Annotated in this window: 50 protein-coding genes, 2 tRNA genes and 3 pseudogenes (1 of these 55 only partly in view); 20 read left to right on the top strand and 35 right to left on the bottom strand. The window is 45.1% G+C overall.

Annotated features, from left to right (window positions below; translation table 11 throughout):
- Positions 1-180, top strand: the 3' portion of a protein-coding gene (locus KNQ02_RS04780; protein ID WP_088837234.1) for a phosphoglycerate dehydrogenase. Its footprint begins 978 nt before the window's first position; 180 of the gene's 1,158 nt are visible here — the last part of the coding sequence; its start codon lies beyond the left edge, outside the window; its stop codon occupies positions 178-180.
- 12 nt (positions 181-192) lie between these two features.
- Positions 193-1,401 (top strand): DUF1015 domain-containing protein, encoded by a 1,209-nt coding sequence (locus tag KNQ02_RS04775; protein WP_214765061.1) that lies wholly within the window; start codon positions 193-195, stop codon positions 1,399-1,401.
- Positions 1,402-1,444: 43 nt separating this feature from the next.
- Here the strand turns inward: KNQ02_RS04775 and KNQ02_RS04770 are convergent, their stop codons facing one another.
- Positions 1,445-3,226, bottom strand: coding sequence for a glycoside hydrolase family 13 protein (locus tag KNQ02_RS04770; protein WP_214807413.1), 1,782 nt, complete (start codon positions 3,224-3,226; stop codon positions 1,445-1,447).
- A gap of 205 nt (positions 3,227-3,431) precedes the next feature.
- On the opposite strand from KNQ02_RS04770, the gene KNQ02_RS04765 reads away from it, so the two are divergent.
- Together KNQ02_RS04765 and KNQ02_RS04760 are read left to right on the top strand one after the other, a co-directional pair.
- Positions 3,432-4,145, top strand: a complete 714-nt coding sequence (locus KNQ02_RS04765; protein WP_029330405.1) for a YebC/PmpR family DNA-binding transcriptional regulator — start codon at positions 3,432-3,434, stop codon at positions 4,143-4,145.
- A gap of 241 nt (positions 4,146-4,386) precedes the next feature.
- Positions 4,387-4,680 (top strand): hypothetical protein, encoded by a 294-nt coding sequence (locus KNQ02_RS04760; RefSeq protein ID WP_088837237.1) that lies wholly within the window; start codon positions 4,387-4,389, stop codon positions 4,678-4,680.
- 54 nt (positions 4,681-4,734) lie between these two features.
- Here KNQ02_RS04760 and KNQ02_RS04755 read toward each other — a convergent pair whose 3' ends face one another.
- The gene (locus KNQ02_RS04755) at positions 4,735-5,007 is read right to left on the bottom strand and encodes a hypothetical protein (RefSeq protein ID WP_088837238.1); all 273 of its coding nucleotides are present in this window, start codon (positions 5,005-5,007) and stop codon (positions 4,735-4,737) included.
- A 340-nt stretch (positions 5,008-5,347) separates the two neighbouring features.
- Between KNQ02_RS04755 and KNQ02_RS04750 the strand changes: the two genes are divergently transcribed.
- From KNQ02_RS04750 to mnhG, 7 genes are read left to right on the top strand one after another with little or no spacing between them, the layout of a single operon-like run.
- A complete protein-coding gene (locus tag KNQ02_RS04750) occupies positions 5,348-7,753 on the top strand; it encodes a Na+/H+ antiporter subunit A (RefSeq protein WP_088837239.1) in 2,406 nt (801 codons plus the stop codon).
- A complete protein-coding gene (locus KNQ02_RS04745) occupies positions 7,750-8,190 on the top strand; it encodes a Na(+)/H(+) antiporter subunit B (RefSeq protein WP_200872396.1) in 441 nt (146 codons plus the stop codon). Before KNQ02_RS04750 ends, KNQ02_RS04745 begins: the two co-directional genes overlap by 4 nt.
- Positions 8,191-8,193: 3 nt before the next feature.
- On the top strand, positions 8,194-8,535 hold the full coding sequence (locus KNQ02_RS04740) for a Na(+)/H(+) antiporter subunit C (protein ID WP_088837240.1): 342 nt from the start codon (positions 8,194-8,196) through the stop codon (positions 8,533-8,535).
- Positions 8,528-10,012: a Na+/H+ antiporter subunit D gene (locus KNQ02_RS04735; RefSeq protein WP_088837241.1), complete on the top strand. Its 1,485-nt coding sequence runs from the start codon at positions 8,528-8,530 to the stop codon at positions 10,010-10,012. The genes KNQ02_RS04740 and KNQ02_RS04735 overlap by 8 nt, the downstream gene beginning before the upstream one ends.
- Before the next feature lie 3 nt (positions 10,013-10,015).
- Positions 10,016-10,492, top strand: coding sequence for a Na+/H+ antiporter subunit E (locus tag KNQ02_RS04730; protein ID WP_088837242.1), 477 nt, complete (start codon positions 10,016-10,018; stop codon positions 10,490-10,492).
- Between the two features lie 8 nt (positions 10,493-10,500).
- Positions 10,501-10,776, top strand: a complete 276-nt coding sequence (locus KNQ02_RS04725) for a Na(+)/H(+) antiporter subunit F1 (protein WP_369834785.1) — start codon at positions 10,501-10,503, stop codon at positions 10,774-10,776.
- Positions 10,760-11,137 (top strand): monovalent cation/H(+) antiporter subunit G, encoded by a 378-nt coding sequence (gene mnhG / locus KNQ02_RS04720; protein ID WP_088837244.1) that lies wholly within the window; start codon positions 10,760-10,762, stop codon positions 11,135-11,137. Before KNQ02_RS04725 ends, mnhG begins: the two co-directional genes overlap by 17 nt.
- An 85-nt stretch (positions 11,138-11,222) precedes the next feature.
- Here mnhG and KNQ02_RS04715 read toward each other — a convergent pair whose 3' ends face one another.
- The 15 genes from KNQ02_RS04715 to KNQ02_RS04645 form a co-directional block, all read right to left on the bottom strand.
- Positions 11,223-11,669 carry an Rrf2 family transcriptional regulator gene (locus KNQ02_RS04715; RefSeq protein WP_214807382.1) on the bottom strand — a complete coding sequence of 149 codons (447 nt, stop codon included), beginning with the start codon at positions 11,667-11,669 and terminating at the stop codon, positions 11,223-11,225.
- Between the two features lie 257 nt (positions 11,670-11,926).
- Complete coding sequence (locus KNQ02_RS04710) at positions 11,927-12,829, bottom strand: glycerophosphodiester phosphodiesterase (RefSeq protein WP_371816400.1); 903 nt, start codon at positions 12,827-12,829, stop codon at positions 11,927-11,929.
- Between the two features lie 190 nt (positions 12,830-13,019).
- Entirely contained in the window at positions 13,020-14,279 is a 1,260-nt protein-coding gene (gene odhB, locus KNQ02_RS04705; protein ID WP_088837247.1) for a 2-oxoglutarate dehydrogenase complex dihydrolipoyllysine-residue succinyltransferase, read from the bottom strand.
- A gap of 50 nt (positions 14,280-14,329) precedes the next feature.
- Positions 14,330-17,191, bottom strand: coding sequence for a 2-oxoglutarate dehydrogenase E1 component (locus KNQ02_RS04700; RefSeq protein ID WP_214771156.1), 2,862 nt, complete (start codon positions 17,189-17,191; stop codon positions 14,330-14,332).
- A 348-nt stretch (positions 17,192-17,539) separates the two neighbouring features.
- Positions 17,540-18,268 (bottom strand): amino acid ABC transporter ATP-binding protein, encoded by a 729-nt coding sequence (locus tag KNQ02_RS04695; RefSeq protein ID WP_029330448.1) that lies wholly within the window; start codon positions 18,266-18,268, stop codon positions 17,540-17,542.
- A complete protein-coding gene (locus KNQ02_RS04690; RefSeq protein ID WP_088837249.1) occupies positions 18,265-18,909 on the bottom strand; it encodes an amino acid ABC transporter permease in 645 nt (214 codons plus the stop codon). The genes KNQ02_RS04695 and KNQ02_RS04690 overlap by 4 nt, the downstream gene beginning before the upstream one ends.
- Before the next feature lie 39 nt (positions 18,910-18,948).
- Positions 18,949-19,716, bottom strand: coding sequence for a transporter substrate-binding domain-containing protein (locus tag KNQ02_RS04685; protein WP_029330452.1), 768 nt, complete (start codon positions 19,714-19,716; stop codon positions 18,949-18,951).
- A gap of 325 nt (positions 19,717-20,041) precedes the next feature.
- A tRNA-Leu gene (locus KNQ02_RS04680) sits at positions 20,042-20,125 on the bottom strand.
- Between the two features lie 78 nt (positions 20,126-20,203).
- Positions 20,204-21,133, bottom strand: coding sequence for an alpha/beta hydrolase (locus tag KNQ02_RS04675; protein ID WP_214807380.1), 930 nt, complete (start codon positions 21,131-21,133; stop codon positions 20,204-20,206).
- 20 nt (positions 21,134-21,153) lie between these two features.
- Complete coding sequence (locus KNQ02_RS04670) at positions 21,154-21,495, bottom strand: hypothetical protein (RefSeq protein ID WP_088837252.1); 342 nt, start codon at positions 21,493-21,495, stop codon at positions 21,154-21,156.
- Between the two features lie 11 nt (positions 21,496-21,506).
- Positions 21,507-22,523, bottom strand: a complete 1,017-nt coding sequence (locus KNQ02_RS04665) for a S66 family peptidase (protein ID WP_214807378.1) — start codon at positions 22,521-22,523, stop codon at positions 21,507-21,509.
- A 23-nt stretch (positions 22,524-22,546) separates the two neighbouring features.
- On the bottom strand, positions 22,547-22,903 hold the full coding sequence (locus KNQ02_RS04660; protein WP_088837254.1) for a thioredoxin family protein: 357 nt from the start codon (positions 22,901-22,903) through the stop codon (positions 22,547-22,549).
- Between the two features lie 164 nt (positions 22,904-23,067).
- On the bottom strand, positions 23,068-23,433 hold the full coding sequence (locus tag KNQ02_RS04655) for a DUF779 domain-containing protein (RefSeq protein WP_214807376.1): 366 nt from the start codon (positions 23,431-23,433) through the stop codon (positions 23,068-23,070).
- Positions 23,434-23,454: 21 nt separating this feature from the next.
- Complete coding sequence (gene adh, locus KNQ02_RS04650) at positions 23,455-24,975, bottom strand: aldehyde dehydrogenase (RefSeq protein WP_214807374.1); 1,521 nt, start codon at positions 24,973-24,975, stop codon at positions 23,455-23,457.
- Between the two features lie 202 nt (positions 24,976-25,177).
- Positions 25,178-25,702 carry a TraR/DksA C4-type zinc finger protein gene (locus KNQ02_RS04645; protein ID WP_029330472.1) on the bottom strand — a complete coding sequence of 175 codons (525 nt, stop codon included), beginning with the start codon at positions 25,700-25,702 and terminating at the stop codon, positions 25,178-25,180.
- 420 nt (positions 25,703-26,122) lie between these two features.
- Between KNQ02_RS04645 and KNQ02_RS04640 the strand changes: the two are divergent.
- A pseudogene (locus KNQ02_RS04640) lies at positions 26,123-27,483 on the top strand (transposase).
- A 229-nt stretch (positions 27,484-27,712) separates the two neighbouring features.
- On the opposite strand, the gene KNQ02_RS04635 reads toward KNQ02_RS04640, so the two are convergent.
- From KNQ02_RS04635 to gltB, 8 genes are all read right to left on the bottom strand, one after another.
- Positions 27,713-28,510, bottom strand: coding sequence for a hypothetical protein (locus KNQ02_RS04635; RefSeq protein WP_088837258.1), 798 nt, complete (start codon positions 28,508-28,510; stop codon positions 27,713-27,715).
- A gap of 211 nt (positions 28,511-28,721) precedes the next feature.
- Positions 28,722-29,867 carry a mannitol-1-phosphate 5-dehydrogenase gene (locus KNQ02_RS04630; RefSeq protein ID WP_214804475.1) on the bottom strand — a complete coding sequence of 382 codons (1,146 nt, stop codon included), beginning with the start codon at positions 29,865-29,867 and terminating at the stop codon, positions 28,722-28,724.
- Positions 29,868-29,869: 2 nt separating this feature from the next.
- Positions 29,870-30,307: a PTS mannitol transporter subunit IIA gene (locus tag KNQ02_RS04625; RefSeq protein WP_088837260.1), complete on the bottom strand. Its 438-nt coding sequence runs from the start codon at positions 30,305-30,307 to the stop codon at positions 29,870-29,872.
- A gap of 20 nt (positions 30,308-30,327) precedes the next feature.
- Positions 30,328-31,761 carry a PTS mannitol transporter subunit IIBC gene (locus KNQ02_RS04620; RefSeq protein WP_088837261.1) on the bottom strand — a complete coding sequence of 478 codons (1,434 nt, stop codon included), beginning with the start codon at positions 31,759-31,761 and terminating at the stop codon, positions 30,328-30,330.
- 211 nt (positions 31,762-31,972) lie between these two features.
- Positions 31,973-33,991, bottom strand: coding sequence for a BglG family transcription antiterminator (locus KNQ02_RS04615; protein WP_088837262.1), 2,019 nt, complete (start codon positions 33,989-33,991; stop codon positions 31,973-31,975).
- Positions 33,984-34,277, bottom strand: a complete 294-nt coding sequence (locus KNQ02_RS04610; protein ID WP_214765075.1) for a PTS sugar transporter subunit IIB — start codon at positions 34,275-34,277, stop codon at positions 33,984-33,986. The genes KNQ02_RS04615 and KNQ02_RS04610 overlap by 8 nt, the downstream gene beginning before the upstream one ends.
- Before the next feature lie 146 nt (positions 34,278-34,423).
- Entirely contained in the window at positions 34,424-35,890 is a 1,467-nt protein-coding gene (locus tag KNQ02_RS04605; RefSeq protein WP_214807372.1) for a glutamate synthase subunit beta, read from the bottom strand.
- Positions 35,890-40,365 (bottom strand): glutamate synthase large subunit, encoded by a 4,476-nt coding sequence (gltB, locus tag KNQ02_RS04600; protein WP_214807370.1) that lies wholly within the window; start codon positions 40,363-40,365, stop codon positions 35,890-35,892. Before gltB ends, KNQ02_RS04605 begins: the two co-directional genes overlap by 1 nt.
- A 291-nt stretch (positions 40,366-40,656) precedes the next feature.
- Between gltB and KNQ02_RS04595 the strand changes: the two genes are divergently transcribed.
- The gene (locus tag KNQ02_RS04595) at positions 40,657-41,499 is read left to right on the top strand and encodes a transporter substrate-binding domain-containing protein (RefSeq protein ID WP_088837266.1); all 843 of its coding nucleotides are present in this window, start codon (positions 40,657-40,659) and stop codon (positions 41,497-41,499) included.
- Positions 41,496-42,173, top strand: a complete 678-nt coding sequence (locus KNQ02_RS04590) for an amino acid ABC transporter permease (RefSeq protein ID WP_214807368.1) — start codon at positions 41,496-41,498, stop codon at positions 42,171-42,173. The genes KNQ02_RS04595 and KNQ02_RS04590 overlap by 4 nt, the downstream gene beginning before the upstream one ends.
- Positions 42,174-42,233: 60 nt before the next feature.
- On the opposite strand, the gene KNQ02_RS04585 is transcribed toward KNQ02_RS04590, so the two are convergent.
- Positions 42,234-44,078: a putative bifunctional diguanylate cyclase/phosphodiesterase gene (locus KNQ02_RS04585; protein ID WP_214807366.1), complete on the bottom strand. Its 1,845-nt coding sequence runs from the start codon at positions 44,076-44,078 to the stop codon at positions 42,234-42,236.
- A 167-nt stretch (positions 44,079-44,245) separates the two neighbouring features.
- Between KNQ02_RS04585 and KNQ02_RS04580 the strand changes: the two genes are divergently transcribed.
- Positions 44,246-44,875: an FMN-dependent NADH-azoreductase gene (locus tag KNQ02_RS04580; protein WP_088837269.1), complete on the top strand. Its 630-nt coding sequence runs from the start codon at positions 44,246-44,248 to the stop codon at positions 44,873-44,875.
- Here KNQ02_RS04580 and KNQ02_RS04575 read toward each other — a convergent pair.
- The 5 genes and pseudogenes from KNQ02_RS04575 to KNQ02_RS04550 all read right to left on the bottom strand — a co-directional run bounded on the left by KNQ02_RS04575 (position 44,872) and on the right by KNQ02_RS04550 (position 47,985).
- On the bottom strand, positions 44,872-45,750 hold the full coding sequence (locus tag KNQ02_RS04575; RefSeq protein ID WP_214807364.1) for a helix-turn-helix domain-containing protein: 879 nt from the start codon (positions 45,748-45,750) through the stop codon (positions 44,872-44,874). The genes KNQ02_RS04580 and KNQ02_RS04575 overlap by 4 nt on opposite strands.
- Positions 45,751-45,790: 40 nt before the next feature.
- Positions 45,791-46,665, bottom strand: a pseudogene (locus KNQ02_RS04565) (helix-turn-helix domain-containing protein).
- 18 nt (positions 46,666-46,683) lie between these two features.
- Entirely contained in the window at positions 46,684-47,619 is a 936-nt protein-coding gene (locus KNQ02_RS04560) for a helix-turn-helix domain-containing protein (RefSeq protein WP_214807361.1), read from the bottom strand.
- A 14-nt stretch (positions 47,620-47,633) separates the two neighbouring features.
- Positions 47,634-47,739 (bottom strand): annotated as a pseudogene (locus KNQ02_RS04555) (helix-turn-helix domain-containing protein); the annotation flags it as partial.
- Positions 47,740-47,914: 175 nt separating this feature from the next.
- Positions 47,915-47,985, bottom strand: a tRNA-Thr gene (locus KNQ02_RS04550).
- Positions 47,986-48,429: 444 nt separating this feature from the next.
- Between KNQ02_RS04550 and KNQ02_RS04545 the strand changes: the two genes are divergently transcribed.
- Together KNQ02_RS04545 and putP are read left to right on the top strand one after the other, a co-directional pair.
- Positions 48,430-49,599, top strand: coding sequence for a MalY/PatB family protein (locus KNQ02_RS04545; protein ID WP_088837272.1), 1,170 nt, complete (start codon positions 48,430-48,432; stop codon positions 49,597-49,599).
- Between the two features lie 332 nt (positions 49,600-49,931).
- Positions 49,932-51,404, top strand: a complete 1,473-nt coding sequence (gene putP / locus KNQ02_RS04540; protein ID WP_088837273.1) for a sodium/proline symporter PutP — start codon at positions 49,932-49,934, stop codon at positions 51,402-51,404.
- Between the two features lie 69 nt (positions 51,405-51,473).
- On the opposite strand, the gene KNQ02_RS04535 is transcribed toward putP, so the two are convergent.
- The 3 genes from KNQ02_RS04535 to KNQ02_RS04525 form a co-directional block, all read right to left on the bottom strand.
- Positions 51,474-52,271 carry a class I SAM-dependent methyltransferase gene (locus KNQ02_RS04535; protein ID WP_214807360.1) on the bottom strand — a complete coding sequence of 266 codons (798 nt, stop codon included), beginning with the start codon at positions 52,269-52,271 and terminating at the stop codon, positions 51,474-51,476.
- A gap of 88 nt (positions 52,272-52,359) precedes the next feature.
- A complete protein-coding gene (gene tnpB / locus KNQ02_RS04530) occupies positions 52,360-53,532 on the bottom strand; it encodes an IS200/IS605 family element RNA-guided endonuclease TnpB (RefSeq protein ID WP_214807359.1) in 1,173 nt (390 codons plus the stop codon).
- A gap of 143 nt (positions 53,533-53,675) precedes the next feature.
- Complete coding sequence (locus KNQ02_RS04525) at positions 53,676-53,990, bottom strand: hypothetical protein (protein ID WP_029330516.1); 315 nt, start codon at positions 53,988-53,990, stop codon at positions 53,676-53,678.
- Positions 53,991-54,202: 212 nt separating this feature from the next.
- On the opposite strand from KNQ02_RS04525, the gene KNQ02_RS04520 reads away from it, so the two are divergent.
- From KNQ02_RS04520 to KNQ02_RS04510, 3 genes are all read left to right on the top strand, one after another.
- Complete coding sequence (locus tag KNQ02_RS04520; RefSeq protein ID WP_088837276.1) at positions 54,203-54,685, top strand: GNAT family N-acetyltransferase; 483 nt, start codon at positions 54,203-54,205, stop codon at positions 54,683-54,685.
- Positions 54,686-54,777: 92 nt separating this feature from the next.
- Positions 54,778-55,476 (top strand): queuosine precursor transporter, encoded by a 699-nt coding sequence (locus tag KNQ02_RS04515; RefSeq protein WP_088837277.1) that lies wholly within the window; start codon positions 54,778-54,780, stop codon positions 55,474-55,476.
- Positions 55,477-55,565: 89 nt separating this feature from the next.
- The gene (locus tag KNQ02_RS04510; RefSeq protein ID WP_088837278.1) at positions 55,566-55,922 is read left to right on the top strand and encodes a PilZ domain-containing protein; all 357 of its coding nucleotides are present in this window, start codon (positions 55,566-55,568) and stop codon (positions 55,920-55,922) included.
- Positions 55,923-55,967: 45 nt separating this feature from the next.
- Here the strand turns inward: KNQ02_RS04510 and KNQ02_RS04505 are convergent, their stop codons facing one another.
- A complete protein-coding gene (locus KNQ02_RS04505) occupies positions 55,968-57,635 on the bottom strand; it encodes a glycoside hydrolase family 13 protein (RefSeq protein WP_214807357.1) in 1,668 nt (555 codons plus the stop codon).
- Positions 57,636-57,671 lie beyond the last annotated feature (36 nt).

Raw genomic sequence — 57,671 nt, 5'->3', positions numbered from 1 at the left:
ATGGTCGGTCAGATTGCTTCTGTCCTCGCGACGGAGCGTATTAACATCGCGAACATGATTAACGGTAGCAAAGGGCCGATTGCCTATACGATCATCGACATCGATAACCATCTTGACGAAACGATTTCCTTGACACAGCTCGATGCGATTCCCGGCATCTTAAAAACGCGACTACTTTAAAGGAGTGATCTCATGCCAACATTCGAACCTTTCCAGGCACTACGACCACAAAGCAAATATGCAGAAACGTTCTCTTCGCTACCTTATGATGTCTTCAACCGGGCTGAAGGACGGGTCGAGGTACGCCGTCGCCCTTTATCCTTCCTTCGGATCGACAAAGCTGAAGTGACGCTACCTGATCTAATCGATGAGCACGACATGCGTGTTTATCAACAAGCTGCCCTCCACTTCAAGGATGCACGCGATAGTCAAATCCTAAAGCTTGACGAAGACGAATGCTATTACCTCTATCGTCTCCGTGATGGCGAACATGTCCAAACAGGTTTTGTCGGTTGCGTGTCCGTAACTGATTACGACGACGGCTTCATCCGTAAACACGAATTTACGCGTCCTGATAAGGAGCGAGATCGCGTCCGTCAAATCGATGCGTTAGAGGCACATACCGGCCCCATCCTACTCGCCCATCAACCGGATGATGAACTCAATCGAATCGTTGCAGAACAGAGTACGAATGTCCCGCTCTATCAGTTCACCACCGAGGACGGGATTGAACATACAATCTTTAAAATTACAAATCGCTCTGACATGCTGACGATTGGGAGTCAGTTTGCTCGTCATGACGCACTGTACATCGCGGACGGACATCACCGGGCAGAAGCGGCATCAAAAGTTGCAAAATTACATCCGGACAACGAAGAGGCACAACTGTTCCTTGCTGTCTCCTTCTCAAGTGATCAATTAAAGATCATGGGGTATCATCGCGCTGTCGAAGATCTTTACGGACAATCGGTCGACGAATTACTCGAACGGATCAGTCAACGCTTCACCGTGACGGTTGGTCGTGCTGAGACGACGCAAAAACACCGGTTTGAGATGTATCTTAAGCAACAATGGTATACGCTCGATTACACGGCGCAACAGACGACTGTCAAAGACAATCTTGACGTCTCTATCCTTCAGCATGAACTTTTGACACCCTTTTTAGGGATTGAAGATCCTCGGACCGATGCACGGATTCAATTCGTCGGTGGCATCCGTGGGTATGCTGGACTAGAACAACTCGTTGATCACGGGACGATGGCAGTTGCCTTTCACTTACATCCGACCGACTTGACGGATTTGATGCAAGTCGCGGATGCAAATCAAGTCATGCCGCCAAAATCGACGTGGTTCGAACCAAAACTGCGTAGCGGTTTACTGATTCATCGCTTTTTCAGCTGACAATATAAAAGGATTGGCGCAAAAATTGCGCCAATCCTTTTTCTTATCCATTCTTTATTTGTAAGATCGTCCCATGGATTGGCCCTACGTTGATTTCACCAGCCCACTCTGTTCCGTCCAGTAAGTTGACTGCACGTCCTGAAAATTCGAACCGCGCTTCTTTCTCCCCATTGTTGATGAGGATGAGATAGTCCCCATGTGGTGAGGAGCGCCGGATAACGAACTGATTTTTTTCGTCATCGATTTGCTCAAAGACATACGATGCTTCATTCGCGAGCGCCGGATGGGCTTTTCGTAACGCAATCAATTCCGTTACGTAGCTAAGCAGTTCTGTGTCTTGTTTTTCTTGATCCCACTCCATACATTTCCGGTTTGCCGGATCCTGCCCACCGGTCATACCGATTTCATCACCATAATAGATGACAGGACTTCCCGTGAAGGTTAAGAGCGATAATAACAGCAGTCGCATCCGTTCCTTATCGCCACCCGCTCGTGTCAATGCACGTGGTGTGTCGTGAGAGCCAACTAAGTTAAACATCACCTCGTTGACGTTCATCGCGTTTCCGTTCAAGTTCCGGACGACGGCATCACTAAATTCAGAGGCTGTCGTTTCTCGCGTCGCAAAGAAGGTCAAGAACGCTTCCGTCAGTCCGTAGTTCATGACGGCATCAAATTGATCTCCAAACAACCACTCTTGCGAATCCGTCCAGCATTCTCCAACGATATAGGCTTCCGGATTTGCCATACGTACTTCTTTTCTGAAGTCACGCCAAAAGGCATGATCGACTTCACTCGCGACATCGAGCCGCCAGCCGTCAATTCCAAACTCTTCGACCCAGTATCGTCCGACTTTCAACAGATAGGATTTGACATCTGCATTCGCCGTGTTCAACTTCGGCATGTTGGCTTCAAAAGCAAATACTTCATAGTTCGGCGGGTCCATCTCGATCGGAAACGAATCAATCATGAACCAATCGGCATATTCTGAATCAGCCCCCCGCTTGATGACATCTTGGAACGTCGGGTGGTCGACACTGACATGATTAAAGACGGCGTCGAGTAATACGCGAATCCCGTTCGCATGTAACAATTCGACCATCTCACGAAACTTCTCTTCCGTCCCGAATGCAGGATCGAGTTTCAAGTAGTCAAGCGTGTCGTACTTATGATTGGAGGGTGCAGCGAAAACCGGACAGAAATAAATCCCGTTGATCCCCAAGTTTTTCAAATAACCGATGTTGTCAATCACACCTTGAAAATCGCCACCAAAGTGATTCTCGTAAGCCGGTGCTTCCGACGCCCACGGGACCGTTCCTTGTCGGTCGTTCGTAACGTCTCCATTCGCAAACCGATCAGGGAAAATTTGATACCAGACCGTCTCTTTGACCCATGCCGGTGCATCGAATACGTCGACTGCATTGATGTACGGAACGGCAAAATAATAACCGGGGTGGTCAAGCGGAATCTCGTCGTACCATCCCCGTTCCGTGTAGATTGCCGTTTCCTCAGCAGTCGACAACTCGAATCCATAACGGACACGTCTTCGACTCGGTTTTATGGCGACGAACCAATAGTCGTGCGTCGCGTCAGCACCTGTCCGAATCATCGGTGTTTGTTGCGTTTTCCAAAACTTTTCTTTATCCGGATCAAAGTTCCAGTCCCGATCTTCTTCTCGTTCTGCATCCCATTCGTATGGATCGCCATGAATCAGTCGGATACGGTCGACATCCCCTTTTGCTGTCGTCAACCTGATATGGACTGTTTCTTGATCGTACTTGTAGACATATGGCGACATCGCCCGGTGAAAAACTGCCTGCTTATTAATGATCCGTCACCCCTTCAGAATAGCTATAGATTTAATTCCTGTTCCCGACTTCGTACCTCTTATAAACGTTTTCCGCAAAAAGTCAGCTATTCCCTCACCATTTTGATTCAGTATTTCCCTGTTTTTGATGTATACTGATAACGCAGAGGAAGCCGTCTGGTTTCCAACTAAAATCGAAGTCATGTGAAAGAGAGAGTGGATTCTGATGGGTCGTAAATGGAATAACATTAAAGAAAAAAAGGCATCGAAAGACAAAAACACCAGCCGGATTTATGCGAAATTCGGTCGTGAAATTTATGTCGCTGCGAAACAAGGTGAACCGGATCCTGAATCAAACCAAGCACTTAAAGTTGTTCTCGAGCGTGCGAAGACGTATAACGTGCCACGGGCAATCGTCGATCGGGCGATTGAAAAAGCAAAAGGCGGCGCGGAAGAGAACTTCGATGTTCTCCGTTATGAAGGATTCGGACCAAGCGGCTCGATGGTCATCGTCGAGACATTAACGAACAACGTCAACCGGACGGCCTCAGACGTGCGGGCTGCCTTTGGGAAAAATGGAGGCAACATGGGTGTCAGTGGTTCCGTTGCCTATATGTTTGACGCGACTGCCATTTTTGCTTTTGAAGGAAAATCGGCGGATGATGTTCTTGAATTGATGATGGAAGCGGATATCGACGTCCGTGACATCCTAGAAGAAGAGGAAGCCGTTATCATCTACGCGGAACCCGATCAGTTCCACACGGTCCAGGAAACATTAAAAAATGCCGGTGTGACGGAATTTTCAGTTGCCGAGCTCGTTATGCTCGCTCAAAACGAAGTCGCTTTATCTGAAGAAGATGTGCAGCAATTCGAAAAAATGGTCGATGCACTCGAAGATTTAGAAGATGTGCAACAGGTCTATCATAACGTTGAACTTTAAACGATAAAAAAGCAGCCTTTTGGCTGCTTTTTCCTTTTTTAGCTGACGCTTGGTTTAACTATCCTTCCAATTACGCGCTACCTTATTTACAAAATACATATATGAAACGCGTTTCATGACAAGCAAAAAAAAGATTCTTTTTTTATGTTTAGTTCTTCAATTTAATGGGAAAATTATTAATCGGAACGGTTAATCTTTGGAATAGCCCGTTTGTTTTGTAAGAGAAGAAGGAGGAATAATCATGTCATATGCAGTCATTGAAACTTTTAAACACATCGTCAACGAGGCTACTCGCTTTAATCGGGTCGACTTTGGTGGTTACGATATTTATATGCAGACGAACGATGGTCGCCTAATTACTGCTCACATCCGTTTCGACGGTGGTGGTGAAGATCAAAACGAGGCGTATTTACTCCTCGAATCAAGCACCGGTCAACGCCGGATGACGACACTGACGTTACATCAGTTCGAACATCTTTCATCCTATACTGCCCATAGCGAACGAATTCAAGCCCTCGAAAGTACGAGTGCTTAAGTGGTTTTCTAATACATGTCAACAGCGCCTCCCATTACAGGACGCGCTGTTTTTTTACACTTCTTCGTTTTCTAGACGCTCACGTTCCGCATGTGTTTGCGGGAAACCATTCGCTTGCCACTCTGCTTTTTGGATAGAATCGAGTTGTGTTAAGCCAACTTCCGATTCATCTTGACCTTGATCGACACTCGGACGACGATCGAGCTCAGCTGAATCACTGATGCTTTGATTTTGTTTCGCGCATGAACGTTTATATTGCTTGATTCCGAAAACAGACACTGCGGCTAAGCTACCTACAAACAGACTGCGCTTTAATGTAGTATTCATGATTTGGTTCCCCCTGCTTTCCATAGTAAATGATCTTACTTGAATAATGTTCCCTCAATGATTGCAGATTAATCACTTTCTAACCAAGGCTAAAAATTTTTTTCAATCCTTTTCACCCGTGTTTCTACATATTTAATATTTCAATCTAAAAACACTGGTCTCCTTTGCTTCATGAGGGTTCTAGTCATGCAGAGACGGCAAATGTACGCTATACTTTTAACAGGTGCTCAATCATAAAATCGAATGAATATGGCTGAGAGGACAAGTCCCAAGCAGAACAAACGCTTGCGTACGAAGTCCTTCTTTCATTTACTCGGTTCATTTCAAAGGAGGGAATCTTGTGTCATTGCTTCATTTGGCCATCTTGTTGCCATTACTTGCTAGTATCTTCATCCCATTCTTGTACAAACAGTTTCGCTCCGTGCATACGGGATGGTTCGTCTTGCTCGTCCCTCTTTCGCTCGTTCTTTACTTTAGTCAATACATCAGTCAGACGATGGCTGGGGAGACTGTCACGCAATCGATGCAGTGGATCCCGTCACTCGGAATCAACTTCGTCGCTTACATCGATGGTCTCGGACTATTGTTCGCCCTGTTGATCACAGGAATCGGGACGCTCGTCGTTCTCTATTCCGTCTATTATCTTGATGCAAAAAAAGAGGCGCTGCATAATTTTTATGTCTACTTGCTTCTTTTCATGACGGCGATGCTCGGAATCGTCCTCTCTGACAACATGATCGTCATGTACATGTTTTGGGAGATGACTTCGATTTCTTCATTCCTGTTGATCGGGTATTGGTATGAACGGGAACGTTCCCGCTATGGTGCTCAAAAATCAATGTTGATCACCGTCTTTGGTGGACTTTCAATGCTCGGTGGAATCTCGATTCTTTCGTTACTATCCGGCTCCTTTAGTATCCGCGAGTCATTCAGTACACTCGGTACGTACAGTAATGATCCGATGTTTCTTGTGGCACTCGTCCTCTTTTTATTGGCAGCCTTTACGAAATCGGCTCAATTCCCGTTTCATATTTGGTTACCGGATGCGATGGAAGCGCCGACACCGGTCAGTGCTTACCTCCACTCGGCAACGATGGTCAAAGCCGGTCTTTATCTCGTCGCTCGGATGAGTCCGATCTTTGCCGAGACGCCACTTTGGTTCTATCTTGTCTCTGGCGTCGGAATGTTCACGCTATTCTGGGGATCTCTCAACGCTGTCAAACAAGTCGATTTAAAAGCAATATTAGCGTACTCGACGATTTCTCAACTCGGTCTCATCATGTCGCTCCTCGGTTTAGGAGCCGCCGCCTTGCAGGTCGAGGCATTGCCTGACAGTTTATATACGATCGCGACCGTCGCGGCCGTCTTCCACTTGATTAATCACGCAACCTTTAAAGGAAGCTTGTTCATGATGGCAGGAATCGTTGACCACGAAACCGGAACACGCGATTTACGTAAGCTCGGTGGTCTATCACAATTGATGCCGGTCACGTTTACAATTGCGATGATTGGAACATTGTCGATGGCAGGTGTCCCACCATTCAACGGTTTCCTAAGTAAAGAGATGTTCTTGACTGGAGTCAACGAAGTATCTGAATCCGGCTTATTCCACTTGGAAACGTTCGGCTTCTTATTCCCACTTTTCGCCGTCGTCGGAAGTATCTTTACGTTTGTTTATAGTTTACTGATCGTCTACCGGACGTTCCTTGGACCAAAACAGCACGATCAGTTACCAAAAAAACCACACGAAGCACCAATCGGGATGTTGATCTCACCTATCATTTTGGCTTCACTCGTCATCTTGATCGGTCTTTTCCCGAATATGTTGTCGGAAACGATCATCCGTCCGGCGGCCGAAGCGATCTTACCGCAGGTCCTAGCTGCTGGTGGTGAAATTGATGTCCACATTAAGCTTTGGCACGGATTGAATCTTGAACTTCTCTTCACCGTCATCATCATTACGGTCGGGTTCATCTTGTTCAAGACCTTCCCGAAATGGCAGTCACTCTATAACCGGATGCCGAAAAGTTTCTCGCTGAACCATCAATATGATGGCTTGTTACGCCGCGGTGAAAAAGTTTCGACGGCGATTCACGATGCGGTCATGACCGGATACATGCGGTCTTATCTCGTTTATATTTTCGGATTCATTGTCCTCCTTGTGTTATCGAGCCTGTTTTTCTTCGATGCCTTCGCCTTCGACGTCGATCCCTTAAGCTCGATTTCCGCTTACGAAATCATCTTAGTGCTCGTCCTCGTCAGCAGTGCGCTTTCGATCACGTTCGCTCGGTCGCGTTTGACATCAATCATTTTGCTCGGAGTCGCCGGTTATTCGGTCGCTTTGTTCTTCGTCTTGTTCCGGGCACCGGATCTCGCTTTGACGCAACTCGTCATCGAGACAGTTTCTGTCGCACTGTTCCTGCTAGTGTTCTATCACATGCCGGAAATCAGTCGTAAAGAAGAACGAATTAAATTTAAACTTGGAAATGCTGCGATTTCAGTATTGGTCGGTCTCAGCGTGACACTCGTTGCCTTGTCATCACTCAGCCAACGCTCGTTTGCCTCAATTGCTAAGTACTATATTGATAACGTGTATGAATTGGCGGCTGGCGGAAACATGGTCAACGTCATCCTCGTTGATTTCCGTGGTTTTGATACACTGTTCGAAATCAGCGTGCTTGCCATTGCTGGTCTTGGCATCTACGCGATGATTCACTTCAGAAAAACAGGAGGCATCGACAAATGAAAAAACCAATGAAAAAGAATACGAATGACGTCATTCTAGAGTCGGCGACGACGTTCATCACCTTCATTATTTTCTTGTTTGCCGTCTACTTGTTCTTCGCTGGACATTATACGCCAGGTGGCGGATTCATCGGTGGACTAGTCACTGCGTCTGCTCTCGTGTTGATTTTGCTTGCCTTCGACATCAAGACGCTTCGGCAAATCCTGCCGTTCGACTACAAGATGGTGACAGCCGTCGGGATGTTGATCGCTGTTTTGACGGCGTCCGGTGCCTTACTGTTTAATGTACCGTTCTTCACCCACGCCCATGGGTACTTTGATTTACCATTGTTCGGAAAAACGTCTTTGCATACGGCCATGTTATTTGACCTAGGTGTCTACTTCGTCGTCGTCGGCGTCACGATGACGATCATTCAAACGATTGGGGAGAGTGATTAACAGATGGAGATTATCATGGCGATAGCTGCAGGCATCTTGACGATGTGTGCCGTCTATCTCATTCTTTCAAAAAGTATTTTACGCATCATCATCGGAACCGGCTTGCTCAGTCACGCTGCCCACTTAATCGTCATGACGATGGGTGGACTGAAGACTGGTGCTGCGCCCGTCCTTGAAGACGGAGTGACGAAATATACCGACCCACTCCCGCAAGCGCTTGTCTTGACCGCAATCGTCATTAGTTTCGGGGTAACAGCATTTTTCCTCGTTCTTGCCTACCGAGCGTATCAAGAGCTTGGGACCGATAATATCGAGGAAATGAAAGGAACCGATACGAATGATTAATTTACCGCTATTACCGATTTTAATTCCACTGCTGACTGGTGTCTTGTTGATGTTTTTCACGAAACGTCTGTGGATGCAACGTATCGTGTCCTTCTTGTCGACGCTGTTGACGATTGGTGTCTCGCTTTACCTCGTCTCTCAAGTCAAGGCAAACGGGATTTTGACGGTCACACTCGGCAGTTGGCCGGCACCGTTCGGCATCACACTCGTTTCAGATATGTTATCCGCATTACTCGTTTTGACGACGAGCGTGCTCGTTTTCTTCGTCATTTGGTATTCGATGACGTATCTGTCGGAGCAACATCAACGTTTTTATTACTACATCGCCGTTCAGTTTTTGCTCGTCGGTGTCAATGGCGCCTTTACGACCGGTGATATTTTTAACATGTTCGTCTTCTTTGAAGTCTTCTTGATTTCATCGTATGTCTTGATTGTGCTCGGTGGTAAACCGGCGCAGTTACGCGAGTCGTTGAAGTATCTTTTGGTCAATGTCATTTCATCTGCTTTGTTCGTCATGACGGTCGCTTTTTTATACGGCATCATCGGCACGCTCAATATGGCAGATATCTCGCAAAAGATTTCTGAAATCAATCAGCCCGGAATCTTGAGTGTCATCGCGATTTTATTTTTAGTCGTCTTCGGCTTAAAAGGAGCGATTTTCCCGCTTTATTTTTGGTTACCTGGCTCGTATCAAGTGCCACCGACACCCGTCCTCGCCTTGTTCGGTGCTCTCTTGACGAAAGTCGGTGTCTATGGCATCTTGCGGACGTATAGTTTGTTCTTTTCGAACGAAATCGGGATCATCCACTCGCTTCTTGGGGGATTGGCACTGGCGACAATCATCATCGGTGTCATCGGCGCCCTCGCGACAAAAGATGCGAAACAAATCTTAATCTACAACATCATCGTTGCCGTCGGCGTCATTCTTTACGGCGTTTCCGTCATGACTCGTCAGTCGCTCGAAGGAGCCGTCTTCTACCTGTTACATGATATGTTAATCAAAGCAGCTCTCTTCTTGCTCGTCGGTATCATGGTCGGAATTGCGGGCTCGAGCCGTCTTAAAAGCATGGGTGGGATGATTAAGGCTTATCCGTTGCTTGGCTGGACGTATTTCATCGCTGCCTTGTCCTTGGCTGGTATCCCGCCGTTCAGCGGGTTCATCGGTAAACTACTGATCGTCCGTGGCGGGATTGAAGCCGGTGACCTCGTCGGACCGTTCATCGTCCTTGCGTCAAGTTTGCTTGTCCTCTATTCCGTCATGCAAATCTTCATTCGCGGATTTTGGGGTACACCGAAGACGTATACGGGTTCACGACGTCATCTCGTCAAACAATTGCTCGCTCCATCAATTCTTTTAGTAATGATTACCGTCGCGTATGGGGTCGGGGCAGAAGCCGTTCGTCCATTCATCACCCAAGCCGTTGATCCGCTCGTCGATCCATCACTTTATATTCAAGCTGTACTGAAGGAGGGCTAATCGATGCCATTTCAATTAATGCTCAATGCTTTTTTAGCCATCTTATGGATGTTTCTATCGAACTCCTTCACGACTTCGTCATTCATCGTCGGTTATCTACTCGGGTTGATTGCGATGTTCGCGATGCGTCGTGGTTTCAGTAGCCGGTTTTATCTCGGTCCGGTCATCGCTCTAGTTCGCCTCTCGATTCGGTTTCTTTATGAATTGGTCGTTGCGAATATCGAAGTTCTGGCCGTCATCTTAAAACCGCGACTCGATATTCAGCCCGGTATCTTTGCGTACGAGACGACGTTAAAGAAAAACTGGGAGATTACGTTACTTTCTATGTTGATTACGTTGACACCCGGAACACTCGTCGTCGATATCTCAGATGATAATAAAACACTGTATATCCACGCGCTTCATATGCCAGAAGCGGATGAAGCTGTCGCTGCCATCCGGAATAGTTTTGAAAAAGCGATTCTGGAGGTGAGTCGATAATGTTTGAAATGCTGATCTATATCGCACTCGGAGGCGTTTTCATTTCCATGCTCGGTTTGTTTTACCGCGTCATCAAAGGACCCTCGATTGCTGATCGCGTCATCGCACTTGATTCAATCGGCATCAGTTTAATCTCCATCGTCGGTTTAGTATCCGTTCTCTTACGGACAAGTGACTATTTAGAAGTCATCTTGTTAATCGGTATTTTAGCTTTCATCGGGACTGTCGCCTTCTCGAAATTCATTGAGAAAGGAGAGATCATCGAACGTGATCGCAATAAATGAAATCTTCGTAGTCGCCTTTGCTTTAATTGGAGCCTTTTTCAGCATCGTCGCGGCTCTCGGGCTGATTCGTCTACCCGATATCTATACACGCGCACACGCAGCCTCTAAGAGCGCCACACTCGGCGTCATGAGTATTTTGATCAGCGTCATCATTTTCTTCGTGACAGAAGAAGGACTCTTTTCATCACGAACATTTTTAGGTATCCTGTTCGTTCTGACGACAGCACCAATCGGAAGTCATTTAATCGCCCGTGCTGCCTACTACAGTGATGTTCCCTTATGGAAAGGATCCGTTCAAGACGACCTCTCGAAAAACAAAGAACATGTCATGCCGAAAAAACGCATCAACCGAGATAACTAATTCTTGTTAATTCAACGCAAAAAGGACATCATCCTCCGATTTTTTACGGGAGATGATGTCCTTTTTCGTGAACGTCGTCACGTGTTTACGATTGAACGGATGTCGTTTCTGATGCAAATAAAAAGGTTAACTCCTCTTTATTTTCAACGAGTTCTGCTAGTGAGTGTTGTTCGAGTTCTTTAAGAAACGCACGTAAAGCGCGTCCAAGAATCCCTTTTAAATGACAATTCGGCTCAATGATGCATCGGCCTTCTTTAGAAAAACATTCAACGATTTCCATCGGTTCCATCTCACGTACGACTTGTCCGATATTGATATTTGCCGGATCCCTTATCAATCGTAATCCACCTGTCCGTCCACGCGTCGATTCAACGTACCCGAGTTTCGTCAACTGTTGCGTGACTTTCATCAAATGATTCGCTGAAATTCCATAATGGCTCGCGATCATCGGCATCGGCGTAACTTTATCTCGATGAACACCGAGATAAATCAGGACCCGTAATCCATAATCCGTATATTGTGTGATGCGCATCCAACCCGTCCTTTCGCTCAAGCGTCTTAAAAAGTTTTAATTCATCCGAGTTCTCTATGCCTAGCGTACCATTTTTTAGATAGAATCTGAAAATCAAATGTCCGATTTAAATTTTTTTCATCCTCACGCGTTTCGGCGAATTAACAGTTTTTCATACAAGCATACGTAAGCACATCGCTCTTGGATCGTTTTTTTATGAACAATAAAAAAATCAGCTATCTCCTTCCATAACGGGAGACAACTGATTTTTCTGGTATTCATTTATTTCTTTTATTCAGGGCGTGCAACACTTCATTAAATCGATCGGCATAGTTTGTGAAGACTCCGGTTACACCGAAGTCAAGCATCCGCTCCATGTCGACTTTTTCGTTGACTGTATAGGGGTGGAGCAATAACCCACACTCGCGGATCATCGCTGTATTTTCCCGCGTCAATCCTTTAAAGGACGGTCCGAGTCCGACTGCGTACGTCTGTAGCTCGTCGAGTGCCTCAGGCGTTATCGCTTTGACCGTCGCCGCGTCCATCAATTGAACGAGCGGAAGACGTGCATCCAGCTGCTTGACTTTCAACAAACTTTCTTGACTGAATGATTGAATCATAACTTGCCCCGGTTTGACGTGATCACTTGATAGACCATGACGTTGTAACGTTTTCAATAATTTTTCTTCCATTCCCGGGTAGACTTCAGGAGATTTTATTTCAATATAATAGTTCGCATGTTTGCCATACGTATCAAAAATCTCATCGAGAGTCGGAACTTGAAGTCCCTTATATTCGTCCTTCGCATATTCAGGGTTCGCTGTATTGAACCAGCTTCCTGCATCAAGTCGCTTGATTTCTGCTAACGTCTTATCTTTGACGGCACCTGTTCCGTTTGTCGTCCGGTCGACCGTCTCATCGTGCATCGCAATCAGCTTACCATCCTTCGTCATCTGTAAATCGATTTCGATGTAGTCGGCTTTCAACTTTTTATGACTCAGTTGGTACGCCGTCATCGTATGTTCAGGTGCGTATCCAGAAGCACCGCGGTGGGCGATGTTGACGACTCGATTCTGATCGAGTAACCCGTGTTTCTGTTGATGTGCCGAAGCATCGATGCTCCCGAAATTTGTTGCAACGATTGCTCCTGTAAGTACGGTAACGCCAATCTGTTTCATCATGTTGGATTTCCCCCTTAAAAGTAACTTACAGACTGAATCTTACGCTATGACTGTGAAGGAAACATGTAGTTCGGATGAAGAAGCTTTTAGAAACGATGACAAATACGCAACTACTGATGTCATCCTTTTCCCAAGCAAACAAAAAGGCGTCCTCCCTATTTAAAGGAGAACGCCGCACATGTAACGTTGATTACGCTTCAAAAATCAATGATTCTGGATCTTCAAGTAAATCTTTGATGTGTTTCAAGAACGTCACGGCTTCTTTTCCGTCCACGATCCGGTGATCGTATGAAAGTGCGACATACATCATCGGGCGGTTGGCCATCCGTTCTGCATCGATTGCGACAGGGCGCAAGTTAATCGCATGCATTCCGAGAATCGCAACTTGAGGACCATTCAAAATTGGTGTCGACATCAATGAACCGAATGTCCCACCATTCGTGATCGTAAACGTCCCACCCGTTAAGTCAGACAGCCCTAATTTGTTATCGCGTGCCTTAACAGCCAGACTGATGATATCTTTTTCAATCTCACCAAAATTCTTTTTATCCGCGTCACGAACGACCGGCACGACGAGTCCGTCTGGAGCAGACACGGCAATGCCGATATCATAGAATTTCTTAAGGACGATTTCGTCGCCTTGGATTTCAGCATTCAAGTACGGCATTTTTTTCAGTGCTGCGACGGCTGCTTTCGTAAAGAAGGACATGAAACCAAGTTTGACATCGTTGTCTTTAACGAATTTTTCTTGGCGTCGTTTCCGTAATGCCATCACGGCCGACATATCGATTTCGTTGAATGTCGTCAACATCGCTGCCGTCTGTTGCACTTCGACGAGACGGTTGGCAATCGTCTTACGACGACGTGACATTTTAATCCGTTCTTCCGGTTTACCTGGAGCTGCTTGTGCTGGTGCTTTCGGTGCCGGTGTTGCTTGTTTTTCCTTCACAGATGCTTGCTCACGTGGTGAAACTTCGAACGTCGCGACATCTTGAACACGAATCCGACCGAGTGGGTCTTGCGTCGCCACTTGTGCGAGATCAATTCCTTTTTCCCGTGCCAATTTCCGAGCCGCCGGAGAAGCGATCGGACGATCAGCCGCTGACGTTTTTTCAGTTGCTGCGACTGCGACCGGTTGTTCTTTTTCAGGTTGCTTGGCTTCTTCTTGTTTCGGTTCTGCTTTTGGCGCTTCTGCTTGTTTCGGCGCTTCCGCTTCTCCACCAACCGTGATGACGGCGATTGTTTCCCCGACACGCACTGTATCCCCTTCTGCTGCCATCACTTCTGATAATGTTCCCGCTTCGTCTGACGGTACTTCGATGTTTACTTTGTCCGTTTCCAGCTCAACGATTGCTTCCCCTTTTTCTACGTGATCGCCCGGTTGTTTCAACCATGAAGCGACCGTCCCCTCTGTAATTGATTCGGCAAGTTCTGGTACTTTGATTTCCATCGTTTTTGTCCCCCTATGACTATGGTTCAATCTCTGCTAAATCGCTTTCGTTACGCGTTCGTATTCGATGTTTGTTGTTCGTTCTCCGTCCGTGCTGCTGTCCGAGTCAACGCATCATGAATGATACGCGCTTGTTCGACTTTGTGACCGGTCGGATCTCCTTCAGCTGTACTCGACCGGCGTCTGCGACCGATGTAACGCACTTGGGTGATCCCGTTTGGTGCGACGGACTCAAGACGTGGTTCGATATAAGACCACGCGCCCATGTTTTTCGGTTCTTCTTGGACCCATACGACTTCTGTCACATTCGGATAACGCGCGACTAACTCTTTCAACTGTTTCGCCGGGAACGGATAGATTTCCTCGACGCGGACGATATGCAGCCAGTCATATGACTCGTCCGACTTCGCGAGTGCATCCGCTAAATCAATCGCAACTTTACCCGTTGCGAACACAAGACGTTCGACGCGTTCCGGTGATTGACCTAACCCCTCTTGTTCGACGATTCGCTTGAACGAACCCGACGTCAATTCCGACAAGTCAGATGTCGCAAGCGGATGACGAAGTAAACTTTTCGGCGTCATCACGACGAGCGGACGGACTTCGTCTTTGCCGAGAATGGCGGCTTGGCGACGCAACAAGTGGAAGTACTGCGCTGCGCTCGTGACGTTTGCGACGGTCCAGTTCTTTTCACCGGACAATGTCAGGAAACGTTCCAAGCGACCACTTGAGTGTTCTGGACCTTGCCCTTCGTACCCGTGTGGCAAGAGCATGACAAGACCTGATGTTTGACCCCACTTCGCGCGACTTGCGGCGATGAATTGGTCAAAGATGACTTGCCCTGAGTTTGCAAAGTCACCGTATTGTGCTTCCCACAAGACAAGTGTCTCTGGCGCAAAGACGTTATATCCATATTCAAACCCGAGTACGCCAGCTTCCGATAACGGACTGTTATAGACGGCAAATGATGCTTGCGCTGATTCTAACTCATGCATCGGTGAGAACGATTTCCCTGTTTTCACGTCATTCAAGTTAATGTTACGTTGTGCAAACGTTCCCCGCTCCGAATCTTGACCGCTGAGACGGATTGGTGTGCCATCTGACAGGATTGAAGCAAAGGCAAGCGTTTCGGCATGTCCCCAGTCAATTCCCTTGTGCGTCGTTAAAGCATCCGTTCGCCGTTTTAAGACTTTTTCAAGCTTATGGAAGACCGTGAACCCACTCGGCCATGCGAGTAGCTGGTCATTGTAATGAATCAATTTATCCTTCTCGACCCCCGTCTCAATCGACGGAACCCCTTTGAATACGACATCCGGCATGATGCCCCCGTATTCTTTTTCGACGTTTGGTACTTTTTCGCGCGCCGCTTTCATCACATCACTAATCTCAGCTTCGATCGTTTTGACTTCCTCTTGCGATACTTCCCCGCGTTCGACAAGATCTTTTGCATAGAGGACACGCGCTGTGTCATGGTTATGGATCAACTCATACAGGACCGGGTTCGTATTCATCGGCTCATCCATCTCATTGTGACCAAACCGGCGATATCCGATCAAATCAATCAAGACATCCTTGTTGAACTTCGCACGGTATTCGCTTGCTAAGAGCGCGACTGCTAAACAGCTTTCCGGCTGATCCGCATTGACGTGGAAGATCGGAATCTCATAACCTTTCGCTAAGTCACTCGAATAACGTGTCGACCGTGAATCGGTTGGCTCTGTCGTGAAGCCAATCGTATTGTTGGCGATGATATGAATCGTACCGCCCGTGTTGTACCCCTTCAAGTTCGTCATGTTCAAGGTCTCTGCGACAATTCCTTGACCAGGAAAGGCAGCATCACCATGAATTAAAATCGCGGCTGCTTTATTTTGACTTTGCGTCGGCATCCCCTTGCTGGAGCGATCGTCTTGCGCCGCCCGCGTGAACCCTTCGACGACAGGATCGACGAACTCGAGGTGTGACGGGTTGTTCGCAAGTGTCACGCGGACGTTCGTCGATTGTTGTTCCATTTTGCGATTGAGCCCGAGGTGATACTTAACATCGCCTGTCCAACCATACGTAATTCCGATTGATCCTTCTGACGGGACAAGGTCATGATTTGGCGCGTGCTGGAACTCTGCGAAAATCATTTCGTACGGTTTCCCGAGCACGTGAGCGAGCACGTTCAAGCGTCCACGGTGAGCCATCCCGATATTGATCGTTTCTGAACCGTTCGCAATCAAGTGACCGATAATCGTATCAAGCAATGGAACCATCGCGTCGAGTCCTTCGATTGAAAAACGTTTTTGTCCGACATATGTTTTATGAAGAAACTTCTCGAACAACTCCGTTTCAGCTAGTCGTTTGAAAAGTTGTTTCTTTTGGTCATTCGTCAGTTTCGCCGTCAATGCGCCTTGTTCGACTTTTTGACGTAACCATTTCTTTTCGTCTAAATCATCAACGTGTTGGAGTTCGACTGCCGCCGCTCCCGTGTATTGCGCTTTTAAGTGCTCGATTGCTTCGAATGCGTCCGAAAGACCTGCAGGTGGATCTGGACAAACGAGTGAGACCGGCATCGTCCGTAAATCTGCCTCCGTTAATCCGAACTGCTCTAATTCAAGCAATTCGTTCTCACGCGGATGATCTTTCAACGGATAAATATCTGCCGCAAGGTGACCCTTCGCCCGAATACGTTCTGCGAGACGATGCGCGGCTAAATATTTTTCGAAATCCCCTGTTTCTACGTGCACTGGTGTGACAGTTTCTGTGACCGGAGCACCGTGTGTTTCAAAATAAGCACGCGTCTCTTCGTCAATCGAAGAAGCATCTTCTAAAAATCGTTCGTACATCTCGATGATGTACCCAAGGTTCGGTCCATAAAATGCTTGTTTCTCCTGTTCCCGGCTTGCCATGTACGGTTCCCCCCGTTTCATTCATTTCACCCTTTGAGCTGCTCAACACAGCCCGTTCCCAACTCTCTACCTGTTAGCGCTTTCAAATATAGTGGCATAAAAAATCGACAGTGGCACTTCCTCTATGAATTAAGATGGATGACCACGACTGAAGGCGTTTATACCAAAGTGTTTGCCTTAGTTATTATCTTACTACTTCTTAAGCCCCAGTGCGTTTCGAATTCCCAATTTCTCTGTGCTAAATGTATAAGTTTTTCTTATGATGTCAGCATCAGTGATTTATGATACAAACATTTCTTTCACGGTAGTGTCATTTCTGCACACGAAAAGAAACGCCCATGCCTATCTTTCAGGCACCGGCGTCCTCGTTTACAACACTTTACTTAAAAACGATTGGGTCCGTTCATGTTGCGGAGAATCAAACAGTTCACTCGGAACATTTTCTTCGACGATATAGCCGCCGTCCATAAAGAGTACGCGATCTCCGACCTCACGGGCGAAGCCCATTTCATGTGTCACGACAATCATTGTCATCCCTTCGATCGCCAATTGTTTCATGACTTCAAGGACATCCCCGACCATCTCCGGATCAAGTGCCGATGTCGGTTCGTCGAACAACATGATTTTCGGATTCATCGCGAGTGCACGGGCAATCGCGACCCGTTGTTTTTGTCCGCCTGAAAGTTCTCCAGGATAGTTGTCCGCTTTTTCGCGGAGCCCTACCTTATCAAGTAGTGCAAGCGCACGTTCCTTTGCTTGTCCCTTTTCCGTTTTACGGACTTTAATCGGTGCGAGCATAACATTATCTAAAACCGTCTTATGCGGAAAGAGATTAAAGTGTTGAAAGACCATCCCGACTTCCTCTCGAACTTTATTGATGTCGACTTTCGGGTCCGTAATATTGTGCTTATCGATGATGACTGTCCCACCTGTAATGTCTTCCAGACGATTCAGACAACGAAGAAATGTACTTTTCCCAGAACCAGATGGACCAATGACGCAAACTACTTCTTTCTCTTCTACTTCAACGGAGATATCCTTTAGGACTTCATTTTTTCCGAATGACTTTTTTAAGTTATCTACTTGAATGATACTCATCGTAGCGTAAACCTCCGTTCCAAGAATTTCGCTAACATCGACAGCAGATAGATGATGACGAAATACATTAAGCCGACGACGGACCAGACGATGAACGGTTCAAACGTCGTCGCTTGTTGGACTTGTCCTTGTTGCGTCAAATCGGCGATGCCGATAATCGAGAGCAACGAAGTATCCTTTAAACTAATGATCGATTGGTTCGTAATGGTCGGCAACATTCTCCGAAAAGCTTGCGGTAAAATGATTTGGACCATCGTTTGACGGCCCGTCATCCCGAGCGATCGTGCGGCTTCGGTTTGACCTTTGTCAATCGACTGGATGCCGGCCCGGATGATTTCTGCAAAATAGGCCCCTGCATTGATCGCGACCGTCAAAATCCCCGCGTACATCCGGTCCATCGATAACCATTCGAGTGAGTTCAAACCAAAATAAATGAAGAACAGTTGAACGATGAACGGTGTCCCACGGATCACATCGATATAAACGATCGCGATCCCATTTAAAAGTTTTAATGGAGACAAGCGCATCAAGGCAACGATGAGACCAATCAAGAATCCTGCGATGACGGCGATGATAAAGATATATAAGGTAACTTGTAACCCATCTAAGAAAAACGGAAATGCAGCTTTTGCTACTTCCATCAGCAGCTCAACTCCCTCATCATTCACTCAATCGGGTGATTATTTTAAATAACGATCAACGATTTTGTCGTACTCGCCACTGTCTTTTAAATTCGCTAAACCTGTATTGATTTTTTTCATCAAGTCTTCGTTTTCCCCTTTAAGGACGGCAATCCCGTAATTATCACCATTTAAACGATCTCCCACGAGTTTCAGACCAAGATTTTGTTGTTTGTTGGCATACGAGATGACTGGATAGTCTTCAATCAAGGCTGCTGCATTCCCATTTTTGACTTCCTGGAACATCGCTGGACTATCATTGAATTGTGTAACTTTAATGCCTAGCTTATCCGCGTTATCCGTTGCATACTTTGCCCCCGTCGTCCCTTTTTTAACTGCCACGCGTTCCCCTTTTAAATCATCAACCGACTTGATGTCATCATTGTTGTCTTTGACGACAAGAATCAGTCCGGCTTCAAAGTACGGGTCAGAGAAGGTAACGACTTTTTCACGTTCCGGTGTGATACTCATCCCGGCAATCGCGATGTCGAGTTGATCCGCCTGCAGAGCAGGAATGATTCCGCTAAAGTCCATCGCTTCAAATTCAATCTTGAAGTTTTGGTCGTCTGCAATCGCTTGAATCAAATCGATATCGATTCCTTTGTACGTATCCCCGTCCTTGTACTCGAATGGTGGATAGGTGACGTCGATCCCGACTTTGTACGTTTTGTCCTCTGACGATGAATCATCATTTGAACCGATGCTACACGCACTTAATACGAACAGACATCCCATCAATAAAAATAAGATAGAAAAACGTTTATTCATCCTTTTTACCCCCTTCTTTTGAAGGCACGGCCCTCTATTAGGATATTTTCCTTAATAATGGTCCCTTTGAAACATGTTTTGGTAAAAAAACTGAATTATCTGAAAGAAAACTAAAAAAGTCGCGATTTTCGATCTAATCGCTTTCTAGTGGAAAGCAAACAGGAGCGACCCTGCAGCTTCGCTGTAGCGGCGCGATGTTTGCCACAGGAAGACGCTTAGGAAGGAAAGAGAGAACAAAAAAAAGATGGAAAATCACATGCAAGTGACCTTCCATCTAGTTTGTCTACAGTCTGTGACCTACTAACAGGTCTTCAACTTATGGAAATGCCGCCGAGAGGACTTGAACCTCCACAGTGTTGCCACCACTAGATTCTGAGTCTAGCGCGTCTACCGATTCCGCCACGACGACATGACTTATATGATTGTAGAATACGAAATGGACTGATTTTTGTCAATCCATTCCTTCCACTTCATACACTTTCATTTGTCATGCTGACAATACGCGCCGAACAAACGCCTCGACGACTTCATCGTATCGATCGGGTGCTTCAAAATAAGCCATTGCATGTGCCGCATTCGGAATGACGACGAGTTCCTTCTTCGTTTGGCAAGCATCATACAGTTCATAGACCATCGATGTCGGAACGAACGTATCTGCATCCCCATGAATGAATAAGATCGGTACCGCCGCCTTTTTGACTTGTTTTAATGCGGAAGCTTCACTGAAGAAGTAACCAGCCTTTAATTTCGTCAATAAACTCGTCATCGCAAGGAACGGAAAGTGCGGCAAACGATACATCCGTTTCATCTGATAGGCGAGGACTGCGTTGACTGATGTATAAGCACAGTCGGAGATAATGCCTTTGACTTGAGCAGGTAATGTTTCTCCACTCGTCATCAAAACCGTCGCGCCCCCCATCGATACACCATGTAAAAAGATGGAAGAATCCGTACCAACACATCCGATTAAATAGTCGATCCAGCGCAGACAGTCTTGCCGGTCATGCCACCCGAAACCGATGTAATTTCCGTCACTTTTTCCGTGACCACGATTGTCCGGCATCAACACATGAAAACCCGCTTGATGATACAGATAGGCGAATCCTGCTAAGTCTGTTCCGACACCACCGTAACCATGTACGAGAATGACGACTCGATCGGACGGAACGAGTGGCGGTAAGTAATGTGCGCGAAGCGTCAATCCATCATGTGCTTGCGTCGCGACGAGTTCTAACGGTTGTTCCTTAATCCATGTCTGACCCGGTTGCATCAATCGGACCATCTCGTCACTTAAATCACGGTTGTTCGTCAAGAAAGGTTTCGGATTCGTTGCGATTGCCATTTCGTAAAAGTAATAGCTTGCTGCAAGCATCCCTGAACCAATCACGCCTAAACCAATTTTTGTACCTGTTCGCATCCGGTCCCCACTCCTCGTTGTTATAGTTCGATTTCTAGTTGAGCTGACGACTCTGGATGATCATCTTGTAATATGTGCTGGCGCAACCGTTGTTCATGCTGGGCCTTCCGGTAAGCGAATTCGCGAATGAGCTCTTGCCCCGCAAATCCTTCTTCAACGATTTGCGATAATAATTCGGTCTCCATCTCGACCATCTCGTCTGGATTGCGCATGACGAGGACTTGTCCGACTTGCGCAATCATTACTTCATCCGTCAGTCCGAGTGCATCATAAAAAGGTTCTGGTAACGTCATCCGGCGTGTTTCCGGATTGATGTAGATTCGCTTATATGCACCAAGCGATTGAAAATGTCGTGTCGCCATATGAAATCTCCTTAGTTGAATGTCATATCAAGCCGTGAATCTTTTCCTTGAAGCGTCACTGTTGCCGTCGCACCATTGACGAGTGTCAATTGGGGCGGCTGATGACCGATGTCGAAATCATAAAAAATCGGCAGTCCTGTCTCTGTTGCAATCATTTGGTAGACATCCAGTAATGCATAGTCTTCGATTGCCTGCCCTGCGCTTGTTCGACCAAACAAAATACCAGTTGCGTTATCAAACCAGCCGGTAAGATGCATCTGCATCAAGGAACGGTGAAGATCAGTCGCGCTGGCTTCACAGGCTTCGAAGTACCAAAGAATCGGTTCACCCTCGAGTTGTTGTTCTTGAAATGCACGGACATCGCCATAAGGCGTACCGATTAAATGACGGACGGTTTCGAGGCATCCTCCGAGAAGTCGACCCGTCACCTGAGTGATGGATGGATTCAGGGTTTTCCATTCCGTCGGTTGATCGAAATGGAACATAAAGCGCTCAGGGCGGACGTCGTGATTCCAGGCTGTTTGAAACCTTGTCGACATCCATTGGGTCACGGAACCATCACGCGGTGTTGCAAGCACGCGACGCCAAGCAGCTGTCGTCTCGTCCCATTCTTCACTTCTCAACTCAAGCACGTTCGGACCATGTGCTGTCGCAATCCCCGTTTTTACGGTAATTGCGAACAAGACCGTACTCGTATCTGAATATCCGAGTAACCATTTCACCGGCAGTTCATAAAAGTCTAGATACGGTAATACATCCAAGGCGCGTTCGCCACCAAACGGCGGCAGGATCGCATCGATATCTGGGTTTTGGAACATCTGCATCAATTCAGATGCCCGAACCGCTGCTGTTGTACTCTGTGCTTTCTTTTGTGTCCAAACCGTATCACCAATCATCGTCTCCATCTGCCGGTCCTCTAAACGTAACTTGGATTCTTCGAGTAAAGGATGGAGCGCATCAGGTAAGCCGGAAGATAATGCTGTTATACCAATTGTTTGCCCTGTCCAGCCGAAAAATGGATACCTCATCTTCTTCCTCCTTCAGTTAACGATTAATTTTCTAAATCGATGATTTCTGATTTTACAAATTCACCAATCTGCTCCACACGTCGACGGAATCGTTCGATTGGGACGATTCGTGCCTCGCGGTGCATCTCTTTTCCGTCTAAAAACAAAAGTAAGACAGGGGCGGTGAAAATGGATAACGCTCCTGCAATTTCGGGAACGTCCGATACATCGACACGCGCCGATCGAATTTCCGGGTGTTCCAACATGATGGGTTCGATTTGTGGGAACAAGGATTCACAGACGGAACAATTCGGGCTTGAGACGTATAAAAAACTAGCACCCTGAACCGAATACCAGGACTGCACGGCATCAATGGACGTCAATCGTGTAAACTCAACCATCAACAAGACCTCCTTTTAAAAAATGTTGCTTTTATTATACCGCTCTTCGCATAGAGAAACCAAATTTCGTGCTAGCGTTCCCCTCACACAGCAAATGAAAAAACACCTAAAACTGCCTCGGTGACATCTCTCACTCGAAGCAGTTTCAGATGTTTTAAAGGGGGTCATCTAGTGTCAGTCTGAAGTGTAGCGTACTCTTCATCCGTAAAGGCACGGGATCGGGTCAGAAAACGTTTCCCTTCGACCCCTTCAAGCGAAAATATGCCACCGCGCCCATCGACAACATCGATGAGGAGTTGCGTGTGTTTCCAATACGTATACTGATCTTCATGAATATAAAATGGACAGCCGCCAATTATCCCAATCAATAAATCGTGATCTGCGAGAAATAAATCCCCTTCCGCAAAGCACATCGGTGAACTGCCATCACAACACCCCCCGGATTGATGAAAGATGAGGGGTCCATGCTTTGCTCGTAACTTGTCAATCAACTCGAGCGTCGCCGCTGTAGCAAGGACACGTTCGACCATACGGACACTTCCTTTCTTCGCTTAGAAGAAACCGAGTTTGTTCGGGCTATAGCTGACGAGAAGGTTTTTCGTCCGCTGGTAATGATTGAGCATCATTTTATGATTTTCTCGACCAATCCCGGACATCTTGTAACCGCCGAATGCCGCATGGGCAGGGTACTGATGGTAACAATTCGTCCAGACACGTCCTGCTTCAATCGCCCGTCCGAAGCGATAGGCACGGTTCATGTCGCGCGTCCATACACCGGCACCGAGACCATATAACGTATCGTTCGCAATCTCAAGCGCTTCGTCATCCGTTTTGAACGTCGTGACGGACAGAACCGGTCCAAAAATTTCTTCTTGGAAAATCCGCATCTTGTTGTGCCCTTTAAAGATCGTCGGCTGGATGTAGAAACCGTCCGCAAGATCGCCGTCCATCTGATTGCGTTCTCCACCAATCAGGCATTCTGCGCCTTCTGATTTACCGATTTCTAGATAAGATAGAATTTTTTCCATTTGTTCATTCGATGCTTGTGCACCCATCATGACGTCGCCGTCAAGTGGATTTCCGAGTTTGATTGCTTTGACGCGTTCAAGTACCCGCTCCATGAACGGTTCATAAATCGACTCCTGAATCAACGCCCGCGATGGACAGGTACAGACTTCCCCTTGATTCAAGGCAAACATTAGTAACCCTTCGATTGCTTTATCGAAAAAGGCGTCATCGGCGTCCATAATATCTTCAAAGAAGATGTTCGGAGATTTTCCACCTAATTCAAGTGTAACGGGAATAATGTTTTGTGACGCATACTGCATGATTAAGCGACCTGTCGTCGTTTCACCCGTGAAGGCGATTTTCGCAATCCGTTTGCTCGACGCAAGTGGTTTCCCTGCCTCTAAACCAAACCCGTTGACGATATTTAAGACGCCTGCCGGGAGCAAGTCTTCAATCATTTCAGTCAAGAGTAAAATACTTGCCGGTGTCTGTTCTGCCGGTTTTAAGACGACACAGTTTCCGGCAGCTAATGCCGGTGCTAGTTTCCAGACGGCCATCAGAATCGGGAAGTTCCACGGAATGATTTGACCGACGACGCCGAGCGGCTCATGAAAATGATAGGCGACGGTATCGTTATCAAGTTCCCCGACAGATCCTTCTTGCGCCCGGATGACACCGGCGAAATAACGGAAATGATCAATCGCCAGTGGTAAATCTGCGTTTAACGTCTCGCGGACGGCTTTCCCGTTTTCTAGCGTCTCGGCGTAGGCTAAAAGTTCTAAATTTTCTTCCATCCGATTGGCGATTTTATTTAAGATGTTCGACCGTTCCGCGACCGATGTTTTTCCCCACGCCTCTTTGGCTGCGTGTGCGGCATCGAGTGCTAATTCGATATCTTCTTTTGTCGAACGCGCGACTTGGCATAATACCTTCCCGGTGACCGGTGTGATGTCATCAAAATATTCTCCATTGACGGGTGCCGTCCATTTCCCGTTGATGAAATTTTCATAACGATCTCTGTACTGTACTTTTGACCCTTGTGTGTTTGGAATCTCGTAAATCATGACTGTTTTCCTCCCTCAAATAAAATGGTCACCCGAGAAGTTTTTGTATGCGCTTTCATTTTGGTCCCCCGTAAAAAAACCCCTCATGTACATACTAACAAATAAGTATGAAAAGTCAAAATTTTCCGTTAACTTTTTTGATTGAAAAATGCAAGACAGGAAACGATTATCGCCCCCTGTCTTGCATCTCTTAATCAACCTCTTATGAACGCGTCGTGTCGATGCCATCTTCATTATCTGACGGCGAGTCTGAGTTTCCGAAGTCACTGACTTTACTAAAGCCATCCGTATCTCCATCAATATCTTTTCCCGTCGCTGTAACAGATGGATCGAGTACATCCTCTTCGACCGGTCGTTGTTGCTCATTCAAGCTATTTTTTTCAGCTTCTTCTTTCGCATCATCAATGCATAAGAGTGTTTCAGGAATGATATCGAGACGCTCTAGCTCGATTTCTTTTCCACATACCTTACAGATTCCGTACGTGCCTTCTTCGATTGCTTTTAGGGCAAGATCGACGTCAGATAACATGTCTGTTTCTAAATCCGTGATCGCTTGATCCCGTTCCCGTAAAAATAATTCGTCACCTGAATCTCCAGGATGATTATCATAACTTGAAAGTGCGCCTTCGTCGTAATCTGTTTCACGGTTCTCGATGTTCGATTCCGTTTTATCTTTTTCCTTAAGTAGACGTTCTTTGAATTCCTCGATTTGTTTCGCTGACAACATGTTCATCATCTCCAATTCTCTATTCTGCTCTAATTATGTTTTAGCCGAATCAGAGGTATCTTAAACGTTTAGTTGCCGTTTATCAAAATCAGGCGAGAATACTCCCACCTCTAAGCGTCTCAGGGCGAAGCCCAGCGCAGGTAGGAGATGAATCGCCTTCGAGCAAGACGTGTCTTGAGACACGTCACAGCGTGTAGACAAACTAGATGGAAGGTCACTTGAATGTGATCTCCCATCTTTTTTTGCTCTCTCTTTCCTCCCTAATCGTCTTCCTGTGGCAAACATCGCGCCGCTTCGCTTCGCTGCAGGGTCGCTCCTGTTTGCTTTCCACTAGGAAGCGATTAGATCGGAAATCGAGGCTTTTTTAGCTTTCTTTCATATTATAAAGTAAAAGAAATATACCACGAAGGAGGGTTTCCCATGATGGGAAAACGAAATCAACCCCATCGTTCTGAAAACATCACGGTCACACTCGAACAATTGGTTCCTGCGGACCACTTGGTTCGCAAGGTCGATCAGGTGATGGACTCTCAATTCATCTATCCATTGGTTGAAAAGTTGTACTGTGAAAATAACGGAAGACCTAGCGTGGATTCTGTTCTCTTAATCAAGATGGCTCTTCTTCAATATTTATTCGGTATTCCTTCTATGCGGAAGACGATCCAAGAAATCGAAACGAACGTCGCCTATCGTTGGTTCCTAGGACTTGGATTGGATGAAAAGGTTCCTCATTTTTCAACCTTCGGAAAAAACTATGTCCGACGCTTCCAAGACACGACGATTTTTGAAGATATCTTCTACAAAATTCTGACCCAAGGCGTCGATGCTGGATTCGTGGACCCAGTGGTCCTGTTTATCGATTCGACACACGTCAAAGCAAATGCGAATAAGCGGAAATATAAAAAGAAACATGTTCGTCGTGCAGCACGTTTTTATCAAGATGAACTGGAACAAGAAATCAATGATGATTGTGAGGCGCACGGAAAAAAAAAGCGTTTTACCCCCAAGAAGAAGGACGAGAATGATCGACGTTTGACGAAGGAGAGTACCACGGATCCTGAGTCAGGATATTACGTGAAGGGGAAGCGTGAAAAGCAATTCGCCTATTCCTTTCATACAGCATGTGACCGGAATGGTTTTGTCCTCGGGACAATTGTCACACCAGGTAATATTCACGATAGTATCATTTTTATTATGATGCGTATTACGATTGCTATCTCTGTGAAAATGATCAGCAGCTTGTCTATCGAACAACTACACGGGAATGAAGACGGGAGTACGTATCAGATCCAAAAATCTGTGAAACTTGTCCATTTCTAGAACGGTATACGAAAAGTCAGACGATGCAGAAAGTGATTCATCGGCATGTCTGGCAAGATGCAATCGACGAAGTCGAGCACCTTCGCCACACACCGGTTAATAGGCAGCTGTATGCCCGACGAAAAGAGACAATCGAACGTGTCTTTGCCGACGCGAAAGAAAAGCATGGCATGCGTTGGACTCGCTACCGCGGGTTAAAAAAAGTGACGATGCAGGCCATGCTCACTTTTGCTGCCCTGAACCTCAAAAAATTGGCCAATTGGTCATGGGATTCCAGTCGGAATCCTAATGGAGTGTCATATTTTTTACGCATACATAAGACAAACCTTCATTTCCACTTGGAAATGAAGGTTTGTCTTATGTATGCGACGTGTCTTGAGACACGTCAATTGCACGACATTCTTGGTTCAAAAACACTCAAAATCAGGAATAAAATCAATGTCATGTTCTTTAAAAACTGAAGATATAGGGTTGTGACAGGGAGTTCGTCTGTCACGTAAAATCTTCAACGTTCACCTTACGAATGACCGAAGTAGCGAAAACCAAGCAAAGTAGGCATCCGTGCAAAAGAAACTGACAAGATTAACTCTCAACCGTCGGAACGACGGGGTTAGCCTGATAAAGTTTCGACCGATAGGTCGGATCACTCAGGAACCTTCCACCTCTTAGCGTAGCGTAGGTGGAGGTAGTTCAAGAACATTTGTACGAACGAATCGACCCACGATAATCACAGATGACGGTCATGCATTCCTGCCCATCATGAAAACAAATTTGATGGCTTCTGCCATTCTTAGAAGTCGTGATATCATCAATCCATAGTCGTGATTCGTCTGCTGAAGATAACATCGCTACTTTTTCCCGAATCGAAAATAAGTCAAATGGCAATAAATTCAATGATTGAATCACGAGACCATATTTCCGGAACAACGGATCGAGTTGGTACTGCGATAAACTATATAAACTTTTTTCCGAACCACCGATCAACAATTGGATTGAATGCGAAGGTTCATGGCTATCGATCCGTTCCTTTTGAAGAATGATTCTTCCACGAACGCCAGACTCGTCGAAGATGCTTTGTACACGGTCTTGGGTAAACCGTAAACTTGACTCTTTAACATGAAGAACGAGATGCGCGAATTCCGCAAAGTCTGGTTTTCCGATTTCAAGGGATGGGATGTGTCTGACTTCTTCACGTTCAATGATTTCAATCAAATCACGCTCGATTTGCGGATCAACCGTCTTTTCTGCATAAACACGGACATCGACGACATATTGATCAATCACGGTATTGACTTCAAGTGTATACATCAATCCTGTATTTTTATCTTGTTCAATCATCAATCGATTTAAAATCAATTGATGCACTAAGTCGACAGGTGTGTAGGAAAGAAACTGACTCGTATAAATCAAATTTTTGAAACTACCCGATTTCCCATTCTTTGGTCGAGAACCATTGATCATATAGACGTTCACTTTATAATTCAGCATGTTTCCACCTTCTTATAGAAAAAATCGAAACAGACAGGTTCCGTTTCTATAGCGTACAATCTATTTGACGGAAATAATATTCGTTTTCGAATATTCCAAATCTCGTATACAAATTCTTGTTCACTTATGTTAAGAATAGACATCGTTAAAAAGAAATCGGGCGTGCATCACTGAGGACGCACGCCCGATTTCTTTACCCTTCCCTAACTACTTAAGCAAGCGAATTGATTGAATCATTGATTTGATTATATTGGCTGATGATTAATTGACCGAGACGCTCATTCGGCTGAAGGCCAAGATACGTCACTAAAGTCTCTTCGATCCCCTTTGTTTCGATAAATGTTTTCAATTCAACAGATTCCGAATCATTCGGGTCAGAATACGTTAACGCCGCTGCGATTCCGAGTGCTAGTCCATTCGCTTCGATGCCACGCTCCATCAATTCACGCGCTGGTTTGACAAGGCGATCATTCGGACTGAGTTTACGGATTGGCGAACGGGCAACACGAACGATTTCGTCATGAATCCGCGGATTTTCGAACCGTTGAATATTCTTTTGGATATAAGCACTATGCTCTTTCGCGTCAAACCCGTATTTTTCTAGTAACAACCATCCTGTTTCGTAAAGAGCCGTCTGGACCCCGCGTCGGACACGATGATCTTGCAGGCTTTGGGCAATCGTTTCATTTTCGAATAATGCACCTAGATACGATGTGAGTGCATGACCTGTATTGACAGTGAACAGCTTTCGTTCGATGAATGGTGTAATTTCCTCGACATATGTTACGCCTTCTAAAACTGGATAATCTGCCGGCAATCGTTTCGTTTCAATCACCCATTCAAAAAATGGTTCGACTTCAACGTACAACGGATCTTCATGACGCTGAAGCGGTACGATACGATCGACCGCTGCATTTGGAAAATAACTTGCAGCTTCAGTTAACGTCGTATGACGTGCCACTTCTGTTTGTAAGTGTGTCGATCCACCAATCATGTTTTCACAAGCGACGACATAAATGGGTTGATTTTTTGTTCGTTTTTCCAACCCTTTAGCAATCAGGGGTGCAATTTTCGAAAGCAGTGCTGGTCCGACAGCCGTCGTAACAATTTCTGCGTCTGCAATTGCTGCGATGACATCGTTTGCTTCCGTCATACTATTGAGTCCCGTAACACCAGTTACGGTCTCATTTGCCATTCCTTCAGCTGCATAGCCGACTTCATATGTGCCTCGAGACTTTAATTCGTCTACTACGGTCGTGTTGACGTCAACAAAACAAACTTCGTAGTTTGACTTCACAAGTTGTAATCCGATGAAGCCACGTCCAATATTACCTGCTCCAAAATGAACGGCTTTCATTTTTACACCTCCATCGATAACAGTTCGATGATTTCTTGCTTCGTTTTCGCTTGAATCAACTGCTCGACATTGTCTTCATCTGAGCAAATCACTGCGATATTTGATAAAATCTCCAAATGCTCATCACCAACACCAGCAATCCCAATGATTAATTTTGCTGGTTCAGTACCAAACGTTACACCGCCCGGGACTTGAAGAATCGATAATCCTGATTTTTCGACTTCACTTTTTGCTTCTTCCGTACCGTGTGGAATCGCAACATGATTTCCAATATATACACTCGACATTTCGTTTCGAGCTAACATCGAGTCCACATAGGCCGGGCGGACAAAACCGTGATCGACGAGGAGTTTCCCCGCCGCACGAATTGCCGCTTCTTCTGAATCGAATTGCTGATCGAGTAAAATCATATCTTCTGTTAGTTTCATTGCTGTTGCCATTGTAAATCCCCCTCTAATTTTTAAGAAATTTTATTGCGTGCCTTTTCAATTTCTTGAACGAGCTGATCGTAATATGCAGCATTCAAGAAGTTTTCGACCGAGCGATGTTCTGCATCTGGAACTTGTTCGACTGCACGTTCCGTCAAATCTTGGTGCGTAATGACGAACTCTGCGTCTGCTGGCAGGTTACTGATTGACGTGTTCGTCACCTTAATCGGCAAGCCAGCCTTGTTGATCTTATTCCGGAGAACGGAAGCTCCCATCGCACTCGAACCCATTCCAGCATCACACGCAAAGATAATGTGTTCGACTTCAGCGAGTGATTTTTTAGAATCTGCTGCGACAAGTGATGACGTGATTGAACTCTTACCTTTCATTGCACCGACATTCGCCGTTGCTTCTTCAAGTGACGTTTCCTTCGCTTTGCTCGTTTTGAGTAAGACAGCAGAAATTACGAACGTTACCGTTGCAGAGATGAGAACACCCGCAATCAAGCCGACATATGATCCACGTGCTGCCATCGCAAGAACAGCGATGATACTACCTGGTGAAGCTGGAGCGACAAGACCGACATCAAATATAACAAATGTCAAAATCCCACTCATTCCACCCGCGATCATACCGAGAAGAAGAACTGGCTTCATTAGTACGTACGGGAAGTAAATTTCATGAATCCCACCGATGAACTGGATGAATGCAGCACCTGGCGCTGTTTTTTTCGCTGCACCTGAACCAAAGACTGAGTATGCGAGTAATAATCCAAGCCCTGGACCCGGATTCGCTTCAAGTAAGAACAAAACGGATTTTCCTGCTTCACTGACTTGATCGAGACCAAGTGGACTTAAAATTCCGTGGTTAATGGCGTTATTTAAAAATAAGATTTTTGCGGGTTCGATGAAGAGACTCGCAAGTGGTAATAATTGTGCGCTGACGATTGCACCAACTGCCGCCGCCATGACATCATCCAACCCAGTCATGATCGGACCGAAGATTTCAAATCCTCCAATCATCAACAAACCACCGATGATGCCGACAGAGAAGTTGTTAACGAGCATTTCTAAACCTGGTTTCACTTTTCCTTCGATGAAATGATCAAATTTCTTGATGACGAATCCACCGAGAGGCCCCATGATCATTGCTCCAAGGAACATCGGAATTTCCGTCCCGACGATGACACCCATCGTTGCGAGCGCCCCGACGACACCCCCTCGAACGTCATGCATTAATTTACCACCAGTAAAACCAATTAAGAGCGGTAAGAGATACGTGATTGTCGGACCTACCAACTCCGCTAAACTTGCGTTTGGTGCCCAACCGGTTGGAATGAATAGTGCTGTAATGATTCCCCAAGCAATGAATGCACCGATATTCGGCATGACCATCCCACTTAAAAAACTCCCAAATCGTTGTACTTGTACCCGTAATCCACGGATTCCTTTAGTTGCAGTTGCCATCTCTATAGCCTCCATTTCATTAAATTCAGTTAGTCGTTCTTTGCTACATGTTTATTGTATACTGCTTGCAAACGCTTACTCAATCTTTCCTAGTTCGCGTTTTGGCAAGGTAGTTGGACAAGTGAAAAAGATAGTACAGCGGACAATGAAAAATGGAATTCGTCACGAGACGAATTCCATTTTTCATTGTCTATTCGATTCATTCATCACATCAAACTTCCGTAACATTCAACTCCCGTTCAATGACTTTGCGGAACGTTTCATTGAGGACGGTGTCCAATTGTTGTTCATCGCCATATTCAAACTGAGTCGTCCGTTCTTCACTTTCAATGATTGCACCACTGATTGAACTCAGCAATTGAAGAAGTTCATCCGGTGCTTGTTCGGGCGCGACAAGTACTAAAATCCGCTCAACTGGATGGATGACTTGATCCATTCCGAGCAAATCGATAGCTTGATTCAGCTCGAAAATTAAAAAGGCACCCTGTTTGATTGAACTGTCACGTCCATGGAATAATGCGAGCCGTGTTCCTGGAATTCCAAGACCTGACATTTCATGCCGCCGCAACAATTGTGTCGACAGCTGGACCGCTGAATGCGCGATATCTTTCATAACCATCACATTACTTACTTCAAGAAGCAGCTCTTCTAGGCCTTCTGACTGTGAAGCAATCGACTCAATCGAAAAAAATTCTGTCAATTCACGTGCCGTTTTCACAAGTTGTTCTAATCGTTTTAAATCTAACCACCCCTTTACCTCTTTTCGGGCGGGTTGTTTAAATGATTTCGGAAGCGAGACAAGCAGTTTTCTGACGCGATCGACTTCATCTTGCGGAAGTAAGGGGTTGACGAGTAAATGTGGTTGACTGATATCCGGCAACGGAACCGTCGATAATACAAAGTCGTAATCAGTTAAATTCAAACGATCAATCCCGAACAAGGAAGAATTTTCGATTTGATCAAGTTCTAAAAACTCTTGTCGCAACCGGTTCATTAATAATTTGGAAGAGCCAAGTCCTGCTGAACAAACGACCAGAACGCGATACGGAACTTTTACGACAGGTCTACTTAATACCGCTCCAAAATGCATCACCCAAAATGCTAAATCATGATCAGCAAACGCTTGATCCGAAAAGACGGTTTGCGCCACCTGTTTAACCGAATCGAACAGCCGTGGATACTCCCTTTCAATCTGCTTGATGACATAAGACGGATTGATGACGTTTTGTCGCGTATAGGACATGATATGGGAAACGAGTCCCCGCTCAAGGGCACTGTCTTCTGTAAACTGCTCTCCATACAAAAGAGAGACTTCCTCAATCAATCGCTTGACGCGCAATCGAATGACCAATTCTTCAGAACTGTCTAGTTGATCTTGTTGAAAATTGCGTAGTTCTTCTGAAATCCATTGACGCTCCGCAACTGTCAACGCATAGGGTAGACGTCGTCCGATGATGTCTACCCGTTGAAGCACTTCGACCGGGTACGTTTTCAATTCATAGCGCATTGGAAATATTTCCATCCGAATCGCTTGGAGCGCCAAACTAAGTGTGGCTCGCATAATTGACCGGTCGCTCAGTTCCTGTTGCTTTATTACGGGAGCGATTACTGCATAGGATTGATTGATTGCTTCGACCCACTGATTACGCGCCGGATGCAAAAGATCGGGTAATTGATTAAGATCCCCTTGGAGCAACCGGTAAAAGGACAATACATCCCATTGCGTGAAAATAAGCGAAAGCAATAAACGACGCTTATTGATTTCTTCGCCGATGACTTCAGCTCCGATCCCCTTCTTCCGCCGCAACTCTAAATCATATTGTTGAAACCATTCATCAATCCGCTCTAAATCTTGACTGATCGTACTCGGTGCGATGTACATCGCATGCGCAAGTGCCTGTAATTTAATCATGCCCGGTTCTTGTAAGAGACGATAAGTGAGCTCAACTTGCCGGTCATCCGTCGAAGGTAATGCTTTATGTGATAATAACAATGCCTCTCGGAGCTTCCGTTTGTCACTTTCATCCCCAACGAGCACTAATCCTCTTCCTCGAATATAATCCAGTTCTAACTGAAAAGAAGCAATTGTTTGAGCAATCGGTTCTCGTTCACGCTGAATGGTCCGTTCGGACGTTCCAAGCGTTTCTGCAATTTCTTGGACTTGAACAGGCTCTGTTTTTGTCAACAAATAAAATAAGACTTCACGTTCTCGTGTAGAAAACTCAATCAACCTTAATCAACTCTTTTCTTAATACAGTGATCACTTCATCGTAAGCCGCTTCAGACAACAGATGATTGACGATGCATACGCGATAATCCGTCACCCCCGTCACTTGGCGGACAATCTTCTCAGGTCCGACAATCAGATGTATTTCAGTAGGGACCTCCTTCAGACGATAACTCTGAACATCGACTTGCAACTGCTCCTGTCGCAGGCGCTTTCGTAGCACGTTCGCTCCTAGGACGCTCCCTACTAACCCAGAATCACAGACGAATCCGATTTTAAGACGTTTCACGTCATCACCCACCTCTTTTCTTTAATCCTAGCGGATGTGTCATTAAAAATGTTAATTTCTACAGACATTTTTCAGACTTTTTTTAAGGAACAACAAAAACGTCATGTGTGGAAACTTAACTGTTCCCATACATGACGTTAAATGAATTAGCCCGTTTGAGTCATCAGTGACAGATGTCGTTCGACTGCTTCTGCCACTTCCCGTCCTTCGCGGATCGCCCAGACAATCAAGGACTGTCCGCGCCGTGCGTCCCCTGCAGCGAAGACACCCTTCCGATTTGTTGCATATCCCTTCGTCTTGATTTTCCCTCGCTCTGATTCAACGATGAGTTCATTCAAGACCGTCTGCTCGACTCCGCTGAAGCCGATTGCAATCAGCATCAAGTCGACCGTATAGTATTTTTCTGTTCCTTCAATTGCTCGGAATTCAATTGACCCATCTGCTTGCTTTACTTTTTCATTATGAATCGTCCAAACCCCTGTCAAGCGACCGGAATCACTTGTCGTGTAACGTGTGATCGCGATCAAATATTCGCGAGGATCACGTCCGAATTGATCGAATGCTTCTGCATAACCGTAGTCAAGTGTAAAGAGGTTCGGTGTATCCGGCCACATGTTGTCGTTCGCCCGGACCTGACCTGGCATTTCATGCTTCCCGAACTGGACGACAGAACGGCAACCCTGTCTGAGTGCCGTCGCGACACAGTCCGCTCCCGTATCTCCGCCACCGATGACGAGAACATCTTTACCTCGCGTATCGTGTTGCTCAAGCAGGGATTGATTCGACAACAGATGGCGCGTCACGCTTGTTAAATAGTCCATCGCGTAACCGACACCGCTCGTCGGAAGATTTGGTAACGTTCTTGGTTCCGTTGCACCGACACAAAGAATGACGGCATCAAACGCTTGTTCAAGCTCGTCCAGCGTCACATCAAGACCGATCGTTACGCCGGTCTTAAAGAGAATGCCTTCTGCTTTGAGCAGATCGACACGACGCTCGACGATATCTTTTGATAACTTCATCGCCGGAATCCCGTACGTCAACAGACCTCCGATACGATCTTCCCGTTCAAAAACGGTGACTTGGTGCCCTGCTTGATTCAATTGATCGGCCGCGGCAAGCCCTGCCGGACCAGAACCGACGACTGCCACATGATGGGACGTCCGGTTCAATGGCACCCGCGGAACGACCCATCCTTTTTCAAAGCCGATATCGATGATTGTACGCTCAATCTGTTTAATCGCGACGGCCGGTTCATTAATCGATAACGTACATGAACCTTCGCACGGTGCGGGACAAACACGTCCCGTGAACTCCGGGAAGTTGTTCGTTTGATGCAGGCGCTCGAGCGCTCCTTTAAAGTCTCCTTCTTCGACGAGGAGATTCCACTCGGGAATCAAATTGTAGACCGGACAACCAATTTTGACATGTCCATAGGTCTCGCCGACATGACAAAACGGGGTTCCGCAATCCATACACCGGCTGGCTTGTTCCGACGCCTCACTTTCAGAAAATGCTTCTTTATATTCATTAAAGTCTTGAATCCGTTCTGTACTGGCGCGCTCTCGTCCGGACTGGCGAGGAACACTCATGAATTTATCGCGTCTTTTCATTATTGACCTCCCGTTCCGCGTCCGAGGTGTGTCTCAAACGCTAACAACATCGCTTCTTCCGTATTATGTCCTTTTTTCGCATAATCGGCCATCAATGTCGTGACGACTTGATAGGTCGTCGGAATGACACGAATAAACGAACTCAAAACATGATCCCAGTTTGAAAGAATCGCATGTCCTTGTTCACTGTTCGTCCGTACGACATGACGTTCGATAAATGTTTTTAAGCGTGCCGCTTCTTCCGTGTCTGTTACTGCGCCCATCGTGACGAGCTCGAGATTGACGCGCGAGCGGAACAACGCGATGTCTTTCGGTAAGACGTAGGCGACACCACCTGACATACCGGCAGCGAAGTTCTTTCCGACGTCACCGAGAATGACGACACTCCCGCCCGTCATATATTCCAAGCCATGATTCCCGATTCCTTCGACGACTGCCGTCGCACCACTGTTTCGAACGGCGAACCGTTCGCCTGCCTGTCCATTGACGTACAGTTCCCCACTCGTCGCACCATAAAGCGCGACGTTACCGATGATGACTTGCTCTGAAGAAACAAAACTCGTCTTCATATCAGGACGAACCGAAAGAATTCCTCCAGATAATCCCTTTCCAACGTAATCATTAGCATCCCCGACGACGTTCAACGTCATTCCGCGAGGCACGTATGCACCTAAGCTTTGTCCGGCTGATCCTGTCAGGTTCAATGTTAGGCGATCGGAAGGTAAGCCCATTTCTCCGAACATCCGTGTCAGACGTGATCCGGTATTCGTACCGATTGCCCGGTCTGTATTCGTAATCGCAAGCGCAAATGTTTGTTTTTCCGTAAATGCATCATGATCAAGCAACGGAGCGATTTCACGGTGGTCAAACGACTTCGCGACAGCATGATCTTGCGCTTGTGTCGACGTCGAATCATATGTTGGTTGAACAAGTAGTCGAGAAAAGTCGAGACTGGCTGCTTTCCAGTGATTCGTCAAACGATCCGATGTCATTAAAAGATCCGTCCGTCCGACGAGTTCCGCTAGACTACGGACGCCGAGTTGAGCTAAATATTCACGAACTTCTTCCGCAACGAACGTCATGAAATGGACGACGTGATCGGCAGATCCGGTGAATTTTTCACGCAACTTCGGATCCTGTGTCGCGACACCGACCGGACACGTATCTAGATGACAGGCACGCATCATGATGCAACCGACGGCAATCAATGGTGCTGTCGCAAATCCATATTCATTCGCCCCGAGCATCGCTGCGATGACGACATCGCGTCCAGTTAGTAACTTACCGTCCGTTTCTAAGCTGACCCGTTCCCGCAGACCATTCAAGGCTAGCGTTTGATGCGTCTCAGCGAGTCCCAGTTCCCACGGTAAGCCCGTATGTTGGATACTCGTCTTCGGGGAAGCCCCCGTTCCTCCATCATGCCCACTGATGACGATGACATCGGCAAGTCCTTTGGCGACACCGGCAGCAATCGTTCCGACGCCTCCTTTTGCGACAAGCTTAACACTGATCCGCGCCTCGTCATTTGCCCGCTTTAGATCGTGAATCAATTGAGCCAAGTCTTCGATTGAATAAATGTCATGATGTGGTGGTGGTGAAATCAGACCGACACCCGGTGTCGAAGCACGGACCCGCGCAATCCACGGATACACTTTTTCGCCTGGGAGTTGTCCCCCTTCGCCTGGCTTCGCGCCTTGTGCGACTTTAATCTGGAGTTCATCCGCATGGATCAAATAATGACTCGTCACGCCGAACCGACCTGATGCAATCTGTTTAATCCGACTCATCCGTGAGTCACCATTTTCGTCGAGTTGATACCGTTCCTCTTCTTCGCCACCTTCACCACTGTTACTCTTACCACCTAGACGGTTCATCGCAATCGCTAGTGTTTCATGAGCTTCCTTCGATAGTGAACCGTACGACATCGCACCGGTCTTAAAGAATTTGACGATTTCACTCGCGGGTTCGACTTCCTCGAGCGGAATCGGTGTCGTTTCCTTGAACGTCAACAAATGGCGCAGGAAGGTTGCGGGTTCTTCTGCAATTTGATTTGAGTACCGTTTAAATAACTGATAGTCCCCAGTTCGGCAAGCATGTTGTAACAAATGGATCGTCGCCGGATTGAACGCATGATGTTCTCCGTCATTACGGTACCGGAAGACACTACCTGATTCCAAGAACGTCCGTTTCGTCCCTTCCTCATGTTGACGTTTCGCTTCCTTTTCAATCAAAGCGAGCGACAGACCACTGAGTTGAGAGACTGTTCCCGTAAAGTAGCGATCGATGACGTCCGTCGAAATCCCGACGACTTCGAAAATCTGCGCCCCCCGATAACTGAAGACGGTCGAAATCCCCATCTTCGACATGACTTTGACGACCCCCTCCGTCACGGCGTTACGATAACGAACAGCATTGTCCGCGTGTTTTTCACCAATCGCTTCATCGATTGTCGCATATACAAGGTACGGGTAGATTGCGTCAGCTCCGTAACCGAGCAGCGCCGCGAAGTGATGCACTTCCCGGACTTCTCCCCCTTCGATGATTAAACTGACGTTTGTCCGAAGCCCTTTACGGATTAAATGGTGATGCACGGCACTCGTCACGAGCAGGATTGGCATCGGTATGGCTCCAGGTCGAATGTTCCGGTCAGAAAGAATCAACAACTCACAACCCGATTCGACGGCATGAACCGCTTCTTCGAGGAGCGTTTCAAGTGTTTCTTCCATTTGATTCGTAAACAATGTTGATAACGTTTTTTGTTTCAACTTTGTTTGACTGAGCGCATGCGCTTCAGCCGGAACTAGCACCGGTGAGTTCAAGCGGACCCGACGACAGTTTTTCCGGTTCGGGGTCAATAGTTCACCTTGACGCCCGAGCCAGGTCATCGTTGACGTGACGATTTGTTCACGTAACGCATCGATTGGTGGATTGGTGACTTGGGCAAACAATTGTTTGAAGTAACGGAACAACGATTGTGGTCGCTCACTTAATACAGCGAGTGGGATGTCCGTTCCCATCGCACCAAGCGGATCTTTTTTTTCCTCGACGAGAGGAATCAAGTATTGCTCGATATCTTCTCGCGTGTATCCAAACAGACGTTGCGTCGTACCTAATTCCTCAATCGTTTCTGAGTGCATTAACGTCGGTAATTGAATCTGTTCTTCTGATAACCATTCGGCATAAGGATGACGCATCGCAAGATCCCGTTTCACTTCTTCGTCAGAAATCAGCTGACCGGAAGCAAAGTCAAGCAAGAGGAGCTCACCAGGAATCAAACGTTTCTTATACAAAATCTCTTTTTCCGGAATCGGGAGGACACCTGATTCCGAGGACAACATAAAGTGACCATCGCGCATCATGATATAACGGGCAGGTCTGAGTCCATTTCGGTCAAGTGTCGCGCCAATTTGTTTCCCATTCGTAAATACGATGGCAGACGGACCGTCCCATGGCTCCATCATACTGCTGTGATACTCGTAATAAGCACGTTTCGCCGGCCGTACTTCCGCATGTTCGAATGGCTCTGGAACCAGCATTAAAGCTGTTTCCGCTAACGTCAAACCAGACAAGTATAAAAATTCAAACGCATTATCGAGCATCGACGAGTCACTTCCTGATTCATCGAGGATTGGGAGCACATCATCTGCACGGCGACCATACGTCGTTTTCGCAAGACTTTTTTCGCGTCCACGCATCGCTTGAATATTGCCTTGTAACGTATTGATTTCTCCATTATGAATCAAATAGCGGTTCGGGTGAGCTCGTTTCCAACTCGGGAAGGTGTTCGTGCTAAAACGTGAGTGAACAATCGCAAACCCTGATTGGTACCGTTCATCACGTAAATCATCAAAATACTGACCGAGCTGATCTGTAGTGACAAGTCCTTTATAGACGATAGTCTCACTCGAACTACTGAGCACGTACTGTTCGATCCTGAGACGATTTGCTTCTCGTTCAAAAGAACGACGAATCATGAATAACGTTCGTTCGAAGGCCAACCCTTCAATGTCCTTCGCTTCAATGAAGCATTGGCGAATGACCGGTTCTGTTTGACGTGCTTTTTCACCAATCACTGTATTCGAGACTGGTACTGTTCTCCACTCGATCACCCGTTGTCCTTCTGATAAAATAATTGATTCTAAAGCGCGTTCGAGTCGCTGTCTCGACCGTTCCTCCCGAGGCAGGAACATCATCATGACACCATAATCTCCTTTTTTCGGTAAGGTTACATTCCGAAATGTCTCCCGAAAGAGACGGTCGGGAATTTGAGTTAAGACACCGGCACCATCCCCTGTTTTCGCATCGCTCCCCTGTCCGCCTCGATGCTCCATCTGACAGAGCATCGCGAGTGCATTTTCGACGATTTCATGGCTCGGTCTCCCGGTTCGGTGCGCATAGACTCCGATTCCACACGCATCATGTTCTTGCTTCGGATCATATAAACCTTGCCGTTCAGGCAATTGATGAAATGACATAATTTCACTCTCCTTAACACGTTCTAAATTTTCTGTATATTCAGTTAAAATATACTTTACACTCTTTTATGATTATTCGCCACCATGTATAAATGAAACTATTATATCCAAATCACTTATGATTCCCTGAGGCTAGACAATGTTAACGCTTACATAAAGATGAATAATCATTCTAATTATTTTTTCAGAAGAATTATTCTCGTTTAAATTTTATTTTTTGCAACGAGTGTTTCAAGCGTGGTATTTTTAATAAAGAGAAATCTATTATTTTGATTAGAGAGGAAGTACGTTATGAAAAATTCAGTAAAGTGGACAGGGCTCTTGATTGCAGGAACTACCCTTTTCCTTAGCGCTTGTGGTCAGGAAGAAGAGAAGACGACAGCATATGACAAAATCGTTAAGGAGGGGACGTTGACAGTAGCTACTGCCGGAACACTTTATCCAACGTCGTTTCATGATGAAGAGAGCAACAAGTTGACTGGCTTTGACGTCGAAGTCGTTAAAGAAGTCGCAAAACGACTCGATCTAAAAGTAAACTTCAAAGAGATGTCATTCGATGGTATGTTGACGAGCGTCAATACTGGACAAGTCGATCTTGCCGCAAACGATATTACAATCACAGAAGAACGGAAAGCAAAATTCGCATTTTCAAAACCTTACAAGTATACGTACGGAACGGCCATCGTTCGTAAAAGTGATTTATCTGACATACAATCTCTTGAGGATTTAAAAGGTAAAAAAGCAGCTGGCGAGGCAACGACGACTTACATGCAAATTGCTAAAAAATATGGTGCAAAAGAAGTCACATATGATAATGCAACGAACGATCAATATCTCCGCGACGTCTCGAATGGTCGAACGGATGTCATCTTGAACGACTATTATCTTCAAAGCCTTGCTGTCGATTTCTTCAAAGACTTCGACATCACGATCCACCCGGACATCGCCTATAATCCGAGTCAAGTCGGTCTCATCATGGATCTTGATAATAAAGAGCTCCAATCAAACATTAACGCTCAAATCGAGGCGATGAAAAAAGACGGTACGCTCGCAAAATTATCAAAGCAATATTACGCCAACAAAGATGTTTCAAAAATGCCTGACGTCAAAACGACGATTGTGGATGTGAATTGAGCAATGTCGACTGGCGCTCCGTGTTTAATCCTGAGTTAGCGGTTGATGCGTTTCCCTATATCTTAGGAGGACTTGGACATACATTATGGATTGCATTCGCAAGCATGGGATTAGGTCTGATATTCGGCTTGTTGCTTGCACTTGCTCGTTTATCAGTGTCTCGTTTTTTACGCCTGACTGCGACGCTCTATATTTCATTCATGCGCGGTGTACCGATCCTCGTGATTCTTTTCATGCTGTACTTCGGCTTACCTGTGATCAATATCGAACTCGATGCGCTAACAGCAGCGATAACGGGCTTCAGTCTCAACAGTGCTGCGTACATGGCAGAAATCATTCGCTCCGCCATTGTGTCTGTCGACAAAGGACAAAGAGAGGCTGCCCAGTCTCTCGGCCTCTCTCCTTATCGCGTCCTAGTCGGAATCATTCTCCCGCAAGCGATTCGTTTGGCAATCCCACCTTTATCGAACGTTTTACTCGATTTAGTCAAAGCGTCTTCTTTAGCTGCGATGATTACCGTCCCAGAAATCTTTCAACGTGCAAAAATCGTCGGTGGACGCGAATTCGATTACATGACGGTTTATTTCGTAATCGCCTTCATCTATTGGGGAATTTGCGCATTGATTGCAGCTGTACAAGAAGTTCTAGAGCGTCATTTTGCTCGTTATCTTTAACCGACATAAAAAGCACCGCCCGCTTGACGAGGAAAGTCGACTCGTCAAGCGGGCGGTGCTTTAGCCTTGTCTATAGTTCTTAGCTAAAAAGAGTTCAATTTGTATAGCTTGAAGAGGTTTATGGAACAAATAACCTTGCAACGTATGGCACCCTAACTGATTTAATAACCTTGCTTCTTCGACTAACTCGACCCCTTCAGCAACAATCGTCATGTTTAACCGTCTTCCTAACTGAATAATCATCTCGACGATTGCACGCTTCTCATCTGAACGGATTGCTTCTTGAACGATTTCTTTAGGAATCTTTAACTGGTCGAACGGTAATTCTACGAGTGTTTGCATTGAAGAAAAACCTGTCCCGAAATCATCGAGTGCAATTCGAATCCCATGAAGGTGAAGTTCGTTTAAGGTCTCGATAATCTGATTCGTTCCTTCGATAAAAATATGTTCTGTCATTTCGATTTCAAGCAAGTATGCCGGAAAATGTGTCTCTTCAAGAATCGTCAGTACTCTTTCGGTAAAATCGGGTTGCCTTAATTGCCACGGGGAGACATTGACTGCAATCGTAATCGCTCCATGTCCTTGATCCAACCACGTCTTTCCTTGCGCGCAAGCGCGGCGCATCACCCATCCTTCTAGCGTTTCAATAAAACGCGTCCGCTCCGCAATCGGAATGAACTCTAAAGGGGAAATCATTCCATACTTGGGATGATTCCAACGCACAAGCGCTTCCGCTCCAGTAATTTTGTGACTGTCTGCTTCTACTTGCGGTTGAAACAGTACAAAAAAATCTCGATCGAGTTCTGCATCGTACAAATCGCGTGTCAGCTGAAGCGCTCGCTTACGCTGATTTTGAGTTTCTGCATCCGTAATTGCATACGTGTTTTTTCGGTTCGATTTAGCTGTGAACAATGCAATTTCTGCATCATTGATGACATGATCAATGGATTCGTCATAAATAAAAGAAACACCGATGCTCGCTGTGACATTGATTTGTTTGAAATCAATTTGTACGCGTTCAGCGACACATGTTAAAACCTCCTCGCATAGCAGTTCAATACCAGCATGACCTTTCGCATGAAGTAAAAACGCACTTCCGCTAGCTTTGGCAACTAAACAATCGGGAAAACGATTCATGAGTCTACTCCCAATCATATGCAACGTGCGATCTCCCGTCCGGTAACCGAAGGCATCATTGACCGTTTTGAAGTCATCTAAATCAATTAAACAAATTGCATCTCCTTCGCTTGAAATTTTTTCGACTTCAAGAACGAAATAAGACCGATTAGCGAGTTTTGTTACCGGATCAAGAAAGGCTTGCTCTTGTAAGCGTGAAAGATACTCGATATTACGTTCTAATCGTGTCACGTACTGACGATGAATCAATAAACTGATCAGCGCAGCAATGATGACTAAGCCGATTCGTGCGATATAATCTGCTGTATTAGTAACGGACGTGACGTTCGGTGCATTAAACCAAATGTATAAGAGAGAAATGATCGTCGTCCCCGTCGCATAGACGAGCATCGTTCGATTAATGACGACAAGAGAACTCAGTAAAAAAAGAATCGCAGCTGCCCAAACGGTCTGAGCACCACTTTCGAGGAAGGGATAATAGATGAAAGGAATTAGTAAAAAAACACTCGACATCACGTGGGGTTTAAGACGATCCGGCATATTACTTTTCCCAAGCAGAAATTGACAAATGCCTACGAGAAAAATAAGTCCAGCACGTAAAAGGTCATACCTGTTCAAGCCGGATGTACTGAGTAAACTAGTAAGCACATACAAAATCGCACCCAAGCTCGTCAGAACTAAAATGATGGAGCCAAACAATTGATAGTTCGCTTTTGCTTCTCGATTATACTGAAGACTGGCGGAAGAAGGTCGCTGCTGATTTTTCATAGGAATCCCTCTTTTCTGTTCTATCCAATTGTCTTTTTCCTTTAGATCATACTTATAAAACCTAATTTTTCCTAAAATAATGATTTAGTTGGAAACGTCTAAATGAAAAGAGAAACGGGTATTCATTAAAAGAAGTGTTAATTATATGCTAAGAAAGGAGCTTAACGATGAGCCATCTGCTGTTTATCGAAGCCAATGATAGTACACATCAATCGAAAAGTCTTAGTTCACAGATGAATAACGCATTCCTTGCTTCCTATCGCAAGGAACATCCAGAAGATGAGATTACCATCCTAAACTTATTTGAAGAACGCCTTCCTTTTTTTGATTTACGTCTCGCTAAATCTGCCGCGAAACTATTTCGAGGGGAAACGCTCGATCAAGAGGAAGCCGAACAGGCGGAACGATTACAAGAATATTTAAATCGTTTCTTAGAATCAGAAAAAATCGTTTTTTCTTTTCCGATGTGGAATTTAAGTGTTCCTGCCCCCTTGCATAACTATATGGATTATCTCGCGCAATCCGGGCAAACGTTTCATTACACTGCGGAAGGATCCGTCGGACTTGTAACTGGTAAACGTGTACTACTCTTACATTCTCGTGGAGGTGACTATTCAACGCCTGATAAAATCGAATCCGACCATGCCGTACGATATATGCAGGACATTCTGCAATTTTTCGGAATCACGGATGTCAAATCCATCATTCTCGAAGGGCACCAACAATATCCGAATCAAGCCGAAGAACGGATTCAAAAAGCCCTCTTTGCATGTGAGAAGGCTGGGATGGATTTTTAGATGCGATAGAGCAAGTATTCGACATGGCTATCAATGACTAGCTGCTCATAGTTAGGCATGTTGAATGCTTTAAATATCGTATAAGAAAGTGTAAAGTCTTTCTTTATTTCGTCAATATCACCACTCATTTTTTTATTGAAATAACCACGTTGGTAATAAAAATGACCTAAAAATGATCCATCATCCAATGCGAGACTTTCCTTTATTCCCACGTTCGCTGTTTCAAATCCCTTCCTATAATTCCCTTGAAAAGATAACTGTTGCGCATGGTTATAAATAATTTTGAGGCGAGTTTTTTTCAATTCTATCGTATCATAATTTAACCCTAGAATTTCCTCGTATACATTTTCAGAGTGAATGAATTGATCATTTTCAAAATAAAAATTTGCAATCGCCATTTTGATTCGAAGAAACATTTTGGGAGACTCAAACCAGATGTCTTCTTTATCCGTTAAATGTGCGAGTTGCGAAATACTCGAGCGATAGTCTACCTTTTTTGACCGTTCAGCACTTACTATTTCAAAGTACCTTGCTAAGAGCACAATCTCATTATTAAAAACTGTTTGTTTGATTTTTTCTATCTCGATTAACAGTCCGTCAAAATTTTGATCACGAAATAATTCAGTTAGACGACGATCAACTTCTCGGAACTGTTCGCTTTGATGTTGATCTTGAAACAATAATGATATCGGTACACGAAGACGCTTCGCAATTTGTTGTAATAAATCGATAGTCGGAGAATTTCGTCCATTTTCAATTTTACTGATTTCTGCTTGACTACAAATTCCGTCACATAAAGCTGCTTGTGTCATTTTTTTTTCTTTTCTTATTCGTTTAATTTCGTTTCCGATTGATTTTGGTAATGTAGTATCCATCTACCTACTCCCCTAGCTAACAAAATCTATTTCTATTAAGTTAAAACGTAAATAATAAATAATGTTTTCTTCCATCTTCCACAATTTTTACGTAGTTCGATAGTTCTACTGCAGAAAAAAGTGTATAAGACATTGTATAATCATATTCAATTTGCGCTACATCATTCTCTAGCTTTTCATCGAAATTTGCTTTCTGATAATAGAAATGACCTAAAAATGAAGTGTCAAATAATTGCACACTTTCATTGATTCCTCTTTCTGTCACTAACTTACCTTCTTTATAATCACCTTGAAAAAAAGTTGTTGCGCGTGATTGTAAAGAATTTTTATTCGTAATTTCTTTAATTCAGTCGTATTAAAATCCATTTCCAATAGTTGAACGTATACCTTCTTAGAATGAACAAATTGTTGATTTAAGTAATAATAGTTTGCGATCGCCATTTTAATTCTCAAATACATGAAAGGTGACTCATACCAAATCGCTTCTTGTTCGGTCAAATATGATAATTCTGAAATACAAGTGCGATAATCAATGTTTTTCTTTCCCTCTAAGGCAACTAAATCAAAGTACTTAGCTAATAACACAATGTCTTTATTTTCATTTAATTCAATGAGTTTTTTCGAGCGTGAAATTAACTCATCAAATTGATGATTACGAAAAAGGTGCGTTAGTTCCCGATCATATTTCTGAAAAGAAATAGACTCAGCATCACGATCAAACAATCTAGAAATCGGAACATTTAAACGCTTTGCTAATTCTTGCAACAATTCGATCGTAGTTGAAATTTTCCCATGTTCAATCTTACTGATTACAGCCTGACTGCAAATTCCATCGCATATTTCCTGTTGTGTCATATTTTTCTCAAATCGCAATAACTTAAGTTGCCTTCCTACTAATTTTGAAAAAGAAGCCATATGATCATCGTCCTCTTTTTATTTTGGTTTATGATGAAACTGTTTTAAAAATTGTTTTTTTGTATCTTCAACAATTTTTACATAACGCTTCATTTCTAATGCTTTAAACAATTCGTAAGCCATCGTGTAATCATTTCGGGTACGATTATCGAAACCATACATCTCTTCATAACATTCTGCACGTTGATAATAGAAATGGGCGATATAAGATAAGTGATTTAACTGCACACTTTGTTCAATTCCCATGGTACAAATCAAAACGCTTTTTTTAAATCCCTTGATTTTATATACTAATTTGGCGTGATTATACAGAACTTTTAGTTGTTGTACTTTCATTGTTACAGATAAGAAATCGGTAGTTTCTAATTCTTTATATATTTTTTCAGCTTGTGTAAATTGTTTGTTTTCCGCATAAAAAATCGAAATCGCCATTTTTATTCTTATATACATCATCGGTGCGTCATATACCAAATCTTTAGAGTTAGCCAACTGCAATAAAATCACTGATGCTGTTCGAAAATCAATTCGTTGCAATCTATACTCGGCTATTACTTGATGATACCTAAGTAATAGCTTGATTTCATCATCACTCTCCAAGGAGAGGCGATTTTCTATCAATAATAACAGTTCTAAATATTGTTCTTCTCTCATTAAACTAATAAGCTGATGATCGATACTTTGAAAACGATCAGTCATTTCATAATCTTCAAGCAAAGTAGTCATTGAAGTACCTAGTCGTTTCGCGATTAAGCCTAGCAACTGAACCGTTGGTGAATTTAGACCGTTTTCTATCTTACTTAACTCCGCTTGACTACAAATCGTATCACTTAACTCACTTTGCGTTAATTTTTTTTCAATCCGTTTTTGTTTTATTCTTTTTCCAACTGAATGATGTGATGTCTTCATAACTTTTTCTCTCAGATCCCCTTCCAGATATTCTTGAACTGGCTCCATCTACACTTCGCTTAGAAGTGGTTGAAGACGAAACGCGAACAACCAATGGTCTTCGCGATCAGGAATCTCCTACTCTTTTGTCGAATATATTCTGAATTTGTAGGCCTTGTGTGTCAACATGATGTTCACCTTCTTGCAAAGCATATACCCGAAAGAGAGGTTGGCGATTCATCTCCCACTTTCACTAGGGCTTCACCCGTATCGTTTAGAAGTGGGCGTATTCTCGCCTAATTTGATAAAAAAAAGTCCCCCGTCCAAGTTAATTTTACTTGTTACGGAAGACTTATTTATTCGATGCTTCCGGCGAGAATCGAACTCGCACTGCAGCATTACCATTGCTGAGGTCTGCCATTAACCTACGGAAGCGTACATATTTCTGATATCAGTATAGCTTAGATGAAATATTTCTTCAATAAAAAAACTGACAGACGTTGCCAAGTCTGCCAATTTAGAAGAGTTATTTACTTATAATACGGTTTTTGTTAGCGAATTATCGAACACGATAAGAACTGAGTAATGTTCGTCTGCTTTTGATGCAACGAATGTAGAAAACTTAAGTGTAATGATTGAATTTGAACCGACTCCGTTTTCTTCGAAGAAATGATTCATTCGTTCTTCTAACTCCTCAGGCGTACGTCCTACCAATACTTTTGAATGCAACATCTTATTCACCCCGTCTATTTTTTGTGTACGATTATGGTTTTTCCCAAAAGCGTACACTCTAAAACCTACAATTTTTCAACTTGCTGAATTTCAATCCGTTCGCTAAGGTGAAGACATGAATCATATTTTACGAAGGAGTCGAGGCATATGAAAGATTACATGTTTGATGAAATCATTGATAAAAAAATGACGGGTTCGGTCAAATGGGACGGCTTAAAAGATTTATATGGAGCAGAAGAATTAATTCCGATGTGGGTCGCCGATATGGATATCCGACCAGCGGATTCAATCGTCGGGGCATTAACAAAACGGATTGCACACGGTCATTTCGGCTATTCCCTATTCGAAGATCGAGCCAAACAAGCCATTCAAAACTGGTTTTTGAAACGTTATGATCAACAGATTGAACAATCATCGCTCCTTTATTCGAGTGGCGTCGTCCCTGCTCTAGCACACAGTCTCCTGGCACTGACCGATGAGCATGATGAGGTCATCATTCAAACTCCTGTTTATCCCCCGTTTCACCAAATCATTCAATCGAACAATCGAACGCTCATTGAAAATCCGCTCCGCTTGATTGCAGGACGTTATGAAATTGATTTCTTGAGTCTTGAAGCACAGATGAAAACTGCGAAAATGATGATTTTATGCAGTCCCCATAATCCAACTGGTCGGGTGTTTAATCGGAGTGAACTTGAAACGATTGTTGATTTGGCCAAGAAATATGACGTTTATCTTCTGTCCGATGAAATCCATGCTGATTTGATTTTTTCCGGTAACAAACACCATCCGATTTCAGCATTTTCATATGAGAAGGCAATTCTCGTCAGTGCACCTTCAAAAACATTCAACATTCCAGGACTTTATGCTTCTTATCTAGTTGTTCCGAACGAAACCATTCGTTTGGAAATCGAACGTGTCCAGCAAGCAAACTTTGTTCATCCGAACGCGCTTGCCTCAACGGCAATCATCGCTGCCTATGAGGATAAAGCGAGCGAACAATGGCTTGACCAACTTCTCTTATATTTAGAGCAAAATCGTGACCATGCTCTCAGACGAATCGAAACGGAGATGCCGTTACTATCTGTCGTCAAACCTGATGCAACCTTTTTACTTTGGATTGATTTTGAGCGCCTCGGATTGACCGAAGACGATCGTGCGACTTGGCTCGTTGAACGAGCATCCCTCGCCTTAACCCATGGAAAAGCATTCGGAACGAACGGCGTGACATTCGAACGTTTAAACTTCGGATGCCCGCGGCGCCAACTAGACGAAGCACTCGACCGGCTGCATGACGCATACCTCAGCTTGATGTAAATGATTTTTCTCTAAACAGATTAGCACATGCTAGTCTGTTTTTTAATTTTTCACATTTTACACTAATTTCACAAATACTGAAATACGTTCATCTGATTTAATCATTACAATAAAGTGACGAAAATCAGAAAATTAGAACTTTAGCAGGGACGAAAAGTGTCCCAACCCCTTGATAGACTAGGCTTGAAGCCATTTTCCGCCTGTTTGCAAGGACTTGCAATGTAGTTTTGGCACCTGTAAGGTTGGGAACAAATAAGTCATCGATGTTCACTTTTTAACTTTTTTATCCCGAACAGACGACGACAACTACATGCATGGGAGGATTTATTTTTATGTCGCAAGAATGGATTTCAATTGGCCTGTATCTATTTATGATGCTTGCCATCGGTTACATCGCGTATAAACGAACGACAAACACGGAAGACTACATGTTAGGCGGTCGTAACTTAGGACCGGGCGTAACAGCACTATCTGCTGGTGCTTCTGACATGAGTGGTTGGATGTTGATGGGACTTCCTGGTGCCATGTATGCTACCGGCGTTTCAGCACTTTGGCTTGCATTAGGATTACTGATTGGTTGTTACATCAACTATATCGTCCTCGCTCCACGCTTTCGTCTCTATACGGAAATGGCAAACGATTCAATTACGATTCCAGACTTCTTGGAGAATCGTTTTAAAGATACATCACGTATCTTACGGACGGTCTCTGCGATCGTCATCATCGTCTTCTTTACGTTCTATACTTCAGCCGGTATTGTATCGGGTGGTAAATTGTTCGAAAGTTCATTTGGCTTTGATTATCATTATGGTATGCTCTTGACGATCGCGGTCGTTGTCGCCTATACACTCTTTGGCGGTTTTCTCGCAGTCAGTTGGACCGACTTCGTCCAGGGTTGTATCATGTTCGTCGCCCTCATTCTCGTACCAATCGTCGCATTGACGGATGTTGGTGGTGTCGACGGCGCATTCAACTATGCGGACAACTTAGATCCTACACTATTTGATCCGTTCAAAGGAACGACTGTCCTCGGAATCATCGGATTCCTCGCTTGGGGACTTGGTTACTTCGGTCAACCCCACATCATCGTCCGCTTTATGGCAATTCGTTCTGTTAAGGACTTGAAAAAAGCCCGTCGTATCGGGATTGGTTGGATGTTCTTCTCAATTTTAGGTGCGATGTTGACAGGTCTTGTCGGGATTGCCTACTTTGAAGGACAAGGTAATGCACTCGGTGACCCAGAAACGGTCTTTATTCGTTTCGCTGATGTCTTGTTCCACCCGTATATCACTGGCTTCTTGATGGCAGCCATCTTGGCAGCAATCATGTCGACAATTTCTTCTCAGCTGCTCGTTACATCAAGTGCGCTGACGGAAGACTTCTATAAGACGTTCTTGCATAAAGAAGCGTCAGACAAACAACTTGTTTTAATCGGTCGTGGTGCAGTTTTAGCCATCGCAGTGATCGGAACATTCCTTGCCTGGAACCCTTCAGCGACGATTCTTTCACTTGTCGGTTACGCATGGGCTGGTTTCGGTTCTGCATTCGGACCAATCATCTTGCTTTCACTTTACTGGAAACGGATGACGAAACAAGGGGCACTTGCCGGAATTATCTCTGGTGCCGTCACAGTTATTCTATGGGTCCAACTCAACTTTAGCGATACGCTTTATGAGATGGTTCCAGGATTCTTTACAAGTCTTCTCTTTACAGTCGTCGTCAGCCTTCTTACGAAACAACCTGTTGACTCTGTACAAGACAAGTTTGATGATATGGAAGAAGAATTAAAAGAAGTCACACAATAAACACTAAAAAAATCTCCATCCTGTTCAGTCGTCGACTGATGAGGGTGGAGATTTTTTCGTCGTACTAGATTACGTCAATTCAATCACACCGTAATGAAGTTTCGATGATTTCCGTTTAATACGCTCAAAAGCAAATTGATTAAACAACTCACTCTCAAAATGGGCTTTTAAGACGATTCGTCTCTTTGCGACTCGTTTTGCTTCCTCGATTGCCTCAATCGATAATACTTCATAGTCAGCAAGGGTGCGCAGGCCGTTCAAATGCGTCGACTCCGTCACTGTCTTTTCAAACATTGGATCAAAATAGATGACATCAAATGAATCCGAGGGCAAGGTCTTTAAATAACGGATGTGTTGTTCGTTCAGCACCTCGATCCGGCGCATGGCATCATTGATCGGCTCATAGCCTTCTTGCCAAGCAATCAGTCCTTCACGAACGATGAGTGCCGTTTCTGCTTTACTCTCTAACGCTACGACTTGACCACTTGAGCCGACAGCATGGCTCATGACGATTGCATCCGCTCCTAATCCTAGCGTGCAATCAAGAACGGTCATTCCCGGCTTAAGCTTGGCGATTGCAATTAATGGATCATGACCCGATGCATCAAATTGTTTTATCCGAAAGACCGCACTAGACGGATGAAAGAAAAACGAGGCTTCTTCATCTAACGGATAATATTCCAACCGTTGCTTGTCAACGACTAAAAGGGGTAAGCGGTGGGTTTGTTGTAACGACTGAATGCTGTGCTTTTTACGTTCGACAACCTGAAAGTCTAGCGCTCCCTCTTGCATCAACTGATGTAAGCGTGTTTCGACGGCAACGGTCGGTCTTAAACATGTTGTCAACAACACCTGTTCTTTCTTCACTTGATTCACTCCCTTGAACTACCTCCACCTACGCTTCGCTTAGAGGTGTAGGATTCCTCAGTTATCCGACCTGACGGTCGAAACCTGATCAGGCTAACCCCGTCGTCCCGACGGTTGAAGAAGCTAAGAGGCGTTCAGCTTCTTGTTTAAGATTCAATCCTGCGTTCACATCGCGGTCGTGGTGGATGCCGCAACTCGGGCATGTCCATTCACGCAAGCCAAGATGTTTCACGTCTTTGTGTTGATGTCCGCAACTGGAACACAGTTGACTAGAGGCGAAGGTCTTGCCGACTTTCACGACGGTCTTTCCGTACCATGCCGCCTTGTATCCGAGCATGCGGAAGAACTCCGACCAACTGACCTCGGAGATGGACTTGCTCAACTTGCGATTCTTCTGCATGTTCTTCACCTGCAAGGTCTCGATGCCGATGACGTCGTGGTTTTTGACGATCTCGGTCGATACCTTGTGCAGGAAATCGGTTCGCTTGTTCGCGATATTTTCGTGGATGCGGGCGACCTTCCGCTTCTGCTTCTGATAGTTCTTCGCCTCGGAAAGTTTCACTTTCTTCTCCAAGGTCAACCGTTGACGACGAGAGAGCTTGCGTTGCTCGCGCGCTAGCTTCTTCTCAAGCGAGTGGAAGTAACGGTCACTCTTGTACACCGTGCCGTCCGACAAGATGGCGAAGTGCTTCAACCCGACATCGACGCCGACGGATGAGCCCGTCTTTGGCATTTCGTTGCTCTCCTGCTCGACGAGCAGGGAGACGAAGTATTTTCCTGAAGCGTTCCGCCGGATGGTCGCGTTCAAGATGCGTCCGACGACCTGCCTCGAGTTAGCGAAGCGCACCCACTTCAGCTTTGGAATTTTGATTTTTGCGCCAACGATCGAGACTTTTGGAAGTTGAGACTTGCCTTGAATGTTCGTCTTGTACGATTGAACGGGGTTACGCTTTGACTTGAAGCGAGGTCGTTCGTTCTGTTTCTTGAAGAAGCGATCAAAGGCATCAGCAAGATGTTTGACGCTCGTTTGCACAGACGTGCTATCGACTTCCTTCAGCCAGTCGAACGCATGCTTCAACGACGGGAGTTCTTTCGAACAAGAACCGTAGGACAGTCCCTTCCCTGTCGCTTTATACGTCTCATCCGACTTCGCTAAGAAGTGGTTGAAGAAGAAGCGCGAACAACCGATCGTATTCGCAATCAGGATTTCCTGCTCTTTTGTCGGGTAGATTCTGAATGTGTAGGCCTTGTGAGTCAACATGACGTTCACCTCCCTACAACGGATATACCTGAAAGAGAGGGTGGCGATTCATCTCCCACCTTCATTCGATCTTCACCCTGATCGTTTAGAAGTGGGCGTATTCTCGCCTAATTTAGAAAAAAAATAAGCTAGCCCAGGCCAGCTTATTTTTTTTTCTTCAATAACCCTTCGATATCTTCGATGAGTGCTTTTTTAGAAATCAAATCTTCCTGTTTTTCTTGCTCGACTTTTGCGTCGACTGTCGTCCGTTGCAATAATGCCTGCAACGTCTCATCGATACTTGATTTCAAATGATCCCGATCTTCTTTATTTAACGCAACATCATGTCGTACATCATCACCTTGCTCATCCAACTGACGTAAGCGTTCTGTCAATTGTTTTGCCTCACGATTCAAATCAGCATACAATCGTTCGATTTGCTCGAGGCGTAATTTAATACCATCTCGTTCAGTGAACATTTTTCCATCTCCTTCCAATACATATATGTCTACATCATTACTTTACCATATTCAACGTCAAATGATACAACGACATTCCGTTTACAGGTGCTTCCGAATACTTTTTTAAAGATGTCCCTCCTCCCTTCCCATCGGCTATCTTTTGCTTTTTCGTTCTTTTACTCGCTATAATGAACATGCACAGGTAATTGCTATCAGAGGAGGATAACGTCATGGATTTAAAACGTCGAACACTACGACATGTAGACCAAGTGGAATTCGAACATTTCGTAAAATATGGCGAGCCGGCCTACGGACTGACGAAACAAGAGATTCGAGGCTACGATCAGGAACTCGGGACCACTCGTGCCTTTGATTCACTCGAACACAGTTACCCAGAGGATTTCTATTTTGACATTATCGTCGAAGACCAAGTCGTCGGTCGTGTCTTGTTATTAAAAATGGGTCATTACTTCCAGCTCGATTTGATGATTTTTGATTCATACAGCGGGAAAGGTTATGGAACAAAGGCTGTTCAGTCCGCTTTGCATACATCGAACGTCCTTGAAGTATACGAAGTACGTGCTCGCGTCTTACCGACATCACCTCATGAACAGATTGCACGGAAAATTTTCCTTTCCAATGACTTTCAGGAATCAGACGGGTACTTCGTCAAAGGCCGTCGAAAACGTTATTCGCTTCAACGTCCCGATTGACCACCGACGCTCTCGAGCGTCTTTTTTTTGACATATTTTAAAATTACGCGTAAAATTTTGCTCTGTATGACCTAGAAAGGAGCACATTATTTATGAATGAATGGTTATGGTTCCCCTCGATTATCTTAACGATGGGATTGTTATTACTTAGTTATCGTTTTTTTGGTAGAACGGGATTGATGGTCTGGATTGCGATCGCGACAATCATCGCCAATATCCAAGTAACACAACAAGTCGATATCTACTCGTACATTTTCACATTAGGAAATGTCGTGTATGGAAGTTGTTATCTTGCCACGGACATCTTGAATGAAAAATACGGAAAAAAAGTTGCGCGTCAAGGTGTTTTCTTAGGATTCTTCTCTTTGATTGCTACGACCATCCTCATGCAATACAGTCTCCTTTACTCACCTCTAAATGATGCTTTCGCGAAGGACATGTCTTCATCGATGAACTTATTATTCGGTTTATTACCTTGGATTGCACTCGGTAGTCTTTCTGCTTATTTGGTCTCACAACTATTTGATGTCTTCATGTATTCGAAGATTCGTCAAAAGACGGGTGAAAAAAATTTATGGCTCCGAACAACTGGTTCAACAGTCATCAGCCAATTGCTCGATACGTTAACGTTTTGCGCGATTGCTTTTCACAGTCTCCCGTTTGATATTTGGTGGCAAATCTTTTTGACGACGTATGTTGCGAAGTTCGTCATCGCATGGCTCGCGACACCATTTATGTATATCGCGAAACGGATGAACCCGCCTGCTGATTCGACGGATCTCGCAGCCTGACATCAAAAAATCCAATGACTTCATTCATCAAATCGAGGATGGAAGATTTCATTGAATTAACGGATAATGGGAAGTGGGAGGTGGGATGATTGAAAATCAAACGGAATGAACCTTTTCGCTATACCTTTAAAGAACCGATCACAGGTGAGTTTTACCTCGTTAAAGACGGACGCCGCACACCAGCTGGATTGATGCACATCCATAATATTTCTCCAAGTGGTATCGCCATCACGACCCCACTCAAGTTACCTTTACAGAAAACGACAACAATCATCGTCGAGTTTTCGTTGCTTGCCAACACGGAACCTTTAAAAATTGAAGGGCAACTGTTACACGAAAAATGGATTGGAACGGAGCGGTTATACGGACTACATCTACACACGACTAAACAAGACCGTGAATCGATTGTTCAAGCCGTCAAACATATCGCTAAAAATGAACGTTAAGTGTGATGAAACAGCCCCTTTCTCAATGAGAAAAGGGCTGTTTTTTTATTCCGTTCGATAGACAACCGCTTCATATGGACGCAAAACGACTTCTTGATCTGTATTCGTCGGGGCAGTGGCATAGTTTCCAATTATGATATCCGTGGTATCGTGTTCGACCTCGACTGTTGTCTCCTCTTCTGCAAACGAACAGTACACGTACCACGTTTCTCCTTCATAAGTCCGCGAATACGCATAGATATCATTAGCCGTTTCGAGCAACGCATACTTCCCGTAGACGACCAAATCGTGTTCATGACGCAATTGAATCAGCTTCTTATAGTAATAAAAAATCGAATTCGGATCTTCTAACGCCCGTTCGATATTAATTTCACGATAATTTGGATTGACTTTCAACCACGGTGTTCCTGTCGTAAAGCCTCCATGCTGCTCTGCATTCCACTGGATTGGTGTCCGTGCATTATCGCGTCCTTTTCGATGGACTGCCTGCAGTAATGCTTCAGGATTTGCTCCTTGGGCCATCCGTTCCTTCCACATGTTCCGAATCTCGATGTCTTCATACTCTTCAATTGTCTCGAAGGCGACATTGGTCATCCCGATTTCTTCTCCTTGATAGATGTACGGTGTTCCTTTTAACAAGTGTAACAACGTCGCGAGCATCTTCGCCGACTCGACCCAGTACGTCGTATCATTTCCGAAGCGACTGACGACACGCGGTTGATCATGATTGTTCCAATAGAGTGAGTTCCAGCCTTTGTCGTGTAACGCGACTTGCCATTTCGTGAAATTGTCCTTTAATTTTTGTAAGTCGAACGGTAAGACGTCCCACTTTCCACCTGGACCTGAATCTAAATCCATGTGTTCAAACGTAAAGACCATGTTGACCTCGTCACGCGCTGGATCCGTATATAAAATCGCATCTTCCGTCGTCGCCCCTGGCATTTCCCCGACGGTCAGGACATCATAGTTCCCGAACGACGCATCGTTCATCTCTTTTAAGTATTCATGAATCCGCGGACCATTGATGTAGTGTTGTCCCCCGTCGCCATATAATGCCCCCGGTGCAACATCCGCATCCGGCAGGCCTGGAGTTTTCGAAATCAAGTTGATGACATCCATTCGGAACCCATCGATTCCACGGTCTAACCAGCGCGTAATCATCGCATAAATTTCATGACGCAATTGTTCATTTTCCCAGTTCAGATCCGGTTGTTTCTTCGAGAAGAGGTGTAAGTAATATTCATTCGTCGCTTCATCTAACTCCCACGCTGGGCCGGAGAAGATTGAGCCCCAATTGTTCGGCAATGTACCATCGTCATTCGCTGCCCGCCAAATATAATAGTCCCGATACGGATTGTCTTTACTTTTTCGTGATTCTGCGAACCAAGCGTGCTCATCTGAAGAATGATTGACGACTAAATCCATGACGATTTTAATTCCCCGTGCGTGCGCTTGATCAAGCAATTGATCAAAATCATTCATCGTCCCGAACTCATTCATGATCGCTTCATAATCCCGAATATCATATCCATTGTCATCATTCGGCGAATCATAGACCGGGCTCAACCAGATGACGTCAATCCCGAGTAATTTTAAGTAATCCAGTTTTTCAATGATTCCGACGAGGTCCCCGATTCCATCCCCATTCGAATCATTAAAGCTACGCGGATAAATTTGATAGACAACACTATCATGCCACCATTTTTGTTCCATACTTTGTCATCACTCCTCCATGATTGCTTTAGGCAA

The organism is Exiguobacterium sp. s102 (assembly GCF_018618635.1).
Taxonomy (GTDB): Bacteria; Bacillota; Bacilli; order Exiguobacteriales; family Exiguobacteriaceae; genus Exiguobacterium_A; species Exiguobacterium_A oxidotolerans.
The sequence above is the reverse complement of the archived record's forward strand: the minus strand, read 5'-3'. Positions and strand labels throughout refer to the sequence as shown.

Bases quoted from the DNA above. Each gene is read 5' to 3' on its own strand.
- KNQ02_RS04775 (WP_214765061.1), top strand. From the start codon at position 193: ATGCCAACATTCGAACCTTTCCAGGCACTACGACCACAAAGCAAATAT.
- KNQ02_RS04765 (WP_029330405.1), top strand. From the start codon at position 3,432: ATGGGTCGTAAATGGAATAACATTAAAGAAAAAAAGGCATCGAAAGAC.
- KNQ02_RS04760 (WP_088837237.1), top strand. From the start codon at position 4,387: ATGTCATATGCAGTCATTGAAACTTTTAAACACATCGTCAACGAGGCT.
- KNQ02_RS04755 (WP_088837238.1), bottom strand. From the start codon at position 5,007: ATGAATACTACATTAAAGCGCAGTCTGTTTGTAGGTAGCTTAGCCGCA.
- KNQ02_RS04745 (WP_200872396.1), top strand. From the start codon at position 7,750: ATGAAAAAACCAATGAAAAAGAATACGAATGACGTCATTCTAGAGTCG.
- KNQ02_RS04740 (WP_088837240.1), top strand. From the start codon at position 8,194: ATGGAGATTATCATGGCGATAGCTGCAGGCATCTTGACGATGTGTGCC.
- KNQ02_RS04735 (WP_088837241.1), top strand. From the start codon at position 8,528: ATGATTAATTTACCGCTATTACCGATTTTAATTCCACTGCTGACTGGT.
- KNQ02_RS04730 (WP_088837242.1), top strand. From the start codon at position 10,016: ATGCCATTTCAATTAATGCTCAATGCTTTTTTAGCCATCTTATGGATG.
- KNQ02_RS04725 (WP_369834785.1), top strand. From the start codon at position 10,501: ATGCTGATCTATATCGCACTCGGAGGCGTTTTCATTTCCATGCTCGGT.
- KNQ02_RS04715 (WP_214807382.1), bottom strand. From the start codon at position 11,669: ATGCGCATCACACAATATACGGATTATGGATTACGGGTCCTGATTTAT.
- KNQ02_RS04710 (WP_371816400.1), bottom strand. From the start codon at position 12,829: ATGATGAAACAGATTGGCGTTACCGTACTTACAGGAGCAATCGTTGCA.
- odhB (WP_088837247.1), bottom strand. From the start codon at position 14,279: ATGGAAATCAAAGTACCAGAACTTGCCGAATCAATTACAGAGGGGACG.
- KNQ02_RS04700 (WP_214771156.1), bottom strand. From the start codon at position 17,191: ATGAAACGGGGGGAACCGTACATGGCAAGCCGGGAACAGGAGAAACAA.
- KNQ02_RS04695 (WP_029330448.1), bottom strand. From the start codon at position 18,268: ATGAGTATCATTCAAGTAGATAACTTAAAAAAGTCATTCGGAAAAAAT.
- KNQ02_RS04690 (WP_088837249.1), bottom strand. From the start codon at position 18,909: ATGGAAGTAGCAAAAGCTGCATTTCCGTTTTTCTTAGATGGGTTACAA.
- KNQ02_RS04685 (WP_029330452.1), bottom strand. From the start codon at position 19,716: ATGAATAAACGTTTTTCTATCTTATTTTTATTGATGGGATGTCTGTTC.
- KNQ02_RS04675 (WP_214807380.1), bottom strand. From the start codon at position 21,133: ATGCGAACAGGTACAAAAATTGGTTTAGGCGTGATTGGTTCAGGGATG.
- KNQ02_RS04670 (WP_088837252.1), bottom strand. From the start codon at position 21,495: ATGGCGACACGACATTTTCAATCGCTTGGTGCATATAAGCGAATCTAC.
- KNQ02_RS04665 (WP_214807378.1), bottom strand. From the start codon at position 22,523: ATGAGGTATCCATTTTTCGGCTGGACAGGGCAAACAATTGGTATAACA.
- KNQ02_RS04660 (WP_088837254.1), bottom strand. From the start codon at position 22,903: ATGGTTGAGTTTACACGATTGACGTCCATTGATGCCGTGCAGTCCTGG.
- KNQ02_RS04655 (WP_214807376.1), bottom strand. From the start codon at position 23,433: ATGGTCGAACGTGTCCTTGCTACAGCGGCGACGCTCGAGTTGATTGAC.
- adh (WP_214807374.1), bottom strand. From the start codon at position 24,975: ATGATTTACGAGATTCCAAACACACAAGGGTCAAAAGTACAGTACAGA.
- KNQ02_RS04645 (WP_029330472.1), bottom strand. From the start codon at position 25,702: ATGTTGTCAGCGAAACAAATCGAGGAATTCAAAGAACGTCTACTTAAG.
- KNQ02_RS04635 (WP_088837258.1), bottom strand. From the start codon at position 28,510: ATGCTGAATTATAAAGTGAACGTCTATATGATCAATGGTTCTCGACCA.
- KNQ02_RS04630 (WP_214804475.1), bottom strand. From the start codon at position 29,867: ATGAAAGCCGTTCATTTTGGAGCAGGTAATATTGGACGTGGCTTCATC.
- KNQ02_RS04625 (WP_088837260.1), bottom strand. From the start codon at position 30,307: ATGGCAACAGCAATGAAACTAACAGAAGATATGATTTTACTCGATCAG.
- KNQ02_RS04620 (WP_088837261.1), bottom strand. From the start codon at position 31,761: ATGGCAACTGCAACTAAAGGAATCCGTGGATTACGGGTACAAGTACAA.
- KNQ02_RS04605 (WP_214807372.1), bottom strand. From the start codon at position 35,890: ATGAAAAGACGCGATAAATTCATGAGTGTTCCTCGCCAGTCCGGACGA.
- gltB (WP_214807370.1), bottom strand. From the start codon at position 40,365: ATGTCATTTCATCAATTGCCTGAACGGCAAGGTTTATATGATCCGAAG.
- KNQ02_RS04595 (WP_088837266.1), top strand. From the start codon at position 40,657: ATGAAAAATTCAGTAAAGTGGACAGGGCTCTTGATTGCAGGAACTACC.
- KNQ02_RS04585 (WP_214807366.1), bottom strand. From the start codon at position 44,078: ATGAAAAATCAGCAGCGACCTTCTTCCGCCAGTCTTCAGTATAATCGA.
- KNQ02_RS04580 (WP_088837269.1), top strand. From the start codon at position 44,246: ATGAGCCATCTGCTGTTTATCGAAGCCAATGATAGTACACATCAATCG.
- KNQ02_RS04575 (WP_214807364.1), bottom strand. From the start codon at position 45,750: ATGGATACTACATTACCAAAATCAATCGGAAACGAAATTAAACGAATA.
- KNQ02_RS04560 (WP_214807361.1), bottom strand. From the start codon at position 47,619: ATGGAGCCAGTTCAAGAATATCTGGAAGGGGATCTGAGAGAAAAAGTT.
- KNQ02_RS04545 (WP_088837272.1), top strand. From the start codon at position 48,430: ATGAAAGATTACATGTTTGATGAAATCATTGATAAAAAAATGACGGGT.
- putP (WP_088837273.1), top strand. From the start codon at position 49,932: ATGTCGCAAGAATGGATTTCAATTGGCCTGTATCTATTTATGATGCTT.
- tnpB (WP_214807359.1), bottom strand. From the start codon at position 53,532: ATGTTGACTCACAAGGCCTACACATTCAGAATCTACCCGACAAAAGAG.
- KNQ02_RS04525 (WP_029330516.1), bottom strand. From the start codon at position 53,990: ATGTTCACTGAACGAGATGGTATTAAATTACGCCTCGAGCAAATCGAA.
- KNQ02_RS04520 (WP_088837276.1), top strand. From the start codon at position 54,203: ATGGATTTAAAACGTCGAACACTACGACATGTAGACCAAGTGGAATTC.
- KNQ02_RS04515 (WP_088837277.1), top strand. From the start codon at position 54,778: ATGAATGAATGGTTATGGTTCCCCTCGATTATCTTAACGATGGGATTG.
- KNQ02_RS04505 (WP_214807357.1), bottom strand. From the start codon at position 57,635: ATGGAACAAAAATGGTGGCATGATAGTGTTGTCTATCAAATTTATCCG.